Below are 55,839 nucleotides of genomic sequence, written 5' to 3'. Positions count from 1 at the left end.
GATGGCGTCGGCGGCCTTGCGCACCTGCTCGCCCTTGACCGACCCGTCGGGGGCGTCGTCGAAGATGCGGTGGTAGTTCTTGGTCGTGGTGCTGTTGGGGTCGCGCCAGTCCCAGAAGTTGAAGTCGTGCACGTACAACTGCGTGTTCAGCCGGGCCGACTTGAACTCGCGCTTCATCGCCAGGGCGAGCTTCTGCTGCTGGGCGATGCTGATGTCCATGGCCGGGTAGACGACGTCCATGCCGGGCTCGTTGAGCAGGGTCAGCGCGTCGACGCGGATGCCGTGCCGGGCGTACGCCTGGACGTACTTGACGTAGTAGCGGGCGAAGACGTCGATGCAGTCGTCGCGCAACTTGCCGACCTGGTAGTAGTCCGTCGTGCTGCCCGGCTTGAGCGCGACCTCGCCGGTGAACTGGTTGTTCGTCTTCATCCAGGCCGGCGCGCTCCATGCCGACGCGAAGAACGTGGCGCGCGGGTTGTAGTGCTGGATGAGCTTGATCGTGTCGATGATGTGCAGGTCGACGTCGCGCTGGACGGAGAAGTGCTTCAGGCCGAAGTCGTCCTTGACGCCCGCGGGCAGGTCGTCCTCCGACCAGAACGGCAGATGCTCGATGAGGTCGGGGCTGCCGATCGTCAGCCGGAACCGGTCGAGGCCGGCGCCGTGCACGGGGTCGACGAGCAGCCGTATGGCCGCACGGCGCTTGGCGGGCGTGAGCTTCCAGAGGTTGGACACGCTTGTCTCGTCCAGGGAGAAGCCGATGCCCTCGTACTTCTGCCGCAGGGCGTTCGGGTCGGCGACGACGGTGGCGTCGACCGGTCCCGATGCGGCGCCACCCGTCCGTACGGCGGGCAGCGACTGCCAGGCGTGCGCCGCTCCGGCGGAGAAGGTGCCGGTCACGGCCGGACCGTGGGTGTTCCGGTCCGCCTGAGCGGCCGGGCCCGTGCCGATCAGCACGGACAGCGTCGTGGCCGCGACGGCCGCCATGGTCGTGAAAGAACGTCTCACAGCTCACAACTCCCCACTCCGACACCATGGTTGCGGGGCGATCCAAGCAATGTCCGCAGTGTTAAGTCAAGACTTGAATAAAGTACTGATGCCTTTTCGGCCGAGCCGCCGAGAACCGTCCGGACGTCCAGGGCGCGATGCCTGACAGCGCCACCTGCATGACGTGGCTCTCGGCGGGTGACGGCGGTGACGTTCAACTCAGGGACCAGTCCCTGGCGTTGGCCTGGCGGGCGTGCGGCGGGGGTTGGCCGACCAGGCCGTCACTCCTGGTGTCACTCCTGCGTTGTCTGCTGGATCTTGGCGAGTGTCAGGACACCGCCGCCGATGCCCCAGCCGGCGTCGGCGACCTCCTCGACCAGGACGAGGGTGGTGGCCCGGGCGCCGTCGCCGAAGATCTCGGCGTACAGGTCGGTGGTGCGGATGATGATCTGCTCCTTCTGCTGCGCGGTGAGCGCGCCGGCGGGGACCTTGAAGTTCGCGAACGGCATGGGGCTCTCCTCGTGCGGGGGTGCCAGGGCTGCTCACGGCGAGCAGGAGGTCGACCCCGATGGGGCAACCATCCGTCCGGGCGTCCGCTCCGGCCAGGGCTGAGCCCACCCAGGGGTCGCCGGCCCCTGGTTCGGACCCGGCCGGGAGGCGAGGATGGCCGGGTGAACCTTCCCGAGCTTGCGGCGTTCCTCAGGTCCCGGCGCGATCGGATCCGACCGGCCGATGTCGGTCTGCCCGCCGGGCCCCGGCGCCGTGTGCCCGGACTGCGGCGCGAGGAGGTCGCGCAGCTGGCGGGCCTGTCGGCCGACTACTACACCGAGTTGGAGCGCGGCCGTGGCGCCCAGCCCTCGGCTCAGACTTTGGCCGCCCTCGCCCGCGCGCTGCGGCTGGGCGGTGATCAGCGCGACCACCTGTTCCATCTCGCGGACCGGCCGCTGCCCGCGTCGGCGCAGGGTGTGAGCGCCCGGATCGTCCAGCCCGCGCTGCTCGGGCTGCTGGACCGGCTGGCCACCACCCCGGCCCAGGTCATCACGGACCTGCACGAGACCCTCGTCCAGAACGAGTCGGCCGCGGCGCTCCTCGGCCGGGCTCCGCGGCCGCGCGGCCCCGCCACCGGCTTCGCGTACCGCTGGTTCACCGATCCGTCCGCCCGCGCGATCTACCCGCCCGAGGACCATCCGCACCACTCACGGGTCTTCGTCGCCGACCTGCACGCGGTCGCCGCCCGCCGGAGCCGCGACACCGAGGTCGCCGGCATGACGGCCGCACTGCGGCGGCGCAGCCCGGAGTTCGCAGCCCTCTGGGACACGCACGAGGTCGGCCTGCGCCGCGCCGATCACAAACGCATCGTGCACCCCACGCTGGGCGTCATCGAGTTGGACTGCCACAGCCTGTTCAGCGAGGACGGCCGCCAGCGCCTCCTGTGGTTCACGGCCCCGCCCGGCACCGAGGGCGCCGCCCAGCTCGAACTGCTCGGCGTCATCGGCACCCAGGACATGGCGGCCACCGAAGGCACCTCGCGCACCGAGGGCGGCATCCACGAGGGCGGCATCCACGAGGGCGGCATCCACGAGGGCGGCATCCACGAAGGCGACATTCGCGAAGGCGGCATCCACACGGGCTGAGAGCGGACGCCCGGCTCTGGAAGTACCCGTGTGGGATCCCCCGGCTCGATTTTCGCGACGACCTGTCGTAATGTTTACGACAGGTTGTCGCATACGAGGGCGACACCATAGTGCGGGTGGAAAGGGACTCTTCTCATGAACGCCGACGATCGTGCCGACATCATCCAACTGCTCGGTCTGTACGCCGACATCGCGGACAAGAAGGAGTTCAAGGAGCTGCCCCGCCTGGTCTTCACCGACCCGCTCACGCTCGACTTCTCCTCGGTCACCGGCATGCCCCCGATGGAAACTCCGCTCGACGCGTACACCGAGATCCTCCGGGGCGCCTTCGCGCCCTTCGTGGCGACCCACCACGCGATCACGGGCCACGTCGTCGACATCGACGGCGATCGCGCGACGATCCACGCGCACGTCCGTGCCGAGCACTGGCTCCCGGACGAGTTGGTCGACGGCGGGTCCAACCGCTGGCTGGTGGTCGGCTTCTACGACAACGAGGCGGTCCGTACGGCGGACGGCTGGCGCCTCGACCGCGTGAAGCTCACCGCGACGTATCAGGAGAACGCGCACCTCGCGAGCGCCACCCTGCCCTCCGAGTAGGCACACCGGCGGCCGGGCCGAGGCGGACCCCGGGCGACAGGGGGCCCGCGAGGGAAGGAGAATGGCCGGATGCCGCGTATCCGGGGAGCCAGCATCGAGGAACACCACGAGATGGTGTGGGCCGATCTCGCCGAGGCGACGCGGCAGTTGCTGCTCGAACGCGACTACGACTCGATCAACATGGGCCACATCGCGGCCCGGGCCGGCCTCGCGCGCAACACGCTGTACAACTACGCCCGCGACAAGAGCGCCCTGGTCCTGGCGCTGACCGAGCGGGCGAGCCGGCCCCTGGTCGAGCGGGTGGCCGCGATCGCCGCGCGCTCCGCGGACCCGGCCGCCGAGCGGATGCGGGAGATCATCGAGGCGATCCTGAAGGCGTCCACGGACCAGGCCATGCGACCGATGTTCCGGCCGGGCTCCGGCCCGCTGGTCGCCGAACTGCCGACGGGGCAGGACAACCCGTTCCACGCGATCGTGGCCGAGGTGGAGAACGTCGTCCGCGACGGCATCGCGCGCGGCGAGTTCCGCGACGTCGGCGACGTACACCTCACGGTGGAACTGCTGTCCGGCGCCATGCGCGCGGGAGCCGAACGCATCGGCCGGGACCCGTCCACCTTAGCGGCCGCGGTCCGTGCGGCGCGCGAGATCGTCCTCGCGTCCTTGGCGCGACACCCGGAGCAGGACCGGTCGGCACAGGGTTCGTAGAGCTCGCGTTCGAGGTCGGCCCAGGAAGCCGGCCCCGTTGTCTGCTCATAGGGAAGGACATCGGGGAACAGTTGCTGGGCCACCAGTCGACCGTGGCCTTCGGGGTCCGCCGAGGTGCCCGCGGCGCGCACCACCGCGGCGACCTGTTCGGCGATGTGCCGGCCGGCCGTGTCGACGTCCGTGCTGGGATGGCGGGTGGTGGCCGGGTTGGTGAACTCCACGTCCGTGGGCCAGAAGATCGGCCACATCATCGGGTCACCGGCGCGGTTCACCTGCCGCCAACCTCCGGCGTCGGTGGCCAGTTTGGTCGCCGCCCACACTCCGATACGGGCGTCCGGGCGGGTGATGGTGAGGCCGCATCCGGGATCATCCCGTGGTCGGGGACGCCGTGGGGGAAGGTGCGCTGGGGGAGGGGGTTGTGGCCGGTCCCGTCGGTACCCCGTCGGTCGACAACCCCGGGGGCACCGTGAGAGTGACCAGGGGTGCGCCCGGCTGCGGCACGGGTGGTGTCACTTGTGCGCCGGGGAGCTTGGGCGGGGTGGTCTCCTGGAAGTTCACCTGGTCGAAGTTGACCAGGCCGGTCTTCTCCATCTGCGTGATGTGGTCCAGGACCACGTCGTTGGCCTGGTCGGCGAGCGCGCGGACGAGGGTGTTCTCGGTGGTGGAGCGGATCTTGGCGATGACGTTGAAGATCGAGCCGTGGGTCATCCGCAGGGTGTTCGCGAAGTCGGAGTCGAACTGTTTGCCCTTGTCCGCGCGGAAGTTGGCCAGGAAGCCCTGCTGCTGCGGCGTGGGCTGGTCGGGAAGCGTGATGTTCAGCTCGGGGGCGATCTGGCGGCAGCTGGCGTCGAGCGCGGCGTGTCCGACGACCAGGTGCCGTCCGGCCTCACGCACGGCCGCGGTCGTTCCCTTCTGCATGGCCAGGCTTCCGGAGGGGCTCTCCCAAAGACCGGCGGAGCGTACGAAGACGACGAAGTTGCGGTCGGCCTCGGTGAGCGGTCCCCACTGGGTGTTGGCGATGATCCGGGCCTGGTTGGAGGCCGTGGTCTGGATGCCGAGCATGCTGGGGTACGCCAGGGCGGCCAGCGTGGTGGCGAGTGCCCCGCCGACGGCGAGGGATCCGAGCGTGCTGCGCGAGAGGGGCATGGGGCCTCCTGATGCGGGCGGTGCGGCTGCCCGGTCGTACGCGCGGTGCAGGGAAAGGGGACCCTTGCGGCCGGTAAAGATTGCGTGACGCCGTACGGCGGTCGCCTGGACCGGCGGGAAGTCCGGCGGGAAGATCGGTGGTCGATGTTGGTCGACCGTCCAAGACGCTGCGATAACATAGGTGGCACACGGCTTCTGTTCTCGAAGCAGAAGCGGAGGTAGAAGCAAAAGTAGAAGCAGAAAGCGAGCCCGATGTCTCGTATGGCAGCGAAGGACCGACGCGAAGAGCTGATCGCGGCGGCGTTTCGGGTGATGATCCGCGAGGGAGTCACGAAGGCGACCACGCGCGCGATCGTCAACGAGGCCAAAATGCCGCTGGGCGTCTTCCACTACTGCTTCAACTCGCGTGAGGAACTGCTCCAGGAGGTCCTCACCCGCTTCACGGACAACACGGTGGCGGCCGCGCGGAAGACGTTCGAGGGGGAGGGCGATCTCGAAGCGCGGATCACCAAGAGCCTGAGCGCCTTCTGGGGCACCGTCGAGGTCAGTCCGGGCGAGCACCAGGTCAGCTACGAACTGACGCACTACGCCCTGCGTCAGGCCGGGTTCGAGGACCTGGCCCGACGCCAGTACCAGCACTACCGGGAGGTCCACCAGGAGATCCTGGAGGAGGCCGCCGAGGCCGCGGGCATCGAGTGGGCCGTCCCCGTCCCGGTGCTGGCCCGCTATCTCAACTCGGTGCTCGACGGTGTCACCCTGAGCTGGCTGGTCGACCGCGACAGCGAGCAGAGTCGCGAGGTCCTGCGGCTGACCGGCGAGCACCTCCTGACGCTGGCCCGCGAGCGGACCTAGGGGGCGACCTAGGGTTCCAGCCGACCTAGTCGAACAGGTCGGGCTGCTCCGCCGTGATCTGGTCCCACAGCGGTTGGAACTGGAACCAGCCCGGCAGCGCACCGGAGATCTGGTCGCGGACCACCCGTGCCGTCTCGGGGTCGATGAGGCGGGGCTCTCCGGCGGCCATGGCCAGGAGTTGGGCCTGGCAGGACCGTTCCATGGTGATGAAGTACCAGGCCGCCTCGGCGACGGACGCCCCGACCGTGAGCAGTCCGTGGTTCTGCAGGACGACGGCCTTGCCGTCGCCCAGGGCCGTGCCGATGCGCCGGCCCTCCTCGGTGTCGTTCACCACGCCCCGGTAGTCCGAGTAGACGCCGTGGTCGTCGTAGAAGGCACAGGCGTCCTGGGTGATCGGTGCCAGCGGGACTCCGAGGCTGGAGAAGGCCTTGCCGTGCACGGAGTGGGTGTGCGCCGCCGCGACCACGTCCGGCCTGGCCCGGTGCACCTCGGAGTGGATGCAGAACGCGGCGTTGTTGACCGGGCGCCTGCCCTCCAGGAGCGTGCCGTCGTGGTCGACGAGGATCAGGTCGGAGACGCGGATCTGGCTGAACGACATGCCGAAGGGGTTGACCCAGAAGGCCGACGGGTTCTCGGGGTCACGGGCCGTGATGTGTCCGGCCACTCCCTCGGAGAAGCCGAAGCGAGCGAACAGGCGGAAGGCGGCGGCGAGTTCCTGCTTGCGCACCTCGCGCTCCTGCTCGAAGGTCAGGTTCTGCTGGGGGAGCGGCAGGAAGACGCCCTCGGGCAGGGTGGTGACGGAAGCGTGCGTGGGCGTCTCGGGTGTCGTGGTCATGGTCCGGCCTCTCGTGCTCTCACAGGTGCGTGATCCGCGGTACTTGATCTGCGGTACTTGATCTGCGGGGACTTGATCTGCGGCTACGTGAACAGCCGCGCGGGAAGCGCTACTTGGCGCGGCCGCGCAACCCGGCGCCGTACATGGCGTCCACCAGGCGGAGGACGAACCGGTAGGCCGAGGGCTCGTACGGGATCATGTGCATGTCCCTGCGCAGCGGGAACCGGTTCGTGCTGAGGGCCTGGAGCCGCGTGTACTTGCGGAAGCCCTCTGCCCCGTGCCGGACACCGAGGCCGGACTCCTTCCAGCCGCCCATCGGCAGGCCGAGGGCCATGTAGTTGGTCTGGGCGTCGTTGATCGTGACGCAGCCGGCCTCGAACCGTTCGGCGAGGCGGCGGGCGCGCTTCATGTCCGATCCGATGATCGAGGCCTGCAGCCCGTACGTGCTGTCGTTGACCAGCCGGAGGGCTTCCTCGGCGTCGGCGACCTTCATCACGGGCAGCGTGGGGCCGAAGGTCTCCTCGCGCATGCACGTCATGTCGTGGTCGACGTCGACGAGCAGCGTGGGTGCGAAGAACCGACCGGGTCCTTCGGAGGCACGCCCGCCGACGAGCACGCGGGCGCCCTTGCGTACGGCGTCGTCCACATGGTCCTGGATGACCGCCAGTTGGGGAGGGAAGGTGACGGCTCCTACGTCGACGCTGCCGAGCCCGGCCGGCCTGCCCGAGGTGACCTGATGGAACCGTTCACGCAACAGGGCGATGTACGCGTCGTACACCGGCTCCTCGACGTAGACCCGCTCCACCGAGGTGCACATCTGGCCCCCGTTGGACAGAGCCCCCTGGATCGTGACGTTGACGGCCCGCTCCAGGGAGGCGTCGGCGAGGACGACCAGCGCGTCCTTGCCGCCGAGCTCCAGTGAGCAGGGGATGAGGCGCTCGCCCGCGCGGGCCGCGACCAGGCGGCCGGTCCTGGTCGAGCCGGTGAACATCACGAAGTCCACGGTGTCCACGAGCGCGCTGCCGGTGGCGCCCGCGCCGGTGACGACCTGGAAGACGTCCTCGGGCCAGCCGCACTCGCGGGCCATGCGCTCCATCAACAGCGCGGTCAGCGGCGTCTGTTCGGAGGGCTTGAGGACGACCGCGTTGCCCGCCGCGAGGGCGGGGATGGCATCGCCGAAGGAGTTGAGCAGCGGGTTGTTCCACGGGCCGATGACTCCGACGACCCCGCGCGGCACCCGGCGCGTGTACATGCTGCGACCGAGGACGAACGGCGAGAGGGAGCGGACCTTCGTCGTGGCGAGCAGGCCGCGGGCCTTCTTGGCCCAGTGGGCGAAAGCGCTCGCGCAGTAGACGATCTCGACGATCGCGTCCTCCTCCGCCTTGCCGTTCTCCTCGACGATGAGGTCGGCGATCTCCTGCCGATGGGCCAGCAGCCAGCGGCGGCCCCGCGCGAAGAAGTCGGCGCGCGCCCGGGTGTCCAGCTCGGCCCAGCCCTTCTGCGCGCGCCGGGCGCGCTCCACCGCCCGCGCCACCTCCGCCGCGGACGTCTCGGACACCTCGCCGACCACCGCTCCGGTGGCGGGGTTGTCCACCGCGATACGCGCGCCCGTCGGCGGGCCGCCTGTCATGAGCGCTTGATTCCGAGTCACGGAAACTCCCCACCGGAACGTTGACTTCTCTTCGCTCAGAATGAGACGGTCGATCGTACAAGTCAAGCGTCCTGTACAAGCGTCCAAGTTGACGTGAAGGAGCGGTCGGATGAAAAGGAAGACCTCGATCGCACTGAGCGGCCTGGGTGTTCCCGAGTCCCTGCGCTGGCACCAGGGGGCCCTGTGGTTCTCGGATCTCGCGCACGGCACGGTGCACCGATGGGACGGCGAGGGGGAGCCGGAGACGGTGGTCGAGGTCCCGGGCCGGGCCGGCGGCCTCGGCTGGCTTCCCGACGGCCGCCTGCTCGTCGTATCCATGGACGGCGGTCGTGTCCATCGCCTGGAGGCCGGGGGTGAACTGGTCGTACACGCCGATCTGCGCCACATCGTCGGCGGTCCGGTCAACGACATGCTCGTGGACCCCGAAGGGCACGCCTACGTCGGCAACTTCGGCTTCGACTACCACGCCCACTCCCGCGAGCACCCGAACTCGATGCTCTACGCGCCGCCCGGCCCTCCGCGAGCCCCGATCGCCTGCCTGGCGCCGGACGGCGGCCTGCTCGGACTGACGGAACCCCTGCTCTTCCCGAACGGGATGCTGCTCGCCGCCGACGGCAAGAGCGTGATCGTGGCCGAGACCCTGGCCATGCGGCTCACCGCCTTCTCCAGGAATCCCGACGGCACCCTGTCCCGTCCGGAACCATGGGCGCCCCTGATCGCGCCGTTCCTGTGGCACCTCGTGAACCACCCGGGGGCGTTCGGCCGGATCACCCGCAGAATCTCGGCGCTCCTGGACCACCCGGCCATATCGAAGCGCTCCTCGTCCCCGATCGCGCCGGACGGCATCGCGTGGGACGCCGACGGCACGTCGATCTGGGTCGCGAACGCCCTCCGCGGTGAGTGTGTGCGCATCGCCCAGGGCGGTCGCGTCCTCGACCGGGTCGCCACCAGCCGGCACACCCTGAGCTGCCTGATGGCCGGAGCCGACGGTCGCACGCTCTTCGCCGCCACCGTCCCGACGGACGATCCCGTCCGTGCCGCCCGGCTCAACGGTGGGCGCATCGAGATGCTGAGGCTGTGAGTCCCGGCACCCCCGGGACCGGGAGTCCCCAGGTAACAATCCGGAAGAACTGAACATGAACAATTGACTTGGACAGTTGACCAGGAGAATCTGTGGCCATGCCCCAACCACCCGAAAAGTCCCAGGTCATTCTCGTCACCGGCGCGGCCGGCGGCATCGGAGCCGCCATCGCCGAACTGGCGATCGCACGTGGTCATCGCGTCATGCTCACCGACGTGGACGAGGGCGCCGTCCTGACCCGGGCCCGCGCTCTGGGCGAACGGGCCGCCGCACACGCCCTGGACATCCGCAGCCCCGCGGACTGGAGCAGCGCGTTCGACGCGACCCGGGCACGGTTCGGCACCGTCGACGTCCTGGTCAACAACGCCGGCGTCATCCACACCGGACACGCCCGCGATCTCCGTCCCCAGCAGCACCGCGACATCGTCGAGATCAACCTGCTCGGCACCATCACGGGGGTCTGCACAGCGGTCGAGCACATGACCGCGCAGGGGCACGGCCACATCGTCACCGTCTGCAGCATGACGTCGTTCCTGCCGCTGCCCGGCTACGCCACCTACGGCGGCACGAAGCACGGACTCCGGGCCTTTCACCACAGCGTCGCGATCGAGGAACGCGACGGACCGCTGGACTTCACGATCGTCCATCCACCGTCCACCCGGACCGGAATGCTCGACCGGGAGATGGCCGACCCCACGTCCGCCATCGCCTTCGCGGAGAAGTCCCATGCCCCGGAGCGGATCGCCGAGGCCGTCGTCGACGCCCTCGTCACCAAGCCGGTCGAAGTGGTCTTCCCGCCGTTCGCCGGCCGCTTCCAGCGGGTCGTCGGAGTCTTCCCCCGGCTGATGCGCCGCGTCATCCCCCTCGTCGAGGCCAAGGGCCGGCGACAGCGCGCGCGGCTGCGCGCCGCTCAGGGAATCCCCGCCGAGAACTGACGAACCTCCTGGAAAGGATGCTGAGTTGAGTACGAACATGACGTCCCGACCGGACGCGAAGAAGCCGGACGCGAAGAAGCCGGACACGAATGAGCCGGACAGGAATGAGCCGGACGTGAAGCGGCCGGACGTGAGAAGGGCCGCGTTCCCTGCCACCGGGACGAACGCGGCCCGGATGATCCAGCTGAACAAGGCGACCGAGCACCTGGATCCGCCGTTCGCCGTGGTGGACCTGGACGCCTTCGACGCCAACGCCGTGGAACTGGCACACCGGGCGGCAGGGCAGGCCACCGTCCGCCTGGCGAGCAAGTCGGTCCGCAGCCGCGAGCTGATCGGGCGGGCCGTCCGGCACGACGGGTATCGGGGCATCCTCGCCTTCACCCTGCCTGAAGCCCTATGGCTGGCCGAGGACCACCAGGACGTGGTGATCGGCTATCCGACGACGGACCGCACCGCGCTGAAACGCCTCGCCTCGGACGAACGCGCGGCAGCGCGCATCACCCTCATGGTCGACTCGATCGGCCAACTGGACTTCGTGGACGAGGTGGTGGGCCTCTCACGCCCCGACATCCGCGTCTGCATCGATCTGGACGCCTCGCTCGAACTGGCCGGTGGGCGCATCCACTTGGGCCCGTACCGCTCGCCCGTGCACTCACCCCGGCAGGCCGCCGCACTCGCCCGCGCCATCCAGGAACGGCCCGGGTTCCGTCTCGCCGGGCTCATGTCCTACGAAGGCCAGATCGCCGGGTTGGCGGACAACCAGCCCGGGTCCCTGCTCAGGCGGGCCGCGATCCGCGCCATGCAGCGCGTCTCCGCCGGTGAACTGGCCGACCGGCGGGCGGCGGTCGTCGCCGCCGTCGAAGCCGTGGCACCACTGGAGTTCGTCAACGGCGGCGGCACGGGCTCCATCGAACAGACCGCCGCCGAACCCGTCATCACCGAGATCGGTGCCGGATCGGGGCTCTACGGTCCCGGACTCTTCGACTTCTACCGGCGCTTCCGTCCCCGGCCCGCCGCCTTCTTCGTCATGTCGGTGGTACGGCGTCCGAGTCCCGCGATCGCCACCGTGCTCGGCGGCGGCTGGATCGCCTCCGGCCCACCAGGCCTGGACCGCCAGCCCGTTCCGACCTGGCCGCACGGCCTGCGGACCAGCCCCAGGGAAAGGGCCGGCGAGGTCCAGACACCGGTTCTGGGCGCCGCCGCGCACGGACTGCGGCTCGGTGACCACGTGTGGTTCCGGCATGCCAAGGCCGGCGAACTGTGCGAACGCGTCAACACCCTCCATCTGGTGTCCGGCGCGGAGATCGTCGACGAGGTCGCGACCTACCGCGGCGAGGGACACGCCTTCCTGTGACTGTGCCCTCCCTGAACAGGCCCGTTTCCGCTCCCGGGAGGCCTTGTGTCCACCGAGTTCCACCCGCCGGCCCCGGTGCCGGCGGCCGCCGTCGCGAAACCCGCGGGCCATGCGCCGACCGACCCCGTCACCCGCGGCTGGATCACCTTGTTCGGCCTGGTCTGGTTCGGATACTGGATGGCGAGTCTGGTCCCCCTCCAACTATTGCTGCCCCAGCAGTTGGAGGCCATCGATCCGGCGTCCAAGGTCCACGGTTTCGCCGTCGTCAACGCCCTCGCGGGAGTGGTCTCCCTGGTCGCCCTCCCGGTGTGCGGGGCGCTGTGCGACCGTTCCCGGAGCCGTTTCGGACGCAGAAGACTCTGGGTCGCGGGCGGCGCCCTGTTCTTCGCGGCCGGCCTGGCGATCACCGGCGAACAGACGACGGTGACGGGCGTGACCCTCGCGTGGTCGGCGAGCATGCTCGGTCTCAGTGCGGCCACCGCCGGGCTCACCGCGATGATCGCCGACCGCGTCCCCGTCGATCAGCGCGGTGTGGTGTCCAGCGCGATCTACGGTCCCCAGGCCCTCGGCGTGGTGGTCGGCATCGCCCTCGTCTCCGCGTTCGCCTTGTCTCCCGCCAACGGCTACCTCGTCGTCGCGGCCCTGCTGATCGCTTCCACCGTGCCGTTCGTCGCCCGCTTCCGTGACACGTCGTACGACTCCGAGCCCGTGCTGCGGCTGCGCGCCCTGCTCACCTCCATGGGCCGTTCGCTCAGGAACCGTGACTTCGCCTGGGCGTTCGGCGGGCGGCTCCTGGTCAACCTGGCGAACTCCCTGGGCGTCTGTTACACCCTCTACTTCCTGACCGACGACCTGAAGGTCTCCGATCCGGCCGGCAGTCTGCTCGCCTGTACGGCCCTCTACCTCGTGGCCGGTGTCCTGGCCAGCGCGGTCGCCGGTTTGCTGTCCGACCGCCTCGGCAGACGGCGGATCTTCGTCGCGCTGGCAGCCCTGCTCCAGGCGGTGTCGGGTTTCCTGCTGGCGAGCTTTCCCGACCTAGGCGTCACGCTGGTGGCGTCGGCCGTCATGGGCGCGGGTTTCGGTGCGTACATGGCCGTCGACCAGGCGCTGATCACCCAGGTCCTGCCCGACGCCGAGAGCCGGGCCCAGGACCTCGGAATCATGAACATCGGGACGGTGGTCCCGCCCGCGCTGGCCCCACTGATCGCCAGCTTCATCATCACCTCCGACCGCGGCTATCCCCTCCTGTTCTCCTGCGTCGGCGTCGCCGCGACCGTGGGGGTCGTGCTCGTGTACCGCGTCCGGTCCGTCAGATAGCTCCGGCGCCCCGAAAGATCCGCACCCCGATAGACCCGCACTTCGATAAACCCGCACTTCGAAAAGGAAGGAAAGCCGTGGACACGCTCCGCTCCCATGATCCTCGGCCCAGAACGAACCCGAAGCCGGACACCTGGCGGAACTGGGCGGGGAACGTCACCGCCCGCCCGACCCGAGTCGTCTCGCCCTCCTCGGTGGAGGAACTGCGCGCCGTCGTCCGCCGGGCGGCCGAGGACGGTCTGCCCGTGAAAGCGGTGGGCACCGGCCACTCCTTCTCCACCGCCGCCGCGACCGACGGCGTACTGGTCCGCCCCGACCGGCTCAGCGGCATCCGTGCGATCGACCCCGAGGCCGGCACCGTCACCGTCGAGGCGGGTACCCGGCTCAAGACGATGAACATGGCTCTGGCCCGGCAGGGCCTGTCGCTCACGAACATGGGCGACATCATGGAACAGACCGTGGCCGGCGCCACCAGCACCGGTACCCACGGCACAGGACGCGCGTCGGGTGCGATCGCGGCGCAGATCCGTGGCCTGGAACTGGTGACGGCGGACGGTTCGCTGCTGAGGTGCTCCGCGTCCCTTAACCCGGAGGTGTTCGCCGCGGCGCGCGTCGGCCTCGGCGCCCTGGGCATCGTCAGCGCTCTCACGTTCGCCGTGGAGCCGCTCTTCCTCCTCGCCGCGCACGAGGAACCGATGACGTTCGACATGGTCACCGCGTCCTTCGACGAACTCCACGCGCACAACGACCACTTCGAGTTCTACTGGTTCCCGCACACGGACAACTGCATCGCCCTGCGCAACAACCGGACCGTAGGCCCGCACGCCCCGCTGGGCCGCCTCAAAGCCTGGTTCGAGGACGAGTTCCTCGCCAACACCGTCTTCCAGGCACTCAATTCCGTGGGCCGGACCGTGCCCGCCGCCGTCCCGGCGATCGCGCGGATCGCCAGCCAGGGTCTCTCCGCCAGGACCTACACGGACATCCCGTACAAGGTCTTCACCAGCCCGCGCCGCGTCCGGATGATCGAGATGGAGTACGCCGTCCCGCGCGCGGCCGTCCTCGACACCCTCCGCGAACTCAAGGCCATGATCGAGCGATCCGACCTGCGCATCAGTTTCCCGGTCGAGGTCCGTACCACCCCCGCCGACGACATCGCCCTCTCGACGGCGTCCGGACGGGACACCGCCTACATCGCCGTCCACGTCTACCGGGGCATGCCCCATCACCGGTACTTCGCGGAAGCGGAGCGCATCTTCGTCGCCCACGAGGGGCGCCCGCACTGGGGCAAGCTCCACACCCGGGACGCCGCCTACGTCGCGAACGCCTACCCCCGCTTCGACGAGTTCACGGCGCTGCGCGACCGGCTCGACCCCGACCGACGCTTCACCAACGCGTATCTGCGCAGGGTGTTGGGCGACTGATTTATTCGGTTGCGGCTCCCCATGGCCGCCCCGCACCATGGGCGAGCCATCGGGAGCTGCCCGGTGCTCCACGAGAGGAGGCACGACCGTGACCACGACTGTTTTCGGCCTGCCCGCAGACCACCTCTCACTCACTTCATGGAGCACCCCCAGCGATGTCTCACGACGATCTCTCGCAGCACCCTCAACACCCGGCGTTTCCTGACGAGTTCATCACCGACCCCCACCGTCACGTCCCGCCGTCGGACGACCTCGGTGACGTCGACGACCGGTTCGTCTTCGACTTCCGTCCCTACGACGACGACCTCGCCGACGGCCAGCGCTGGTCGACCTGGCTCAGCGTCGAACCCCTGTCCCGCGGCCCCGAGCCGCTCCCGGACTGGGTGGTGACCTCGCAGGGCGCGATCGACACCGAGCTCGGCGTCCTCAAGACCGGCAAGGAAGCCGACGTCCACCTCGTGGAGCGCGCCGACCCGCTCGACCCCGACGCCGGCGTGGTCATGGCGGCCAAGAGATACCGCTCTCCCGAACACCGGTCCTTCCATCGCGCCGCGTCCTACACCGAGGGCCGCTCGATGAAGCGCACCCGTGACGAGCGGGCCGTCAAACGGAAGAGCACCTTCGGCAGGCAGGTCGCGGCCGGCGAGTGGGCGGTGTCCGAGTGGGCAGCCCTGGTGCGGTTCTGGAACCTCGGGCTGCCGGTTCCCTACCCGGTCCAGATCGACGGCACCGAGATCCTGATGGAATGGATCACCGTCGTCGACGAGGACGGCACCGTCCGGACCGCGCCGCGCCTCGCCCAGACCCGACCCGCACCCGAGCTGCTGGCGGCGTACTTCGAGCAACTCACCGACGCGCTCGCGACGATGGTGCAGAACGGCTTCGTGCACGGCGACCTCTCCGCGTACAACATCCTGGCGGCGGGCGAGCGGCTGGTGGTCATCGACCTGCCACAGATCGTCGACCTGGTCGGCAACCTCAACGGGATGGACTTCCTCCAGCGCGACTGCGCCAACATCTGCGGCTGGTTCCGCTCGCGGGGCCTCGACGTCGACGAACACGAGCTGTTCGCGGAGCTGATGGCGCACGCCTTCTGAACCGTTCATGCCGGAGACTCCCGTGTTCGGGAACTCGGGGCCCCTCCCGTCCGACTCCTGAAGAGTGCGGCTCGATCCACGAATACCGACCTCTGCCGTACGACGTGAACTGGAGACCGGTGATGGACGAGCCCCGACAATCCCCCTCCCGCGCGGGTGCGTTGCTGCGGAAGGCGGCGCCCCCTCCCGCGCTCTGTGGCTTCCTTCTGCTGCTGACGCTGATTTTCGCCACTTCGTACGCCGTCGGGTCCGGCGTCGGACCCGTCGCCCCCGGCATGCACGGCACCAGCGATACGGGCGGTACCGGTGACACCGACGAGACAGGTGGCGGGAGCAGCGGCACGGGAGGCATGGGGGACATGGACACGCACGGGGGAGGCAACTGATGGGCGCCGAACCGATGGCGGTCCTCGTGACGACCGATCTCACCGTCGGCGGCATGACCTGTGCCGCCTGCGTGAAACGCGTCGAGAAGAAGCTCGGCAAGCTGGACGGGGTCACGGCGACCGTCAATCTGGCCACCGGACGGGCCCGGGTGAGCCATCCGTCGCAGATCAGCCCCGCGGAACTCGTCGAGGCGATCGAGAAGGCCGGCTATACGGCGGCCCTTCCCGCGCCGCCGAGGAAGGAGCAACGCGCCGCACCGGACGATGAGTTCGAGCTCGCGCGGCAGGAGCGTGACCGACTCCTCGTGACGGCGCTGCTCTCGGTGCCCGTCCTGGTCCTGTCGATGGTGCCCGACGTCCAGTTCCGCAACTGGCAGTGGCTGTGCTTCGCGCTGGCCGCACCGGTCGCCGTGTGGGGTGCGTGGCCCTTCCACGCGCGTGCTGTGCGCGGGCTGCGGCACGCGGCGGCGACCATGGACACGCTGGTGTCCCTCGGGGTCGTGGCGTCCTTCTGCTGGTCCGCGTACGCCCTCTTCCTCGGGGGTGCGGGCGACCCCGGGATGCGGATGCCGTTCACGCTGCTGCCCGCCGCCTCGGACGGCGTCGCCCACATCTATCTCGAAGCGGCCGTCGGCGTACCGCTGTTCGTGCTCGCCGGCCGCTTCCTGGAGGCACGCGCCCGGCACGGTACCGGGGCGGCGTTGCGATCACTCGCACAACTCGCCGCCAAGGACGTCTCGGTGCACGAAGGCGGTGTCGAACGACTCGTCCCCATCGAGGAGTTGGGGGTCGGGCAGGTCTTCGTCGTGCGGCCCGGTGAGCGCGTCGCCACCGACGGGCAGGTGGCGGAGGGCAGTTCCGCCGTGGACCTGTCCCTGGTCACTGGCGAGAGCGAGCCGGTCGAGGTCGGTCCTGGCTCGGTCGTCGTCGGCGGGGCCGTCAACGCCGGTGGGCTGCTTCTCGTACGGGCCACCGCCGTCGGTGCGGACACTCAACTCGCCCGGATCACCCGGCTGGTGACCGAGGCCCAGGCCGGGAAGGCGAAGGCGCAGCGACTTGCCGACTCGGTCGCCGGAGTCTTCGTCCCCGTCGTGCTGGCGCTGGCCGTCACGACGCTCGGCTTCTGGCTGGGCGCCGGGGCCGATCCGCAGGCCGCCCTCACCGCGTGCGTGGCCGTGCTCGTCGTGGCCTGTCCGTGTGCGCTGGGTCTGGCGACCCCGACCGCGTTGATGGCCGCGACCGGCCGCGGTGCCCAGCTGGGCGTTCTCGTCAGCGGTCCGCAGGCACTGGAGGGGCTCCGGCATCTCGACACCGTCGTCCTCGACAAGACCGGCACCCTCACCTCCGGGCACATGACCGTCGCCCGCGTCACGGCCGTACCGGACGGGCTGGGAAAGGACGCGGCGCTGAGGCTGGCCGGCGCGGTCGAACGGGGCTCGGAACACCCGCTGGGCCGGGCGATCACCGCGTACGCCCAACGCGCCCTGCCCGAAAGGGCGTTGCCGGATGTGCGGGAATTCGCCGCGCTGCCGGGCAAGGGCGTGCGAGGGCGCGTCGAAGGGCGGGTGGTCGAAGTCCTCGCCCCGGACGGCGAGTTGCCCGACACCCTCGTGGCCGCCCTGACCGCGGCGGAGGCCGCCGCGCACACCCCGGTCCTGGTGCTCGTGGACGGTGTGACCGAGGCGCTGATCGAGATCGGCGATGTCGTACGTCCCGGAAGCTACCGCGCCGTGGACCGGTTGCGGCGCCTCGGAGTCCGGCCCGTGCTGGCCACCGGCGACCGGGAGGCGCCCGCCCGGGCCGTCGCGGCGGCGCTGGGCATCGACGAGGCGCTCGCTCGCTGCTCACCCGAGGACAAGGCCGACCTCGTACGGGAGTTGCGGGAGCAGGGCTGCCAGGTCGCCGTCATCGGCGACGGCGTGAACGACGCCGCGGCACTCGCCCTCGCCGACCTCGGCATCGCCATGGGCACCGGCACCGACGTGGCCATCGGCGCCGCCGACGTGACCCTCGTACGCGGCGACATCGAAGCACTCGCGGACGCCGTACGACTGGCCCGACGCACCCTGGGCACCATCCGCGCCAATCTCGTGTGGGCCTTCGGCTACAACGTCGTGACCGTGCCGCTCGCCATGGTCGGCCTGCTCAACCCCATGCTCGCCGCCGCGGCCATGTCGGTCAGTTCGGTGCTGGTCGTGGCCAACAGCCTGCGGCTGCGCGGTTGGCAGCCGACGCCGGCCGCCGCGAGGCGTACCCGATGAACGGACCACACCCCTGGCGGCCGACCCGCCGCCGGCTCACCGACACCCTGCTCGCCGCGGTGGCGCCCGTCGCCGTGTGCGGCGTCGCCCTGGCCGGGCTGACGGCCTGGGTCGGTACCGGGAAGGCGGGCAGCCCGGCCCGGATCGCCGTCTCCAACGGCCGGGTCTACCTGCCCTACGGCGCCAACACGGACACCGCCGCGTTCTTCGACCTCTCCAACCTCGGTGGCGCGGACGACCGCCTCGTCGGCGTGACGTCCCCAGCGACGGGCGGGGAGATCGCTCTCAGCCGCCATCGCATGGCCGACGGCGCGACCGCCTACCGGGCCGACGTGGACTCGGTGGTCGTCCGGGCGGGCCGCGAACTCGCCATGTCTCCGCAGGACGTGGACGTGACGCTGCGAGCCGGGGCGGGTTGGCGGGCGGGCGACCTCGTACCGTTCACGCTCCACTTCGAGCGCAGCGGAGCGGTCAGGACGATCGCGGTGGTGGTCCGGCCGTCCGCGCAGTGACAGCTACTTGGCAATCGCGAACCATCTCTGTGGATGGATGGGGGCTGTGCCGCCGAGGAGATGAGATCCCTCTCCTAGGAGTCGGACAGGATTCGCGTTGAGTTCCCGCCGGTTGTTGTGGTCTGAGTCACACGCTGTGGATTGAGTGTGGTGGGCTGTGGCTTTGCGTACCCACACATGACGGTCGACGCCCTGATGCAAGGATGAGGCGCCATGAGGCCAGGGTGGAGTTCTCGCGCGATACGGGCCGCGGTGTTCGCGGCCGTCTGTGTGGTGCTCGCCTCCCTGGGCCACGTGATGATGTCCGGGAGCTCTGTGCCCGCGTGGGCGCTGGTCGCCGGGTTCGTCGCGACCGGTACCGCGGGCTGGTGCCTGGCGGGCCGTGAGCGCGGGCTCCCGCTGATCGTGACGGTCGTGGTCGCCGCCCAGACAGTGCTGCACTCGGCGTTCTCGCTCGCCCAGTCGGCATCCGGTGGATCGACGGCCGCGACCATGGACATGGGCTCGATGGACTCCATGGACATGGGTCACATGGGCACGAGCCACATGGACTCCGCGCACATGGACGCCATGCACATGGGGGACTCGGCGGTCGGCGGCATGTCGTCGCAGGGCATGCTCGTCGCCCACCTGCTCGCCGCGCTGCTGTGCGGGCTCTGGCTGGCCTACGGCGAGAAGGCCGCGTTCCGCATCCTGCGCGCCGTCGCCGGCCGACTGGCGGCTCCGCTGCGCCTGTTGCTCGCCCTGCCCACGCCCACGGACCGCCCGCGCATCCGTGGCCGCCGGTTCCTCTCGGACCGGGCGCCACGGCTTCTCCTTCTGGTCCACGCGATCACCTCTCGGGGGCCGCCCGCTCGGACCGCTGTCGTCTGAAGACAGCCGGTATGCCGAGGCCGCCCGTGAGGCGTGCCCCGGGCCACGGTCGTACGTCCGCGCAGGCGTCGTAGGACCGTCCTTTCCCACTCACCGGACCGGGCGCGTTCCCGCGCGCCTCGGCCCGGATCACGGATGACTGAGAAGGACTCCAGGTGATCACTCCTGCCCTGCCTGCTTCGCGCGGCAAAGGCGAGAAGAAATCGGCAACTCTCGACGAGTCGATAACCGCGTGGGCGCTCGCCGCCCGACACGGTGACGCGGACGCGGTCGAGCACTTCGTCAGGGCTCTGCAACGCGACGTCCAGCGGTACGTGGCGCACCTCTGCGGCGATCCGCAGGCCGTCGACGACCTCGCACAGGACACGTTCCTGCGCGCGCTCGGCAGCCTCCACCGCTTCGAGGGCCGCTCGTCGGCGCGCTCCTGGCTGCTGTCGATCGCCCGCCGGGCCGTCATCGACAGCTACCGCTACGCCGCCGCCAGACCCCGCCTGTCCGACGTACCGGACTGGCAGTTGGCGATCGAGCTGGCCCAGCCACTGGACCTGCCCGGTTTCGACGACGGCGTCGCGCTCCTCGACCTGCTGGCCGCGCTGCCGGACGAGCGCCGCGAGGCCTTCGTCCTCACCCAGATGCTGGGTCTCCCGTACGCGGAGGCGGCCGAGGCGAGCGACTGCCCGATCGGCACGGTCCGTTCCCGCGTGGCACGGGCCCGGGCGACTCTGACGGATCTGCTCGCGGAAGCGGACGAGCCCGCCGTAGTGGCGGTCTGAGGGCGTCAGGGGGTGCCGGTGCCGACGGCTCGAACTCGGCACCGGCACCCCGCGTCGCCCAGCGGGCGGGAACTCGCGGCGTGTTCGGCCCGACTACCTGACCGGGTGACGGAAGGTCGCCCGCGTACCGAGTGGAACCTGGAGACTTTCGATGCGTTCTCGTGTGTGGGGCGGAACGGCGGCCGTCGTGCTCGGCGGGCTGCTGGCGGCGGGCTGCGGCGACGGAGACAAGGAGACGGCCGACGTGAGCGCCGGGAAGGCCGTCTCGGACGGCTACCCGGTGTCCGTCACCGACTGCGCGGGCGCCAGGACCACCTTCTCCGCCGCCCCCGAGAAGATCGTCACCAGCAACGCCTCCAGCCTGGAGCTGCTGCTCCGCCTCGGCGCCGGCGACAAGGTGATCGGCACCGGATTCCCGCCCGGCAAAGGCACGTTGACCGGCACGCTCGACGCGCAGGCGCAGCAGGTGAAGGTGCTCAACCAGAGCGTGATCCCGAAGGAGAAGCTGCTCGGCTCCGGCGCCGACCTGTACATCGACACCTTCGCGTCGATGGGCGGCATGGGCAACGGCATGGGAGACGCGCCGACCGCCGAGGAGTTCAAGGCGGCCGGGATCAGCCACATCTACCTCAAGTCGACGGCCTGCGCGGCGCAGAGCAAGAGCGCCGTGACCGACCTGTCCGCGGTCGAGGCCGACATCACCTCCCTCGGCGCGGTCACCGGCACGAGCACCAAGGCCAGGGAAATCGTCGCAGGGATGAGGACGAAGGTGGCCGCGGTCCGACAGGCGGTCGGGGGCACGGCGGAGAGCGACCGCCCGACCTACTTCTTCTTCGACTACGACGCCGGCACCAAGCAGCCCACCGCCGTCTGCAACCGCCAGGTCGCCAACGCGGTCATCACCCTTGCCGGCGCCCGCAATGTCTTCGCCGACTGCGACGCCGACTACAAGCAGGTCGGCTGGGAGGACGTGATCGCCAAGAACCCGGACTGGATCCAGCTCGCGGTCCGCAACCGGGGGAGCGACGCGGCGAACGAGAAGGCGTTCACCGAAGCGGAGAAGTGGCTGAGGTCCAACTCGGCGACCAAGGGCCTGACGGCCGTCAAGGAAGGCCGCTTCCTGCGCATCGGCTCCGAGGAGACCACCATCGCCGGGGTCGAGAACGCCGACACGGTCGAGGAGATCGCCAAGACCCTCTACCCGGGCAAGGTCGGCTGACCGTGGCCTCGTCGCTGGTACGGCGCGAGAGTGCCGGGCGAGCCTCCACGGAGGCGCGCACCCTGCGCGCCGGACCACTGGCCCTCGCCCTCGCCGTGGCACTCGTCGCGGCACTGACGGCCGCGGTCGCCTGGGGCTCGACGTCCATCCCGCCCGCCGAGGTGTGGAGCGTGGTGTGGCGGCGCCTCTCCGGCGAGGCGCCCCGCCCGGGCACGAACGACCTGATCGTGTGGCAACTCCGGCTCCCGCGTGCTCTGTTGGCCGCCCTGGTCGGGGCCGGGCTCGGTCTCGTCGGTACGGCGGTGCAGGCGCTGGTACGCAACCCGCTCGCCGACCCTTACCTCCTGGGCATCTCCAACGGCGCCTCGCTGGGCGCGGTCGCGGCGATCGTCCTGGGCCTCGGGGCAGGCGGCGCGCTCGGACTCGGCCTGTCCGGCGCGGCGTTCGTCGGAGCCTTGGCCACCTTCGCACTGGTATGGGCGATCGCCCGTCGAGGAGGCGGATTCGCCCCGCTGAGGCTGGTGTTGGCAGGGGTCGCGATCGGCCAGTTCCTCTCCGGCTTCACCAGCTATCTCGTCCTCCAGGCGGGGGACGAACAGCAGACCCACAGCGTGCTGTTCTGGCTCATGGGCAGCCTGAGCGGAGCGAGTTGGCCCCTGCTCACCGTGCCCGCCGTCGCCGTACCGGTCGCCTGGCTGTGTCTGCAGGCGCGCGCCCGCGCGCTGAACGCCCTGCTCATGGGCGATGAGACCGCGGCCGGACTCGGCGTCGACGTCACCCGGCTGCGGCGCGAACTGTTCACCGTCACCAGCGTGTTGACCGGCGTCCTGGTGGCGGTCTCCGGCGCGATCGCGTTCGTCGCGCTGATGGTGCCGCACGTCTGCCGCCTGGTCGTCGGCGGTGACCATCGCCGCCTGCTGCCCCTCTCCGCGCTGTTCGGTGCCGTCCTGCTGGTCGTGGTCGACATCGTCTGCCGTACGGCGATGGACACACAGGAGCTGCCGGTCGGCGTGGTGACCTCGCTGCTCGGGGCTCCGGCCCTGCTGTATCTGCTCGATCGGCGTCTGGGGAGCGACAGTTGAGGATCGACATCGAGGACCTGCACGTCGCGTACGCCGGGTGTACGGTCGTGGCGGGCGCCCACCTGATGGCGGCCGAGGGCGAGATCACCGGCCTGGTCGGCCCGAACGGCAGCGGCAAGTCCACGCTCCTGCGCACCGTCTACCGGCATCTACGCCCCACGGCGGGGCGGGTGTTGCTGGCCGGCACCGATCTGCGCGAGATGACACCGGCGCAGTCGGCACGGCATGTGGCCGCTCTGCCGCAGGAGCGGGGGAGCGACTTCGAGTTGACCGTGCACGAGGTCGTCGCCATGGGGCGTACGCCGTACAAGCGGGCCTTCGCCGGAGAGGATGCCACCGACCGGGACATCGTCGCCCGCGCGCTCGCCGACGTCGGCATGGGCGGCCACGCCGGTCGTCGCTTCACGGCCCTGTCCGGCGGTGAACGTCAACGCGTGCTGCTGGCAAGGGCGTTCGCACAGCGCCCGGACGTCCTCGTCCTGGACGAGCCGACCAACCACCTCGACATCCGCCACCAGGTCGAACTGCTCGCCCTGTTGCGCGTCCAGCGCCGTACGACCCTCGTGTCGCTGCACGACCTCAATGCCGCCGCGTCGGTCTGCGACCGGCTGCACGTGCTGCACCAGGGAGCCGTGGTTGCCTCCGGACCGCCGCGCGAGGTGCTCACGCCGGGCCTGATGGCGGAGGTGTTCGGTGTGCGGGCGGCGGTGATCGACCATCCGCTCACGGGGGACCCGCTGATCGCCTTCGACCATCAGGCACTCGACGACGCGGAGTTGAGCAAGGCGGTGGAGACCGGCGTGTGAGCCGGGGTGGGAAGGGCGACGGGAGGACGACCGGGCGGGCAGGACGGCGGGGGTGGTGCCGTCCTGCCCGTACCTCGGTTCGGCAGGTTCGGTCAGGCGGCGACGGAGTCGGTGACCGGGTCGGAGACCGAGCCGGCGACGGCGTACCCGGCCTCGACGATGGCCGCGCGCAGCCGCGCGTCGTCGAGGTCCGTGCCGTGCACGGTGACGGAGTTCGCCGCGAGGTCGACCACGACCTCGCTCACGCCCGCCACCTCGGACACCTCTTCCTTGACGCTCGCCGCGCAGTGCTCGCAGGTCATGCCGGTGACGTCGTACTGCTTCTGAGCCATGGGGAACTCCTGTTGTCCTGAGTGGTTGCCCTTCAGTAGTCGGCCGGGTGAGGCGCGGAGTTCCCTTCGTCGGGCCGGACATCGCTCACTGTTTTTCTCGGCCGCGGCCCGGGAACTCACCCCTGTTTCCCGCCGACTTGTGGGACGAGGCTGCCGTCCGGCAGCCCACCCGTGAGGGGAGGGGCGCAGAGGTGACGCACCGAGGTCCCGGTTCGGAACGGCCCGGCGACACATCCGCCGGCCCGGCGCAGGAGGAGCGCTGGCTGCTGGTGGTCGTGGCGGGCGTGCTGTCGTTCATCGCGATGCTCGACATGAACATCGTCAATGTGGCCCTGGCGGACATCGCCGACGGACTGCACGTCTCCGCCGCGACCGCTCAGTGGGCCGTCCTGGGCTATCAACTCCCGGTCGTGGCGCTGCTGTTACCGGTCGGCCGCTGGCTGGACGGGGTGGGCTCGCGTGCGGCGGTGCTGACAGCGACCGCGGGTTTCGGCCTGTGCAGCGCCCTCGCGGCCATCGCCCCCTGGGCGGCCTGGCTGATCGCGGCTCGCCTCGCGCAGGGCGCGTTCGGCGCGGTGCTGTTCGTGCTGATGCCGGTGCTCGCGATCCGTTCCGTGCGGCCGGAGTCGAGGGCGCGGGCGATGAGTGTGCCCGCGACGCTGGGTCCGCTGGGCGCGGTGACCGGACCGGCGGTGGGCGGGCTGCTGCTCGACCATCTGGGCTGGCGTGCCGTCTTCCTGGTCAAGATCCCGCTCTGCGTGCTCGCCCTGGCCGTCGCGTGGAAGGCGATGCCGAGGGACGGCAGGCTGCGCGCGCCCGATCGCCGGTCCATGGCCGACGCGCTGCTGGTGGCAGCCGGCGCAGCGGCCCTGCTCCTGGCGTTGACGCTCGCGGCGGACGACCCGGCCTGGCTGCTCCTCGCCCTGGCCGCCGTGCCGCCCCTGTGGCGATGGCTGCGCGGTCCCGGCGGACGTCCGGTGACCGGCGTACTGCGGACGACGGGACTGTTCCCGGCCCACGGAGCGGTGCTGGCCCTCGCGGCCGGATTCGCCGCCATGCACTACGTCGTCGCCCTCCACCTCCAGCGCGACGACGGACTGAGCGCCACCACGACCGGCCTGACCGTGCTCGCCTTTCCGCTCGGCATGGGCCTCGCGGGCCCGGTCGGCGGACGCCTCGCCGACCGGTGGGGTGCCCGGACGGTCGCGGTCACCGGCGCCGCGCTCACCGCCGTCGGACTGCTCCTCCTCGTCCCGCTGGGCGAGCGCTGGTCGACGGGGGACGTCGCCTGGCGGCTGGCGCTGGCCGGCATCGGCATGGGCCTCAACGGCGGTCCGACCCAGGCCCTGGTCATGGGCGCCGCCCCGCCCGACCGGACGGCCACCGTCGGTTCGGCGGTCCAACTCGCCCGCAGCCTCGGCTTCACCCTCGGCCCGGCCCTGGCCACCACCGCCTGGGCGCTGGCCGGCGGCGCACGGGCGGGGCTCGCCGTGGCCGTCACCGCCGCCTGTCTCGCCGTAGCCCTGCTCGTCCTGTCCGGCACGAGGTCCGCGCCCGTGCCCGAGCAGTCCGAGACGACCACCGACGCGCCGCCCGCCGCCCACCACTGACTCAGGAGCTCTCCTCATGTGCGGAATCACCGGCTGGGTGTCCTTCCACCACGACGCCCGCACCCGGGCCCCGGTCATCGAGGCCATGACCGCCACCCTCGCCCCGCGCGGCCCCGACGCCGGAGGCGTGTGGCTCGGCGAACGCGCCGCGATCGGTCACCGCCGCCTGTCCGTCATCGACCTCGTGGGCGGCGTCCAGCCGATGACCGACGGGTCCGATGTGGTGCTCAGCTACAGCGGCGAGGTCTACAACCACCGCCAACTCAGGTCGGAACTGCGTGCGTTGGGGCACGAGTTCCGCACCCGCAGCGACACCGAAGTGGTCCTTCGTGCGTACGTCGAGTGGGGCGAGGCGGTGGCCGAGCACCTGGACGGCATGTTCGCCTTCGCCGTCTGGGACGAACGCGTCCAACGACTGCTGTTGGTCCGCGACCGGCTCGGCGTAAAACCCCTGTACTGGGCGGCGGTTGACGGCGGCCTCGCCTTCGCGTCCGAGCCCAAGGCGCTGTTCGCGCACCCGGAGATACGGCCCCGCGTGGACGCCGACGGGCTCCGGGAGGCGTACGGCCTGCTCTTCAACACCGGGCCGACCGTGTGGTCCGGCGTACGCGAGGTCGAGCCCGGCGGGCTGCTCGTCCTGGACCGGGGCGGCATCCGCGAGCGCCGCTACTGGCAGTTGGAGGAGGGCGCCCACAGCGACGATCAGGAAACGACCGTCGAGCGGATCCGCGAGCTGGTCGGAACGGCCGCCCGCGGCCAGCTGGAAGCCGACGTCCCGCTGTGCAGCCTGCTCTCCGGCGGCCTCGACTCCACCGTCCTGACCGCCCTCCTCGCCGACGAACTCCGCCTGCGCGAAGGCCCGGACGCCCGCATCCGCTCGTACGCCGTGGACTACAGCGACCAGGCGGCACGGTTCACGGGGGACGTGCTGCGCACCGGCCACGACACCCCGTACGCCACCGAGGCCGGCGCCTTCATCGGCACCGACCACAGCACCGTCGTCCTCGACCCGCTCGCCCTGCTCGACCCCGAGCACCGCAAGGCGGTCGTCGTGGCCCGCGACTCGCCGATCGGCGTAGGCGACATGGACACCTCGCTGTACCTCCTCTTCGGCGAGATACGACGGCACTCGACCGTCGCCCTGTCCGGCGAGGCGGCCGACGAGGTCTTCGGCGGCTACCCCTGGTTCCACAACCCGAAGGCGTTGGCCGCGGACACCTTCCCCTGGCTGTTGGTGACGGGCGACGAGGCCGCGATGCCGCTCAACCCCGAACTCGACCTGCGTATGGGGGAGTTCCGCTCCGACACCTACCGCAGCGCGCTGGCCGCCGTACCGCACCTCGACGACGAGACCCCCGTCGAGCACAGGCAGCGCGAGATGCAGCACCTGTCCCTGACCCGCTGGCTGCGCCAACTCCTGCACCGCAAGGACCGGTTGAGCATGGCGCAGGGCCTGGAGGTCCGCGTCCCGTACTGCGACCACCGGCTCGTCGAGTACGCCTTCAACACCCCCTGGGCGCTGAAGAGTCACGACGGCCGGGAGAAGAGCCTGCTGCGTGCGACCGGTACCGGTCTGGCGCCGGAGTCGGTCCTGTGGCGGCCAAAGAACCACTACCCCGCCACCCACCACCCCGACTACAACCGCGGCCTGCAGAACATGGCCCGCGACGCCCTCGCCACCGAACAGGTCCGCGCCCTCGCCGACGAGACCCGCATCAAGCCCTGCCTCGACACCCCGCCCGACCGACTGGAGTGGGGCCACCGCCTGCGGCTGGAGCGCGTCGTCGACCTCGCCCTCTGGCTCGACCACCACCGGCCCGAACTCGCCCTCTGAGGAGCCTCGCCCATGACCGTCCAAGAGCCCCTGGCCGCCGAGCCCGTACCGCTGATGGGCTGCCCCTACAAAGCCAACCCGTATCCCCTCTACGAGGAGCTGCGGGAGGCGGGCCCGGTTCACCGCGTCCTCTTCCCCAGTGGCGTACGGGCATGGCTCGTCACCGGCTACGAAGCCGCCCACTCCGCCCTCAATGACGACCGCCTGGGCAAGAACCACGAGCGCGGCAACGACAGTTGGCGGGCCCGCGCCTCGATCATGCCGGAGCCCCAGCACTCCCAGCTCCAGGCCCACCTCCTCCACCAGGACCCGCCCGAGCACACCCGTATGCGGCGCTTCGTGACCGACGCGTTCACGCCCCGGAGGGTCGAGGAACTTCGGCCCCGGTTCCAGGAGGTGGCGGACGAGCTGGTCGACGCCCTGCCCGACACGGGCCCCGCGGACCTCGTCACCGGCTTCGCCGCCCACTTCCCCTTCCGGGTTCTCGCCGAAGTCATCGGCCTGCCAAGGGAGTTGGCGGCCCGCTTCGACCGGGACTGGGGCAAGGTCGTCCAGCCGGTCGGTCCCGCCGACCCCGGACGGCCGCTCTACGAGGCCCGGCTGCACGGCCTGCAGAGCTACATCGCCGAGGTCGTCGCCCACAAGCGCGAACACGAGGAGGACGACCTGCTCAGTCGCCTGGTCGGGGCCCGTGACCGGCGCGAACTGGCCCAGGAGGAACTGGACTCGATGATCTTCCAGCTCCTGGTCGCCGGCCAGGAACCGGTCACCAACCAGATCACGACCGCCCTCATCGCCCTGTTCCGCAACCCGGCCCAGCTCACCCGCCTGCGCGACGACCCGGCGCTCCTGCCCCGCGCGGTCGAGGAGCTCCTGCGCTACGACAGCGCCTTCGAGCTGACGACCTGGCGCTTCTTCGACCAGGACAGCGACCTGCACGGCACCGAAGTCCCGGCCGGCGACTCGGTGATCGTCTCGCTGTGCGCCGCCAACCGCGACCCCCGCCAGTTCCCGGACGCCGACACCCTCGACCTCGACCGCTCGCCGAACCCCCACCTGGCCTTCGGCCACGGCATCCACTTCTGCCCCGGCGCCGCCCTCGCCCGCGCCGAACTCCAGACCGCGCTCGGCACCCTCCTCGCCCGCCTCCCAGGCCTCCGACTGGCCATCAGGGACGAGGACATCGAGTGGATCCCGGCCGTCCTGGGCCGCGGCACGAACCATCTCCCCGTCGGCTACGACCGACGCCTCTGACACAGGCCCGGGGGGGGGGGGGGGGGGGGGGGCGGCCCCCCCCCCCGCGGCCCGCGGGGCGCGCCCCCCCCCCCCCCCCCCCCCCCCCCCCCCCCCCCCCCCCCCCCCCCCCCGGGGGGGGCGGGGGGGGGGGCCCCCCCCCCCCCCGGGCCCCCCCCCGGGCCTGTCCCACCCGCCCAACGGCGCCCGGCCACCACCCGCCACGGCGCCATGCCGTCCTGCCCGCACGCCCTTCCGGAGGAACGACATGCCGTTGACGACCACGCCGGACACCCTCCCCACGAGCACCGGCGCCGCGATCCTGAACCTGCTCCTGCCGCACCACCGCACGACCGACCGGACTCACGCCTCAGCCGAGGCGTTTCCCCGACAACTGCGCCGGATCACCGAGTTCGTACGCCAAGGCGCGCCCATCGCCTTCACCCTCCCCGGCTTCCCCTGCAAGTCCCCCAACCCCGCCAAGGTCCTCGGACACCTCCCCGACATGGGGGAACGCCTCTCCCTCACCTTCCTGAACACCCTGTGCGAGGAGATCGAGCGCATCTACCCACCCGGCGCCCGCATGACGATCTGCTCCGACGGCCACCTCTTCGGTGATCTGATCGGCGTCCCCGACGAGCACATCGACGCCTACGCCGACGAACTCCGCATACTCATAAGCCAGTCGGGTCTGAAAAGACTGTCGGTCTTCGATCTGCGAGACGTCCTGGGCGACCTCCCGCACGACGCGAAACGCGCCCACGTCCACGGGCGTTACGCACCGTCCCTGGACGCCCTGCGCGGCGAGATCCGCGCCGACGACAACGCGCTGGCGCTGTACCGGGGAATCACCCGTTTCCTGGTGGAGGACACCGCCGACCACCGAGGCACCCGCTCGGCGCTGCAACGCGCCTGCCGACAGCGCGCCTACGGAGTCATCCAACGCAGCCGGGCCTGGGGCGACCTCATCACATCCCACCACCCCTCCTGCGTACGGCTGTCCATCCATCCCCAGCCCATCGGCGCCCCCAAGTTCGGGATTCGTCTCCTCGACGCGCCGGACGCCTGGACCACGCCCTGGCACTCGGCGGCCCTGCGCCGTACCGACGGCACCTGGACCCTCGTACCGAAGGCCACAGCCGCCCAGCAGGGCCGACTGGTCCAACGCGAGGGCCGCCCCAGCCACTTCGTTCAGACCGAATGACGAGCGGGACCGCATGGGCGGACCGACCGGGCGGACCGACGGGGCGCAGAGCCGGGTCAGGCCACCAGCGTCTGGTCGTCCCAATCCTGGTCCGCGCCGGGGCGGCCTTCCGCCGCGTTCGGCTGCTCTTCGGCCAGGAGACGGTCCGCAGCCGCGAGAGCTTCCTTGATCTCGTACGTCCCCGTCGTGACGCAGAGCGTGTACGCCGCGTCCTCCAGGGTGCGCCGATTCGCGGGGGTGTCGGCTTCGAGCATCCGGGCGCAAGCCTCCGCGTAGCGGGAGAGCTGCGCACGAAGAACCTGGGGACGGGGCGTGATCATGCGCGGAGGCTCCTTGTTCTCATGCTTCTTGAGCAACTGACTCCCCGGGTGTCCCAAAACGCGCATCTCATGCACGATCCGACGGGGTGAGGGCCGCCGATGCCGCAGCGGCGCGCAGTTTCTCCACAAGCTCCGTCTGGCGGTCCGCGCGGTCCGACAGGGAGTCGAGGTGCTCGGCGTAGAGGCGTTCGTCGGTCTCGGCCAGCGCCCGCAGGGTGCGCCAGCACGCCGCTTTGGCCGTCACGCCGGCGAGAAGCGACTCCAGCTCCAGGACGTCGCTCAGCGGGGAGCGGGAGAAGAGGTGGCCGTTCGGCTTCAGGCGACCGGCCTTCTCGGCCAGCCAGCCGAGCGCGACCTTCGGATGGTCGGTGGAGATCTGCAGATCCTCCATGATCCGCAGCAGGGACTGGCGGTCCTGTTCGACCTGCTGGGCCAGCTCGGCCAGTGCCGGTTCTCCCTTCTGGGCCTGAGCTGCCCGGCGCGCGAGCTGGGCGCCGCCGGTCGCGCCCGCCAGGTGGTCGTTGAGGTAGACGGCCAGCAGCCCGTCGTCGCCCGGTGCCTCCTCGGCCGCTTTGTCGGAAGTGCCGGCCGCGCCCGTCCGGGCTCCCTCGTGCGCGGTGTCGGCCGTGCCCATCTCGCGGCGGACGGAGGCGCCGAGTTCGGCCCAGCTCGCCTCGAACTTGGCCAGCCCCTCGCGCTCCAGGGTGTCGGTGACGTCCGCGAAGTCGACGCCGATCTGCTCGAGCGCCGCGAAGTGCGCTTGCGCGGCCGCGTAGTCGTCGACCGCCGGGTCGTGCAGGGGGAGCGTGCCGTGGTCGGCGAACGCGGCCAGGGTGCTGCCGGGCATGGTGTTCACGGTGCCGGCGATGGCCAGCTCACTGACGTACATCGTGTCGGGGTAGGCCGGGTCCTTGACCCCGGTGGACGCCCACAGCGGGCGCTGTGGCCGGGCTCCGGCCTCGGACAGACGCTGCCGGTGCGGTTCCGCGGCAGCCAATTCGTAGGCCTGGTGCGCGAGGCGGGCGTTGGCGATGGCGGCCCGGCCCTTGAGCGCGAGGGCTTCAGGTGTGCCGATGGCGTCGAGGCGGCGGTCCACCTCGGTGTCCACCCGCGAGACGAAGAACGAGGCGACCGAGTGGATGTCCGTCAGATCGTGTCCGGCCTGTCGGGCCCTGTCGAGGCCGGCCGTGTAGGCGTCCATCACCGCGCGGTAGCGCTCCAGGGAGAAGATCAGCGTGACGTTGACGCTGATCCCGCGCGCCACGACCTCCGTGATCGCCGTGAGGCCTTCGCGTGTGGCGGGGATCTTGACGAGCAGGTTGGGCTCCGCGACCGCCTCCCACAGCTTCACCGCCTGCTCGACGGTGGCATCGGCATCCTTCGCCAGCCGGGGGTCGACCTCGATGGAGACCCGTCCGTCGACGCCCTCGGTCCTTTCGTGGATCGGAGCCAGGACACGGCAGGCGGCCCGTACGTCGTCGGTGGTGAGGGTGAAGACGGCGTCGTCGACGCCGGTGCCCGCGCTGCCCAGAGTGCGGAGCTGCTCGGTGTACCGGTCTCCACGGGACAGCGCGGAGGCGAAGATCGTGGGGTTCGTCGTGACCCCCACGACATGCCGTTCGGCGATCAGCTTCTCCAGCTCACCGCCGGCCAGCAGCTCGCGGGACAGGTCGTCGAGCCAGACCGAGACCCCGGCAGCGGACAGATGGGCGAGCGGGTCGGACGCGGTGGAAAAGGGCTGGGACATGCTGGATCTCCAAAAAGAGGAGGGCGGGCGGCGCGAGGATGCTCGCCCCACCCGCCCGGATGGCTGAGGTCATTCGTGCGCGCTGGGAACCCGGAGGGGGTCGTGGGGCGCTTCGGCCTTGGCGGCACTGAGCTCCTCGCCCAGTTCGCCCAGCCGTTTGCGGCCGAGAGCGGAGCGGACCTGGGGGAACCAGTCCTGCTCCTCCTCCTTGACGTGGTGGCGCACGTTCTCCATGAGAACGGTCATCTTGGCGTCGAAACGCTCGTCCTCGGCGTCCAGGCCTGCCAGCTCGGACAGCATCCACAGCACGACGTGGTGTTCCTCGACGCTCTCCAGTACGTGATCGGTGGTGTCCGGCACCGCCGCGCGCGCCGCGGGGTAGAAGATCTTCTCCTCGATCCAGGTGTGGACCGTGAGCTCCTGGATCACCTTGTCGGCGATCTTCCGCTTCGTCTTGTAGGCGCGGTCTCCGGCCTTCTCGAACTCCTTGAACAGCTTCTCGACCGTCTGGTGGTCGTCCTTGAGCAGCACGATCGCATCCATGGGTCCTCCTTGGTGTCGTCCCGCACCTCCCCGTGACGCGGGGGTGCTCCCGTCGGCGGGATACCGAAGGACGTTCGGCTCCCGCGCTGCGGTTACCCCCCTCGGCGCGGTCGACCCGCCCGGAGCGCACCTTTCATCCCTTCGGCCGCGGTCGAGGCGTGAAGCCGTGCCTCCTACTGCGCGCTCCGTGCGAAACGGGCCCGCAGGCCCGCCGGCGCCAGTCGGCCGACGAACTCCAGCGCCACCGACGAGGAGTTCGGCGACGTGATGGTGAAGCGTTGTGCCAACCGGGAGGTGACGAGCGTGAGTTGCCGCATGGCCAGCGCCGAACCCAGACACACGCGTGGTCCGGCACCGAACGGCAGGTAGGCCGGACCGGGTGCCGGCCGGCCGTTCGACCACCGGGTGGGATCGAACTCGTCGGGTCGCTGCCACCATCGGGGATCCCGCTGAATCAGATACGGATTGAGCAGTACGTCGTCACCCGGGCTGAGCGACCACTCGCCCAGGGTGGTCGCCGTGCCGGCGGTTCGGGTCATCAACCACGCGGGCGGGTACAGCCGGAGTGTCTCCCGGGCCACGGCCTCGGCGAGCGGGAGCCGTGCCGCCGACAGCGGAGTGCCATCGCCGACCGACCTGTTCGCCTCACCGCGAAGGCTGTCGGTGAGCCGGGGTCGGCGGGCCAGTTCCCGGACGAGGGAGGTGAGCGCGGCGGCGGGTACGCCGTGGCCGCCCATGAGGATGCTGTGGAGCGTGGACGCCACGGTGTCGTCGGCCATCGCCGGATCGGCGTCGATCAGAAAGCCGAGCAGGTCGTCCTGGGGCGCGTGTGCGCTGGACGCACGCCGCTGCCGCACGATCCCGGTCATCGTGTCGCTCAGTCGTCCGGCAGCGCGGAAGAAGCGCCGGTGGCGGGGGAGCGGCAGCCAGGCGGGGAACTCGTACGACGACTCCGTGAAGGGCTGGGTGGCGAGGGTGGTCTCCTGGAGCGGGCCGGTGACGGCGGCGGAGTCCGCGCCGAAGCAGTACTCGGTGACCGCCCGGGCGGTGAACGCCCGCATCGTGGTGAGTACGTCGACCTCACGGCCGGCGCTGTCGGCCAGCACCGCGTCGAGGATCTCCACGGTCTGTTCGTCGGTCGCGGCCGCCGCCGAGCGATTGAGTCCCGGCCACACGGCACGGCGCGCGGACATCCAGGAGGCGGCCTGCGCGGCGGCCTGGTCGAGATCCCGCCGCATGTCGAAAGGGGCGAGCTCGGTCACGAAACCCTGGCCGGTGCGGGCCAGCGCCTCGTGGGTGAGGTTCGGGTCGCGCACGAACACGGTCTGTTCGTCGAAGGAGAAGACATCGCCGTACTCGCGATGACAGCGCCGCAGGAATCCGATCCGGTTGGCCTCGTACGCGCGCGTGTTGCCCGACAGCCAGTGCCCGCGCGGGCCCGGCGGCCGGCTGAGGCTTTCGCGAGGTGCCATCCGCCCCCCATCGATCGCAGAACCCAGCAGTGGATCGCAGGACCCCGCACGGGATCCTGCGATCGGCGTTTCCACGGTTTCCGGTGGACGGCCCTGAAGAGAGCGGGCCGGGCTAGCGGAGCTGGTAGGGCCAGTAGGGGTAGCGTCCGCTGACCCGCTTCCTGCCCACCAGACGAACCATCAGGCGTCGTGTCCGTTTCATGAACACCTCACTGCCATCCAGGCGAATAGTTGTCCGATGGTGCCATGCCGTCCCGTACCGGGCAATAAGGAGGGCGGCGGAGCGGCCATGTGCCGGAGAGAACGTGAAGTCGCCTTCAAACAAAGAGTCGTGACGAGCCGTCAGTGATTCCGGTGATGTGTGGTCGCGGGGCCCGGCGCCCGTGCTACAGAAAGCGGCGGATGGGCATGACGGAGAGCTCGCGGGCGCGCTGCAGCATGGAGCGACGCTTCCAGCGTCCTTCCTGGATCAGCGTGGCGGCCGCCACGTCCTCGTCGTATTGGTCGTCGAGGGTCGCCGTGAACTCCTGGTCCAGGACGGCCAGCATGATCTCCTCGTCGTGGTCGAGGGAGCGGCGGTTGAAGTTGGACGAGCCGATGAGGGCCGCGACGCCGTCGACGGTGATGATCTTGGCATGCAACATCGTCGGCTGGTACTGGTGGATCTTCACACCGTCGGCGATAAGGGCCTCGTAGTGGTGCTGGCCGGCCAGTTGGCAGACCCGCTTGTCGGTGTGCGGGCCGGGCAGGAGGATCTCCACCTCGACGCCCCGCCGGGCGGTCGCGCACAGCAGGTCGATGAAGTAGGTGTCGGGGGAGAAGTAGGCGGTGGCCAGCCGGAAGCGGACCTCGGCCGATTCCAGCATGACGCGCAGCAGGGTCTGCATGTCCTGCCAGCCGAAGCTGGCCGACCCGCGCACGACCTGCACCACCGCGTCCCCCTGCGGGCGGTGGTCGACGAACCGGTCGCGGTCGTCGAAGAGTTCGTCGTGGCACTCGGCCCAGTTCTGCGCGAACGCGGCGGCGACGCCGTCCACGGCCGGCCCGCGGACCTCGACATGGGTGTCGCGCCACTCGCGCTCGTTGCGGGCGTCGCCGCACCACTCCTGCGCGATGCCCACCCCGCCGGTGAACGCCGCCTGCTCGTCCACCACCAGGACCTTGCGGTGACAGCGGTGGTTCTGCTTCAGGGGAGAGAGAGCCAACGGCCTGCGGAACCAGGCCACTTGCACGCCTGCCCGCTCCATCTCCGCCAGCAGTTCCTTCTCGATCAGCCGGCTGCCGAACCCGTCGAGCAGCAACCGCACCCGCACCCCGGCCCGGGCCCGGTCGGCCAGCGCCTGCGCGAACTCGCGTGCGATGTCCCCCTTCCAGTACACGAAGGTCATCATGTCCACGGTGTGCTCGGCGGAGCGGATGCCGGCCAGCATCGCCGGGAAGATCTCATCTCCGTTGCGCAGTACGGTGAGTGCGTTGCCCTCGGTCGCGGCGATGCCGATCAGACGCTCCAGCCGACGGCGTATCCGCGTGGCGCGTTCCTTGGCCTCCTCCGGTGCCGAGGGATCGGCACCGGAGAACTTCAGCTCGGGCTGGTCCGGTGTAATGGTCATGGCGTCACCAGGCCGGCGCACAGGAGACAGGGAGGCCGCGCTGCCCGGTCCGGCACGGGGCGCGGCCAGCAGACTGTACTTCGCGGGCCGGGGTCCGACACACACCGGGCCGTGTCCCCCGCCTGAGGTCGCCCGTCCTGAGCAGGCGTTTTCAGCCGCCGATGAAATGGGTCGGCCCGCGCGGACATGTACGCGCGCGGAGCGGGCAGGAGACGGTCATCCTGCTTTCCAGCTAAGGCGGCACAGTGACTACCTCGGTGAACGCCCACGAAGCGACCGACCGCACGACGGGAGTGTCAGAGGTCGTCGAGGAACTGCCCTGGATCGAGGACGGCGGCAAGGTCGCGCCCAAGGACGCCCGCGTGCTGTCCCGCCTGTTCCTGGACCGGCTGCAGGCGGTGGAGGAGGGCACCCGCGAGTACCAGTACGCGCGCAACACCCTCATCGAGATGAACCTGTCCCTGGTCGCCTTCGCCGCCCGCCGCTTCCGCAACCGCGGCAACGGCGACATGGAGGACATCATCCAGGTCGGCACGATCGGCCTCATCAAAGCCATCGACCGCTTCGACCTGACCCGCGAGGTCGAGTTCACCTCCTTCGCGATCCCCTACATCGTCGGCGAGATCAAGCGCTTCTTCCGCGACACCACCTGGGCCGTCCACGTCCCCCGCCGCCTGCAAGAGCTGCGCGTCAGCCTCGCCAAGAGCCAGGAAACCCTCGCCACCGCGCTCAACCGCCCGCCGACGGTCAAGGAACTCGCCGAACATCTCGACCTGAGCGAGGACGAGATCATCGAGGGCCTCATCGCCGCCAACGGCTACGTCGCCGGTTCCATCGACACCCCCGGCGGCGACGAGGAGTCGGGCGAGGGGCCCAAGTACGCGGACATCATCGGTGACGTCGACCCGGCGATGGACCTCTTCGAGGACCTGCACACCCTCGCCCCGCTGCTGCAGAAGCTCGACGAGCGTGAGCGGACCATCATCGAGATGCGCTTCGGCCAGGAGATGACCCAGGCCGACATCGGCCGCGAGCTGCATCTGTCCCAGATGCACATCTCCCGCCTGCTGAACCGCACCCTCGCCAAACTCCGCACCGGCCTCCTGGACACCTGAGTCCCAGTGGCAGTGCCAATGGGGAACTGCCGCCGCCGAGCTGACCGCTGATCCCGATTCGGGAACGGCGCGTTTCGGCGCTTCAGAATTTTCGAGCTTCAGAGGGCGCGATCCGCCGGGGCGGTGCGACCGCAGTCGGCAGCCGGGGGATCGGCCAGGGCGATACAGACGGTGATGCGTTTGCCGGACGGTTCGAGGTCCACCTGGAATCGCTCGGCGACGGCCATGACGATCTCCAGGCCGTGCTGGCCGACGCGGTGCGGGTCGATGGAACGGACGCCCGGTCGGACACGGGCGCCGTCCCGCACGCTCACTTCCACCTGGGTGTCCATGATGCGCAGTTCCATCCGAACGAGCCCCGGGGCGTATTTGTGGGCGTTGGTGACCAGTTCGCTGACCACGAGTTGCGTCAGGGCCAGGGCGCGAGGAGAGACGGGTACATCCTGATCCGTCTGAGCGCGGGTGAGAAAATCGGCCGCGATCCCGCGTGCCTGGGCGATGCAGGAACCCTCTCCGCTCAGAAGCACCGTCGTCGTCAGAGCGCGTGCGCGCACCGGGCGTTCGCTGTCTCCGTCGACTGGCTCCACTCTTTGTCCCTTTCGTTCCTCTTGTTCACTCGGTTACCCGGTGCGGATGGTCACATGCTCCTCGGATGGGAATTGGTCGGCACTTCGGGTCGACGACGAGCTGTGGTCGGCGGGACCTCCCGCTCTTCGGCCGTGAGGCCGCGGAGTGTCCAGAATCCGTACAGAGCAAGCAGTGGTTTTCCGGCCATCCACTCGCCAGGACGGTAGTCCTCGGCTCGCACGAGCCTCGCGGCGAGATCAGGGCGCTGCCGCCGCAAGCACGCACGGGCCTTGAGGGCGTGAGCCGGCTGGGAGACGATCTTGATGCGGTCGACGCCCTCAAGGAGGGGGATGACGTTCGTGATGTTCTCCCATGTCGTCGCACTCCGGTCTTCGAGGACCAAGGTGCCGTCGAACCCCAGCACCGACTTCGCGTAGTCGGCCATCAGTTGGGCTTCCGAGGCACCGCCGCTGGGCGCGCCTCCGCTGAAGATCAGGCGAGTGCCACGCACACTGCCGGCGGCGACGGAACGAAGACCGGCGCGGACCCGCAGGCGGTTGATGAAGTTGGCCGTCGGCTGCGGGTTCCGGAAGCCCAGCACGACCACGGCTTCGGATGTGCCCGCGCTGTCGCCCACGAGTGCCCGGGACCAGCGCCAGTTCACCCACTCACCCCAGGCCACGGCCGCGACCCCGGCCATCGCCAGTCGTGTCCTTCGTCGCATGCGGCGACTGTAGGGCAACTCCGTCGGGCCGCCCGCGCCGTGAACCCGGCGAACGGCCATGCGTCACATCAACCGTCACTCAAGGGCGGCTCGATCGGCGGCGCCGACACTGGCCGGGCATCTGGCGGCACTGAGAATTTCTGGGAATCGATTTCGTCGGGCACGTCGGTGTGTCCGGCCGTGCGCAGCACCTCCGCGGTCCGTGCAGCCCAGTCCAGGTCCATGCCCAGGGCGTGCACCGCCTCGTGGCAGTGCCGCCAGGCCTCGGCGGACGACGACCTTGCCCGTCGGGTCCTTCCGTACGCCTCCGTCGGGGTCTTCTTCGATGACGGTCGTACGATGGCGTGAGCGCATCGACGTCATCGCAAGGAGTCACCGTGGCCCGCCCCCGTACCGCCGCCCGGACAGTGGAGCACCCCGACCTGGCGGAGGTCCCGCTGCAGCAGTTCCTCGAGGCGCTGGTGGATCCGGTGCGGCGCATGGTGGTGTCCCAGCTGATCCGGGCCGGTGAGGACCTGAGCTGCGGCACCTTCGACGCTCCGGTGTCGGCCTCGACGCTCACGCATCACTTCAACGTGCTGCGTGAGGCGGGCGTGGTCCGGCAGTACTACATCGGGACGTCGAAGATGAACACGCTGCGTACGGACGAGATGGAGGAGCGGTTCCCCGGCCTGCTGTCGGCCGTGATGGCCGCCTCCGCCGAATGATTATTTCGATGGTCGTCGAGATTTGACGGTCATCGAACCTTGGGGCAAGGTGAGTGTCGGCATCGGGCAGGTCCGGTGCACTTCCCCCATTCCCGCCCCCAGGACGGATGCGCCATGGCGAAACTCGTACAGTTCGACCGGCTCGGTGGCCCCGAGGTCCTGACCCTCCGCGAGGTCGAAGCGGCTGTCCCGGGCGCGGGGGAGGTGCGGATCCGTGTCGACGCGATCGGTCTGAACCGGGCCGAGATCATGTTCCGCGAAGGCTCCTACTTCGAGCAGCCGCTCTTCCCGTCCACACTCGGCTACGAGGCCGCGGGCGTGGTCGAGGCGGTCGGTCAGGGCGTGGACGGTCTCGCCGAGGGCGACCCGGTCGCGGTCGTGCCGGCGTTCTCGCAGCGCGAGTACGGCACTTACGGTGACCACGTCGTCGTGCCGGCCTCGGCCGTCGTGCCTCGCTCCGCGGACATCGCCCCCGACCGGGCGGCGGCCGTGTGGATGGCCTACGTCACCGCCTACGGCCCCCTTGCCGAGAGCGGCCGGGTGCGTCCCGGGGACCACGTCCTGATCACGGCGGCCTCCAGCAGTGTGGGCCTCGCCGCCATCCAGATCACCCGCCACATCGGCGCGATCCCGATCGCCACCACGCGCCGCGCGGACAAGAAGCGGCGTCTCCTGGACGCCGGCGCGGCCCATGTCGTCGTCACCGACGACGAGGACCTGCCCGCCCGGATCAAGGAGATCACCGACGGCGAGGGCGTCCGCCTGGCCTTCGACCCGATCGCGGGACCCGGCGTCGAGACCATCGCCCAGGGCATCGCCCCCGGCGGCTTCCTGGTCGTCTACGGCACCCTTGACCGGCGCACCACGCCGCTGCCCAACGCGCACTCCTACCCGGCGCTGACCAGCAGCACGTACACCCTCTTCGAGATCACCAAGGACCCCGAGCGGCTGCGGCGCGCGGTCGCGTTCGTCAACGCCGGTCTCGCCTCCGGCTCGTTCACCCCGGTCGTGGACCGCACCTTCGACCTCGCGGACATCGCCGAGGCCCACCGCTGCATGGCGGTCAACGACCATGTCGGCAAGATCGTCGTCACCGTCACCCACGACGACACCACGGCGTGACCAACGCGGGTCACCTCAAGCCCAGTTGTGGTACCGCCGACCAACTGCCCAGGTCGACGCGGTGATCGCCGCCCACCCGCGGTAACGGTACGTCGGCGGCGACCCTCATCATTCAGGGAGGGCCACGCGGGCACTGACGCTGCCGTGGCTCAAGGAGTACGTCGGGGCTGAGGAACGAGGCCGATGCGATCGGCGTCGAGAGCCGCTTCCGGTTCGGTGATTTTGGGTTTTGCGGGGTACCCGAATCAGGTCCAGGCACGGTGTCTCGAAGAAGGAGTGTCATGGCAGGCACGACGGACCGCATCAGGAAGTTCGCCGCGAGCCCGCAGGGGCGACGGCTGGCCGAACAGGCGCGTCGAGCCGCCGCCGACCCACGTCGCCGGGCTCAAGTCCGGCGCCTGTGGGGGAAGTTCTTCGCCCGGCGCTGACCGCACTCGCCTCAGGGAGGAAGGATCACCGTGGAACGCTCGTCGCTCCGGGCAGTGGGCTGGGCACGCACGCTGCCCTTGAACAGCGAAGTGAAGACGGCCCGTGACTGGGCACGTGACCATCTGGAGGCGCGGGGGTGGACCGCCGCCGCTCCGCAGACGGTGGACGCGGTACTGCTCGCCGTGTCCGAACTGGTGACCAATGCGCACCGGCACGCCCACAGCAGCGCCCAGCTCGTGATGACCTGTGACGACCGGTGCCTGCATGTCTCCGTGCACGACAGGTCCGGGGTCCTGCCCGTCGCTCGGGAGGCCGACTCGGAGAGCCTCGGCGGCCGCGGCATGCTCCTGGTGGACGCCGTCGCCGACACGTGGGAGGCACACGCCTGCCCGCACGGAAAGTCGGTGAGCGCGTGTTTCCGCATACCCGACGCCGCGGCGCACGAGGCGGACGCCTCGGCGCCACCGCGACACCAATAGACGCGTCTCGGCCCGGCGCCGGCCGACCTCGCGCAGGAGTCGCTCGTCGTGGGCCCACCCGACGACAGCGGGGCCGGCCAGGGTCACCCTGTCCGGCCCCGCTGCTCACGTCCGGTCGCCCCGGATCAGTACTGCTCGGTCTCCACGAAACCCGCGTCCGAGTCGCTGTCCGCACCGAGCGCGGCGGCGGTCGGGTCGAATCCGGGCGGGCTGTCCTTGAGACCCAGGCCCAGACCGGCGAGCTTCGCCTTGACCTCGTCGATGGACTTCGCACCGAAGTTGCGGATGTCCAGGAGGTCGGCCTCGGAACGAGCCACGAGCTCACCCACGGAGTGGACGCCCTCGCGCTTGAGGCAGTTGTAGGAACGGACGGTGAGGTCGAGCTCCTCGATCGGCATGACAAGGTCGGCGGCAAGGGCGGCGTCCACCGGGGACGGGCCCATGTCGATGCCCTCGGCGTCGATGTTCAGCTCGCGGGCGAGACCGAACAGCTCCACGAGGGTCTTGCCGGCCGACGCCATGGCGTCACGCGGCCGCATGGCCTGCTTCGTCTCGACGTCGACGATCAGCTTGTCGAAGTCGGTCCGCTGCTCGACACGCGTGGCCTCGACCTTGTACGTGACCTTCAGCACCGGGCTGTAGATGGAGTCGACCGGGATACGGCCGATCTCCTGGCCCACCTGCTTGTTCTGCACGGCGGAGACGTAACCGCGACCGCGCTCGACGGTCAGCTCCATCTCCAGCTTGCCCTTGCCGTTCAGCGTGGCCAGGACCAGATCGGGGTTGTGCACCTCGACACCGGCCGGAGGCGCGATGTCGGCGGCGGTGACCAGACCCGGACCCTGCTTGCGCAGGTACATCACGACCGGCTCGTCGTGCTCCGAGGAGACGACCAGCTGCTTGATGTTGAGGATCAGGTCGGTGACGTCCTCCTTGACGCCCGGCACGGTGGTGAACTCGTGCAGGACACCGTCGATCCGGATGCTGGTGACAGCAGCACCGGGGATCGAGGAGAGGAGCGTACGACGCAGGGAGTTTCCGAGGGTGTAGCCGAAGCCCGGCTCCAGCGGCTCGATCACGAACCGGGAGCGGAACTCGTCGACGACCTCTTCTGTCAGGGATGGACGCTGAGCGATCAGCACTAGGTGTTGCCTCCAGTGGTTTGGCGCCCGCTATGTGACGCCGTAGACACCACGAAGGGTACGTGCGATGGGGACGCATCGGCGTCCGACCGCCGAGGCGCGGCGCGAGAACAGCAATCTCCACCCCGCCCAGCGCCCCCCGACGCCTCAGTAGACGGACAACCCGTAGGCGTTGAGCACCTCCTGAATCGGCTGGTAGTAGGTGGTCCCACCCGCGGCGCAGCTCCCCGAACCGCCGGAGAGGATGCCGATGACCTTGTCGCCGGCGTAGAGCGGGCCGCCGCTGTCGCCCGGCTCGGCGCAGATATTGGTCTGGATCAGCCCGTGGACGACTGCCCCGCTGCCGTAGTTGACGGTCGCGTTCAGCGCGGTGACCACGCCGCACCGGACACCGGTCGTCGCTCCTCGACGGCAGACGCTCTGGCCGGGATAGGCGGTCGCGGTCCCGGTGACGTCGACGGATCCGATGGTGCCTGGATGCGGGACGGCCGGGTTGGAGTACCGGACGACACCGAAGTCGTCGCTGGGGAAACTGGTGGCGACGGTGGTGCCGACCGCCGTGGTCAGGCCGGAGGTGGTGTACCAGGTGGACACGCCGTCGGTGCAGTGGCCGGCGGTGACGAAGTAGTACGTGGAGCCGCTCTGGACGTTGACCCCGGCCGAGCAGCGCCAGGCGGACGCGTAGATGCCGTCGCCGCCCGACAGGAGCGTGCGCAGTGAGCCGCCGAGTCGGTCGAGGGACACGGCACCCGCGAACTGCCGGGCGGCTCCGCGCAGTCTGACCAGGTCAGACTCCGAAACCGTGGCGTCGGCGAGCACCCGCAGCTTCCCGGTGCGCTCTTCTACGGCCCAGCTCGTCCCGGCGATTGCCAGGGACTCGACGGCAGAGGTGGCGCCGGTCACCGAGGCGGTGGACGGAGCGGCACCGACCGTCGGCGCCGCGGAGGCGCCGGTGTCGGACATCGCGAGGGCGGTCACCACGAGCAGGCTCAGCACCGAGGCGATCAGTCGTGAACGCCCGATGGTGGTACGGGGTGCTCTCATCAGCCAGTCTCCCCCGGGACGGTAAGTCAGGCCGGAGCACGTCCACCGGGTCGACGGACGCGCTGTGCCCGCATGCCTGTGATGCGGTCAGTGTGCCCAGCCACGCCCGCCGGGGGTAGGCCGAGTTCGGCCGAAGAGATCGAGGGAAGGCCGAGGGAAGGCCGAGGGAAGGCCGAGGGAAGGCCGAGGGAAGGCCGAGGGAAGATCGAGGGAAAGGCCGACGGAAAGCTCGGCCGAAGAGGCCGGCGGACAGGGCCGGCCGCAGGTCGCGTGGCCGGCGCGCCGCCACTGCTCGGTCAGGCCGTCGGCCGGCGCGAAGGCTCCAGGCGGCCCGGGCCGGCTCGACCCGCGACCGGCGGTCAGCGGACCCGCGGACTGCCGTGCGTACGTGCGGTGAAGCGCACATGAGTGCGGAGGGTGTACGGAGGCATCGTGCTCTCCGTCCGGGCCGCGAGCGCGGTGAGTGCCGGCATGACGGTTGTCGGTGTGACGTCCGGTCGGAGCCACACACGCATGCGCACGTCCAGGTGCTTGTTCCGGGTGAGCACGCGGGTGCGGCAGGCGCCGACCCCGTCGATCGCCACCGTCTGCAAGGTCAACGCGTCCTCAAGGGCTCGGGTCCGCAGCGCGCTGCCAGGCGTGGACAGGGGCACGAGCGGACGTGAGCCGCCGCGCAGTTGCCGGGCACACCACAGGGCGAACAGGACGGTCGCCGCGATCGAGGCCGCCATGACGGTGGGCGTCCACCAACCGTGCGTACGCAGCGCCGCGAGGTCCCCGGTGTCCAGGAACGCGGCGTGCGGGGCGAGTTGGGGCCACCACGCCGGCACGCGCGATGCTTCCGCGGTGGAGGTGACCGCGACGCCCGTGCCGCCGAGCAGCAGGAGAAGGCCGACGAGGGCCAGGACAGTGCGGTTGAGAAGCGTCCGTGCACGCTGCATCAGAGCTTCGCTCCTTCCGGAACCCTCGGCATGCCCGGCACGTCCGGCAAGTCCGGCACGCTGCCGGTGGATTCGGTGGCCGGCGGAGACTCATCCGTCCCGCTCCGGACGTCCGGCTCCGGATCCCAGGTGTCCTCGGGACGGACCGAGACGCTCAACCGTGGTGCACGGCGCAACTCGCAGCCGTCGATCACCCGTTGGGCGGCGGCCGTCACCTCGTGCCGCGCGGCCGTCCGGTCTCCGAAGGCCAGAGAGGTCCGGACGGCGACCCGGCGACGGCGCACCCGCACCCTCACCCGGCCGATCCCCGCCGTCGCCCCCACCGCGTCCCGGACGAGAGCCGCGATCGTGGAGCGGTCGACCGCGGCACGCACGCGTGGTGCCGAGGCGATGGGGAGCAGGCCGCGCCGACCGGGGGAGAGCGCCAGGACGATCATCAGCGCGCCGAGCACTGCGATCGCACCGGCGGCGACGGCGACGGAGGTGTCGCCGGGACCGTGGTGCGCCAGCCAGTGCACGGCGCCGGTGCGCCAGGCGGCGGCCGGGCGGTGCGCGGTATGCACCAGGATCAGGTCGCTCGCGAGCGCGCCCGCGGCGAGAGCGATCGCCAAGGTGAGCAGTGCCATCGGCAGTCGGCGCTGCGACCACCACCGCAGCGGGGTGCGGTCACCGGCCGCCGCCTCGGGGACCTCCTCCCGGTCCGCGGTCGTGTCGACCGTCTTCGACGCCGACAGCGCGGTGACGCCGATCCGAGGCCGCGTGACGTCCAGCCCGGTCAACTGCCCTGTACGAGAAGCGACATGCTCCTGGAGCCGGCGCACGGCCTCGGGCAGCGCCCGCGGATAGGACACCGTCACGTCGAGGGCCACGTCGGCTCGGCGTCCGTGCACCGAGACAGCCCCCTTGGAGGTCGAGGCTCCCCGGTCCGGCAGCGCCTCGACCGCGGCGCGCTCGGCGATCCTGCGAACCGCCTTGTCCGAGACGGTCGTTGTGCCGCGCTGGGCCGGGGTGATCATCGACGGCTCCGCTCATAGGCGTCCCGCAGGTCCTGGACCCGGCCCCCGCCGTCGAACCAGCGTCCCACCACCCACCCCAGCGCCCCCAGGGCGGCCACCAGCAGGAACGCCCCGAAGCCACCGAGGAAGCCGGCGAAGGCCAGCGCCATTCCCACGGCCATCCCGACGATTGATCTGTTCACTGTGTCCTCCCTCTGGCGAGGCGGCCGGAGCCGGTGACGGAATGTCTCTCTCACTCGACCTACTCGACCCGGGAGTCGGTCCCCGGCGTCTCACTGTCGTCGTCGGGCAGGTGCACGTCGTTGACGGTGACGTTGACCTCCACGACATCGAGGCCGGTGACGCGCTCCACGGCGGAGATGACGTTCTCCCGCACCTCGCGGGCGACCTCCGTGATCGGCACGCCGTACTCGACGACGAGGTCCAGATCGACGGCCGTCTGCCGTTCGCCGACCTCGACCTTGACGCCGCGCCCCACGTTGGGCCGGCCACCGGGTACCCGGTCGCGTACGGCGCCGATGGTGCGTGACAGCCCGCCGCCCATGTCGTAGACACCCGGGATCTCCCGGGCCGCGATGCCCGCCACCTTCACGACGACGACGTCGGCGATCGACGTCCGCCCGCGGTCGGGGGCGGGCTGGTCGGCTCCGGTGACACCACCGGACACGGCCGTCGTCTGCGGCTCCCTGCCGGTCCGGGGAATGGACACGTCCTTGGCGGCCGGTGCGGTCTGCGTGGTCATGGCACGTCCCTTCTGCTTCGCCTGCTCAACAGTTGCTCTCACTCCGTCAGACCCGACCCGGCGACGCCTGTGACGCGGAACCAGGAAGGAATTCCGGCGCCTGGTCAGCTGGTGGGCATCAGGACGGTGTCGATGATGTAGACGTTGGCGTTGGCGGTCTTGACGTTGCCGCAGACGACCTTGGCGGAGTCGTCGACGGTGTACGACTCACCCGAGCCGGCCGTGGTGACCTTGGCCTTCTCCAGGGTGTCGAAGGAGCCCTTCTCCAGGTCCTTGGGGGTGAGCTGCTGACCGACGACGTGGTAGGTGAGGATCTTGGTCAGCTGTGCCTTGTCGGCCAGGACCTTGTCGAGGGTGGCCTTCGGGATCTTGGCGAAGGCGTCGTTGGTGGGGGCGAACACCGTGATGTTCTGGGCGTTGTTGAGGGTGTCGACCAGGCCGGCCTTCTTCACCGCCGCCACCAGCGTGGACAGGGCGGGGTTGTTGGAGGCGGCGGTGGCGACCGGGTCCTGGGCCATGCCGTCGAAGGAGCCGGAACCGCTCTTGGGGACGGCCGCGCAACCGGGGCCGAAGGGCTGGTCGGACGTCGTCGCACCGGCACCCGCCATGCTGTCGTCCGATGCGGACGCGGATGCGGAGGCCTTGCTGGACGTGTCGGACTTCGCGGAGTCGGAGTCACTGCCGTTGTCGCCGCAGGCGCTGAGGGCGAAGGGGAGGACGGCCGCGGCGGCGATGACGACGGCGGTACGACGGATACGGGTGTTCATGGTGAATCTCCTGTCGGTCGAGGCAGCCTGAGCTGCCTCTGCATGGGGTGGGAGAAGGTGGCTTGGGGTCAGTCGACGGTGACGACCACGGAGTGCCAGCCGCTCGCGCCGTCGGGGATGGTGTGCGTGCGTTTCTCCGTCTGGCGCTCGCCGGTGCGGTCGGTGGCGCGCACGGTGAGGGTGTGGCCGCCCTTGGTGGCCTGCCAGGGCAGGGACCACTGGCGCCAGGTGTCCCGGGTGTCCTCGGCGGCCAGCCGGGCCCGCTGCCAGGGGCCGTCGTCCACGCGGACCTCGACCTTGTCGATGCCGCGGTGCTGGGCCCAGGCGACTCCGGCGATCATCACCGTGCCGGTCTTGGGCCGGGCGAACGGTTTGGGCGTGTCGATGCGCGACTCGGTCTTGATCGGCGCCCTGCGTGCCCAGCCGCGCTTGACCCAGTAGGGGTCGTAGGAGTCGAACGTGGTGAGCTCGATGTCCTTGATCCACTTGCAGGCGGAGACGAAGCCGTACAGGCCCGGCACCACCATGCGGACGGGGAAGCCGTGGGCGAAGGGCAGCGGTTCACCGTTCATGCCGATGGCGAGCAGCGCGTCGCGGCCGTCCATGACGTCCTCGACCGGACTGCCGATGGTCATGCCGTCCACCGAGCGAGCCACCAACTGGTCGGCCGGGCCGCCCCGGGAGGGTCGCCGCACACCGCACTCGGCCAGCAGATCCGCCAGGCGTACGCCGATCCAGCGGGCGTTGCCGACGTACGGGCCGCCGACCTCGTTCGACACGCACGTGAGCGTGATGTCGCGTTCAATCAGCTCGCGCCGCAGCAGATCGTCGAAGGAGAGCGTGAGCGGGCGGCGTACGCCCGTGCCGTGGATGCGCAACCGCCAGGTCGTGGCATCCACCTTCGGTACCACCAGTGCGGTGTCGACGCGGTAGAAGTCGCCGTTCGGTGTGGTGAAGGGGCTGACTCCGGGGATCCGCAACTGCGCGCCCTTGGGCACGGCGGGGGCGGCCGACGCGGGGCGGGGCAGGGCGAGGCCGTTGCGTGAGGCGACCGCGTTCCGGCCGCTCGAAGCGTTCAGGGTCCGGCCGAGCACGCCGGCCCCGGCGGACGCCGCCGCCGCGGCGGTCGCCGCGATCACGAAGCCCCGACGGTCCCAGCCGGTGCCGGATGCCGGTCCTTCGTGCGGGCTCGCGGCCGGTGGGGGCGCGGGGGCCCGACGCGTGAGGCGGCCCACCAGAACGTAGAGCACCGCCGCTCCCACCAAGGCGCCCGTCACGGACGGCAGCGCGTCGGACAGTCCGGTCGAATCCGGCCGGCTGGTCGCCGCCGTCGCTCCGACGGCTCCGAAAAGCAGGACACCGGCGGCGCCGACGCGCCGAAATCGCAGTGCGACACATCCCAGGAACAGCGCGAAAAGCGCAAGGACCGCGAGAATTCCGAGCTGGAGAAAAAGCTTGTCATTGGTGCCGAAATGCCTGATCGCCCAGTCCTTCACGGCCGCCGGCGTCCGGTCGATCGCCGCGCCTCCGACCGCCACGACAGGGCTGGACTGCGGACGTACGGCCGCCGACACCAGCTCGGCGAAGCCGAGGGCCGCGAGTCCCGCCAGCAAGCCGCTGACGGCACCCAGGGCGAGGCGCGTCCAGCCGATGCGCTGTCGAATGTGCTGCTCGTGGTCGGTCACGGTGGGAATCCGGCTCGGAAAGCCCGGCGGATTGGTCGATCTCCCGATCGGATGAATCTTTTTTCCGGACCAATCCGCGCCCTGTCCGGCTACGGATTCAACCGACATCGGATGTGACTTGTTTCACCGCGCGGGCCGAAACAGGGATTTCACTCAGGAGAATCAGGCCGGGTTCCTCCCGGTCGTGGGCATCAGTACGGTGCCCGCTTCGGAAAGTGGTGCGTCACAGGCACGGCGCGGCGGTGTCCAAGCCTTCAGAGACCGGACGAGAGGAGCCGCCCAGTGGCGGGCGCCCACACACAGACCGCACCACCGGACACCGGGGGTGAGACGGACGACGCCTTGCTGGCGGTCCGGGCCGCGGAGGGGGACGAGGACGCCTTCGCCGTGCTCGTCCAGCGCCACGCGCCGATGCTCCTCCGGCTGGCCACCCGCCTGCTCGGCACCCGCCCCGAGGCCGAGGACGCGGTGCAGGACGCCTTCCTCAGCGCCTGGCGGAGACTGCCGGAGTTCCACGGACACGCCTCTTTCGGCACCTGGATGTACCGGATCGTCACGAACCGCTGTCTGAACGTGCTGAGGGCCCGCAGACCGGTGGCGCCGCTGGACGCGGCGGCCGACCTGCCCGCGGCCGAGCACGCCACGTCTCCGGCCCGGATCACGGAGGGCCGCGACGCGGTCCGTGAACTGCGCGAAGCCCTCGACCTCCTGTCCGCCGAACAGCGCGCCTGCTGGGTGTTGAGAGAATTGGACGGCCAGTCCTACGAACACATCGCGGAGGTGGTCGGCATCAGCCAAGACGCCGTCCGCGCCCGCGTCTTCCGCGCACGCCGCTGCCTGACACAAGCATTGGGGGCCTGGCGATGACCGCCCACACAGACCCGATCGACCACGGACCCGGCAGCGACGACGAGCGGCTGGCGTGCGGACGGCTGCTCTCCCAGGTCTGGGACGACTGGGAGCGGCAGACGGACGACCCGCACGCACTGACCTGCCCGCACTGCCAGGAGGCCGTGCGCGATCTCGACCAGCTGGAAACCGCCGTGCGAGACCTGCGCGGCGACTCCGCGGGCCCGTCCGCCGGCGAGGTAACCTCGCTGACGCAGCGGGTCATGGACGTCGTACGCCTCGAACTGCGCCCCGGCCGGCCGCTGCCCCTGGGGGAGCCGGGCGAGGACCTCTGGATCATGGAGGCGGTCGCCGCCCGGAGTCTGCGCGCCGCGGCCGAGAGCGTGCCCGGCGTCCGGGCGGGGTCGTGCCGCATCCTGCCGGCGGCCGAAGGCGGCGCGGTCCAGGCCGGCGCGGTCGAGGCCCTTGTGGTCGAGGTCCGCCTCGACATCCACGCCCCGGTCGGCGCCTTCCTCCCCGACCTCGCCGAGCAGGTCCGCGGACGGGTACGGGAGGCGGCGGACCGTGAGCTGGGAATGCCCACGGCGGCCGTGGACATCCGTGTCACCGACCTCCTCGACACTCCGGCCGACAGCCAGGAAGGCCGTGCCCGATGACCCAGCACACCGCACACGCCACGCTCGCCGAGGAGATCGCCCGGGCTGTCGAGGCCGTCCCGGGCGTGGCCTTTCTCCGACCGGGGCTCACCGGGAGGCTGCGCTCGGCCCGGTCCCGGACGGACGGGAGCGCGCGTCCCGCTCCGCCGTCCGGGGTGCGGGTGAGCAGGCCCGACGGCGCCGAACTCTGGCGCGTCGACATCCGTCTGGTCGCACTCCGGCACGCGCGCAGTGTGGACGTCGCCCGCGCCGCCCGGCGCACCGTCGAGGAGCGCGTGGCGCAACTGTTTCCGGCGGACACGACGTCGGCGCAGGTCACCGTGACCGTCACCGGCCTGGTCTGACCCGGCCGCCCGGGCGGCCCGGCACCTCGTCGAGGTACCGGACCGGCGTTCTGTCGTGGGTGGCAGCCGGCGTCCAGTCCGGATGGGAAGCGGCGTCTTGCCCCGGGAGGCAACTGGCCTTCAGTCCGGATCGGGAGCGGCGTCGTGCCCGGGTGGCGGCCGGCCTCCAGCCCGGATGGGATGCGGCGTCGCGCCCGAGTGGCAACCGACCTTCAGTCCGGATCGGGAGCGGCGTCGCGCCCGGGTGGCAGCCAGCCTTCAGCCCGGATGGGAAGCGGCGTCCCGCCCGGATGACAACCGACCTTCAGCCCTGATGGCAACCGGCGTCCCGCCCGGATCGCCACCGACCACCTGCCCGGGATGGCAACCGACCTCCTGCCCGGGATCGCCGCCGACCTCCCGCCCGGATCGCAAGAAGATCTGCACCCGGCCAATCCGCGCCCTCCCCGGCCTCGGATTACGCGCGAGATCAGAGTTCGCGACCGGGAGGAGAACGGATGTCACGCGCGCCGGGGAGCGGCCCGCACGGGCGGCGGGAGGCGGCCGGGGGTGGTGCGGAGCGCGGGCGGCGGCGGCACACGGCTGTCGTGGGCGCCGGTGTGGCGGGGCTGACCGCCGCGTACGTGCTGAGCCGCGCCCATCACGTCACCCTGTACGAGGCCGACGACCGGCTCGGCGGGCACGCCCACACCCACGAACTGACGGGTGCCGACGGAGTGACCCGCCGCGTCGACTCGGGCTTCATCGTGCACAACCGCCGCACCTACCCGCACCTGCTGCGCCTCTTCGACGAACTCGGCGTCGCCACGCAGGAGTCGGAGATGAGCATGTCGGTGCGGTGCGAGGGGTGCGGCCTCGAGTACGCCGGTGCACGCGGCCCCAGAGGCCTGTTCGCCCAGCCGCGCGCCGCGCTGCGCGGCGCCTATCTGCGCATGCTCACCGAGGTGCCCCGCTTCCACCGCGCGGCGCGGCGCACCCTGGCACGGGAGCCCGAAAGCACCATCACCCTGGGCGAGTTCCTCGACCGGGAGGGCTGCTCCGCCTACTTCCGCGCCCACTTCATGACCCCGCTCGTCTCGGCGGTGTGGTCCTGCGACGCCGTCACCGCCCTGCGCTACCCGGCCGTCTATCTGTTCCGCTTCCTGGAGCACCACGGAATGCTCTCGGTGACCGGCGCCCCGACCTGGCGCACGGTCACGGGTGGCTCACGCACCTACGTCGACCGCCTCGCCGAGCGCCTGGACTCGGTGCGCGTCACAGCCCCGGTCCGCGCTCTTCGCCGCACGTCCGACGGCGTCGACGTCGTCACCCACGACGACACCACACGGTCGTACGACTCCGTGGTCGTCGCCACCCACCCGGATCAGGCCCTCCAACTGCTCGCGGACGCCACCCCGTTGGAGAAGGAGATCCTCGGTGCCTTCCGCTACTCCCGCAACACCACGCTCCTGCACACCGACCCGGGCCTGCTGCCCCGAGCCCGGGGCGCCCGTGCCTCGTGGAACTACCTCATGCCCGCCTGTGCCGCCGACTCCGGTCAGGTGCAGGTCAGTTACGACATGAACCGGCTCCAGCGCCTCGACGCGCCCGAGAGGTACGTCGTCACGCTGGGGGGCCAGGATCGCGTGGACCCACGGCGGGTGCTGGCGCGGATGGTGTACGAACACCCCGTCTACACCCCGGAGTCGGTCGCCGCGCAGCGACGGCTGCCCGAGCTGAACACCGCCGTGACCGCCTACGCAGGCGCCTACCACGGCTGGGGATTCCACGAGGACGGCTGCCGTTCGGGTGCCCTGGCCGCCGCGGCCCTGGGGGTGCGCTGGTGACGACGGCACCGGCCCTCTACCGCTGCGCGGTGAGCCACGTACGGACCTCACCCGTCCGGCACGCCCTGCGCCATCGCACGTACATGTGGCTGATCGACCCCGACCGTCCCCCCGAACTCCCGCGCGGACTGCGGGCGTTGGCACGCTTCGACGCACGCGACCACTTCGGCGGGGATCAAGTGTCCGTCCGCGCGGGGCTCGACGCCTTCCTCGCCTCGCACGGTGTGGACCTGGCGGGCGGACCGGTCGTGATGCTGGCCCACGCGCGGGTGTTCGGTCATGTGTTCAATCCGCTGACCCTCTACTGGTGCCACGACCGCGACGGCACCCCGCGCTGCGTGGTCGCCGAGGTCCACAACACCTACGGCGGACGGCACAGCTATCTGCTGTTCCCGGACGAGGCAGGAAAGGCGCGCGTCGACAAGGAGTTCTACGTCTCGCCCTTCTTCCCCGTCGACGGCCGCTACCGCATGCGGCTGCCCGAGCCCGGCCAACGGCTCGATGTCACCGTGCAGTTGGAGCGCGCGGGCGGCAGGCCCTTCACCGCGACCGTCCGGGGCACACGCCACGACGCCACCCCCGGCGCGCTGCTGCGGCTGGCCCTGCGCCACCCGTGGTCGACCCTCGCCGTCTCCGTCGCCATCCGCGTCCACGGCATCCGCCTCTACCTGCGCGGACTGCCCGTCCAACCCCGTCCCGCCCACCACGACCCGGAGAACGCACGATGAGGACCGCTGAACCCCCGCCCACCGCACGGCAGTCGGCCCCGCCGCCCCCGAACGCCCGCATCGACGCAGTCCGTTGGCCCGACGTGGCCGCGCCCGCGAAGGCCTCCGCCGTCACCGCGGCCGTCACCGCGGCCGTGCTGCGCCGCACCTTCGAACGCCTGCCGCTGCGCGTGCGGTTCCCCGACGGCACCACGGCCGGCCAGGGCGGCCCGGTGCTGGACATCCACGACCCGAAGGCATTCCACCGCCGCATCGGCGGCCAGGGGCTGATCGGATTCGGCGAGTCCTACATGGCGGGGGAGTGGGACGCCCCCGACCTGGTGGCCGTCCTGACCGTACTCGCGGGCAACGTGGCCGAGTTGATCCCGGCCCCGCTCCAGCGCCTGCGCGGCCTGTGGGCGCTGCGCCGTCCGCGCGCCCAGCGCAACACACCCACCGGAGCCCGGGCCAACATCAGCCGCCACTACGACCTGTCCAACGACCTCTTCGCGCTCTTCCTCGATGACACCCTCACCTACTCCGCCGCCCTCTTCCGCGCCCTCCCCGCCGACCGGTCACTGCTCGCCGCGGCCCAACACCGCAAGATCGACCGGCTGTTGGATCTCGCCGAGGTCGGCGAGGGCACCCGGTTGCTGGAGATCGGCACCGGGTGGGGCGAACTCGCCCTCCGCGCCGCCGCGCGCGGCGCCCGCGTCACCTCGCTCACCCTCTCCCACGAACAGAGCGACCTCGCTCTGCGACGAGTCGCCGAGGCCGGACTGTCCGACCGCGTCCGCATCGACCTGTGCGACTACCGCGAGGCCCGCGGCACCTACGACGCCCTCGTCAGCGTGGAGATGATCGAGGCGGTCGGCGCCGAGTACTGGCCCGAGTACTTCCGCACCCTCGATGCCCGCCTGGCCCCCGGCGGACGCGCGGTCCTCCAGGCCATCACCATGCCGCACCAGCGCATGCTGGCCAGCGGGAACACCTTCACCTGGATCCAGAAGTACATCTTCCCCGGCGGTCTGCTGCCCTCGGTCGAGGCGGTGGCCGAGACCGTGCGCGACCACACGGACCTGCGGATCGCGCGCAGGGACGGCTACGGGGCGCACTACGCCGAGACCCTGCGACTGTGGCGCGAACGCTTCACCGAACGCGCCGATGAGGTCGCCGCCCTCGGCTTCGACGACGTCTTCCGCCGCATGTGGACCCTCTACCTCGCCTACTCCGAAGCCGGCTTCCGCGCCGGATACCTCGACGTACAGCAGTACTTGCTCACGAAGGAGAACCCGACCCGATGAGCACGACCTCGACCACCCCGACCACCAGGCCCGGTGCCGCCCAGCGGCTCGCCGCACTGGTGGAGTCCACGCTCGGCGGCCCGCTCCCGCTGCGCCTGCGCACCTGGGACGGCAGCGAGGCGGGCCCGCCCGAAGGCCCCGTCGTCGTGCTGCGCTCCCGGCGCGCCCTGCGCCGCCTGCTGTGGCAGCCCGGCGAACTGGGCCTCGCCCAGGCGTACATCACCGGCGAGATCGACGTCGAGGGCGACCTGGCACAGGGACTGCGCACGATGTGGGCCGCCGCGGGGGAACGTCCCCACACACCCCGGCTCGGACTCACGGACGTAGCCCGCGCCGGCGGGACCGCCGTGCGCCTCGGCGCGGTAGGACCACGCCCGCCGGCCCCCGCCTCGCAGGCGCGCCTCCGCGGCGGTCTGCACAGCAAGGCACGCGACCGGGCCGCCATCAGCCACCACTACGACCTGTCCAACGACTTCTACCGCCTGCTCCTCGACGAGACCATGGCCTACTCGTGCGGCTACTGGGCGAGCGACGAGCCGGACTTCACCCCGGCCGACGCCCAGCGCGCCAAACTGGAGCTGATCTGCCGCAAGTTGGACCTCGTCCCCGGCGCCAGACTGCTCGACATCGGCTGCGGCTGGGGCTCCCTCACCCTCTACGCGGCGGAACGGCACAAGGCACAGGTCACCGCGGTCACGCTGGCCCGCGAACAGGCCGCCCACGTACGGGAGCAGGTGCGCGAGCGAGGTCTGACCCACTGTGTGGAAGTGGTGTGCCAGGACTACCGGGACATCACCGGCGGCGACTACGACGCCGTCGCCACCGTCGAGATGGGCGAACACGTCGGAGACGCCGAGTACCCGGCCTTCGCCGCCGCCCTCCACCGGCTGGTGCGCCCGCGAGGACGGGTGTTCGTGCAGCAGATGTCGCGCGGAGCGAAGGCACCCGGGGGCGGCGCGTTCATCGAGGCGTACATCGCCCCCGACATGCACATGCGCCCACTCGGCAGCACGGTCGCCCTGCTGGAGGGGGCCGGGTTGGAGGTGCGCTCGGTGGAGTCGCTGCGCGAGCACTACGTGCGTACGGTCGCCGCCTGGCATCGCACGCTGGAGGAGCGGTGGGACGACGTCGTCCGGCTCGTCGGCGAGGAGACGGCCCGGGTGTGGCGGCTGTATCTGGTCGGCGGGGCCCTTGCGTTCGAGGAGCGGCGGATGGGCGTCGACCAGATCCTGAGCGTGCGGCCGGCCGTCGGCGGGGATGCCGGCATGGCCGCGACACCCCGGGACTGGTACGAGGGGCTGGACCGGCTGTGAGCGGACTCGACTGGAGCGCCTTCGCGGCCAATCTGGGCTGGGCCGCGGCGGCCTCGCTCGCCGTCATGCTGGTCACGTTCGCCGTCGCCGTACGCCGTGGCCTGCACCGGATCGTCGACGTCGCCTGGGGAGTCGCCTTCACCGCCGTCGCCGTGGTGAGTTGCGTGGCCTCGGCCGGCAGCGGGGATCCGGGCCGCCGGTACCTGGTCACCGTACTGACGGCGGTGTGGGGACTGCGGCTGGCGCTGCACATCGCGCGGCGCGGTCGCGGGCACGGGGAGGACCCGCGCTACGAGCGGTTGCTGGCCAAGGCGCCGGGCAGCCGGAACCTGTACGCGCTCCGCATGGTCTATCTCGTGCAGGGGGCGCTGGTGTGGCTGGTGTCGCTGCCGGTCCAGGCGGCGCAGTACGTGTCCGGTCCGGTGTCGACGTTCGCCGCGGTCGGCGCGGTCCTGGTGGTGTCCGGTGTGTGCTTCGAGGCGGTCGGGGACGCCCAACTCGCCCAGTTCAGAGCGGATCCGGCCCACCGCGGCCGGATCATGGACACGGGGCTGTGGAGCTGGACCCGGCACCCCAACTACTTCGGTGACTTCTGCGTCTGGTGGGGGCTGTACCTGATCGCCTGCGACGCGGCCGGGGCCGCAGCGGCGACGGTCGTGTCGCCGCTGGTCATGAGCTACCTGCTCATCTGGGGCAGCGGGAAACGGCTGTTGGAGCGACACATGGCCGAACGCCCGGGATACGCCGAGTACATGGCTCGTACGAGCGGCTTCTTCCCGCGGCCACCCAAGTGAGAGCAGACGTGGTGCCGCCGGGCGAGGCGGGGCCACCTCTCCGCAAACCCCAACCCCAGTGCCGTATCACGGGGGGTCATTGAGCGGGGGGACCCGAGGGGGGGGGGGGTGGCTGGAAACCCCCCCGGGCGCGCCGGTGT

General features: G+C 70.7%; 56 protein-coding genes (1 of these 56 only partly in view). 35 read left to right on the top strand and 21 right to left on the bottom strand.

Annotation, left to right across the window (positions count from 1 at the left end; all coding sequences use genetic code 11):
• Both ACIQI8_RS36075 and ACIQI8_RS36070 read right to left on the bottom strand, forming a co-directional pair.
• A protein-coding gene (locus ACIQI8_RS36075; RefSeq protein ID WP_402360278.1) for a glucosidase crosses the window boundary here: on the bottom strand, window positions 1-1,005 show its 5' portion. The gene continues 537 nt to the left of window position 1, outside the view; 1,005 of the gene's 1,542 nt are visible here — the first part of the coding sequence; its start codon is at window positions 1,003-1,005; its stop codon lies off the left edge, out of view.
• A 272-nt stretch (window positions 1,006-1,277) separates the two neighbouring features.
• Window positions 1,278-1,493: a tautomerase family protein gene (locus ACIQI8_RS36070; RefSeq protein WP_402360275.1), complete on the bottom strand. Its 216-nt coding sequence runs from the start codon at window positions 1,491-1,493 to the stop codon at window positions 1,278-1,280.
• Window positions 1,494-1,655: 162 nt separating this feature from the next.
• Between ACIQI8_RS36070 and ACIQI8_RS36065 the strand changes: the two genes are divergently transcribed.
• The 3 genes from ACIQI8_RS36065 (at window position 1,656) to ACIQI8_RS36055 (ending at window position 3,920) form a co-directional block, all read left to right on the top strand.
• Window positions 1,656-2,618 (top strand): helix-turn-helix domain-containing protein, encoded by a 963-nt coding sequence (locus tag ACIQI8_RS36065; protein WP_402360273.1) that lies wholly within the window; start codon window positions 1,656-1,658, stop codon window positions 2,616-2,618.
• Window positions 2,619-2,753: 135 nt separating this feature from the next.
• Window positions 2,754-3,215: a nuclear transport factor 2 family protein gene (locus tag ACIQI8_RS36060; RefSeq protein ID WP_402360270.1), complete on the top strand. Its 462-nt coding sequence runs from the start codon at window positions 2,754-2,756 to the stop codon at window positions 3,213-3,215.
• 69 nt (window positions 3,216-3,284) lie between these two features.
• Window positions 3,285-3,920, top strand: coding sequence for a TetR/AcrR family transcriptional regulator (locus ACIQI8_RS36055; RefSeq protein ID WP_402360267.1), 636 nt, complete (start codon window positions 3,285-3,287; stop codon window positions 3,918-3,920).
• Between the two features lie 366 nt (window positions 3,921-4,286).
• Here the strand turns inward: ACIQI8_RS36055 and ACIQI8_RS36050 are convergent, their stop codons facing one another.
• Window positions 4,287-5,066, bottom strand: a complete 780-nt coding sequence (locus ACIQI8_RS36050) for a DUF4142 domain-containing protein (protein ID WP_402360264.1) — start codon at window positions 5,064-5,066, stop codon at window positions 4,287-4,289.
• A gap of 261 nt (window positions 5,067-5,327) precedes the next feature.
• Between ACIQI8_RS36050 and ACIQI8_RS36045 the strand changes: the two genes are divergently transcribed.
• A complete protein-coding gene (locus ACIQI8_RS36045) occupies window positions 5,328-5,918 on the top strand; it encodes a TetR/AcrR family transcriptional regulator (RefSeq protein WP_402360261.1) in 591 nt (196 codons plus the stop codon).
• A gap of 25 nt (window positions 5,919-5,943) precedes the next feature.
• Here the strand turns inward: ACIQI8_RS36045 and ACIQI8_RS36040 are convergent, their stop codons facing one another.
• Window positions 5,944-6,753, bottom strand: a complete 810-nt coding sequence (locus tag ACIQI8_RS36040; protein ID WP_402360258.1) for a class II aldolase/adducin family protein — start codon at window positions 6,751-6,753, stop codon at window positions 5,944-5,946.
• Window positions 6,754-6,862: 109 nt separating this feature from the next.
• On the bottom strand, window positions 6,863-8,404 hold the full coding sequence (locus tag ACIQI8_RS36035) for an aldehyde dehydrogenase family protein (RefSeq protein WP_402360255.1): 1,542 nt from the start codon (window positions 8,402-8,404) through the stop codon (window positions 6,863-6,865).
• A 109-nt stretch (window positions 8,405-8,513) separates the two neighbouring features.
• On the opposite strand from ACIQI8_RS36035, the gene ACIQI8_RS36030 reads away from it, so the two are divergent.
• The 14 genes from ACIQI8_RS36030 (at window position 8,514) to ACIQI8_RS35965 (ending at window position 23,521) form a co-directional block, all read left to right on the top strand.
• Window positions 8,514-9,485 (top strand): SMP-30/gluconolactonase/LRE family protein, encoded by a 972-nt coding sequence (locus ACIQI8_RS36030; protein ID WP_402360253.1) that lies wholly within the window; start codon window positions 8,514-8,516, stop codon window positions 9,483-9,485.
• A 98-nt stretch (window positions 9,486-9,583) separates the two neighbouring features.
• Window positions 9,584-10,420 (top strand): SDR family NAD(P)-dependent oxidoreductase, encoded by an 837-nt coding sequence (locus ACIQI8_RS36025; RefSeq protein WP_402360250.1) that lies wholly within the window; start codon window positions 9,584-9,586, stop codon window positions 10,418-10,420.
• A gap of 175 nt (window positions 10,421-10,595) precedes the next feature.
• Window positions 10,596-11,774 carry an amino acid deaminase/aldolase gene (locus tag ACIQI8_RS36020; protein ID WP_402361337.1) on the top strand — a complete coding sequence of 393 codons (1,179 nt, stop codon included), beginning with the start codon at window positions 10,596-10,598 and terminating at the stop codon, window positions 11,772-11,774.
• Window positions 11,775-11,819: 45 nt separating this feature from the next.
• A complete protein-coding gene (locus ACIQI8_RS36015; RefSeq protein WP_402360247.1) occupies window positions 11,820-13,091 on the top strand; it encodes an MFS transporter in 1,272 nt (423 codons plus the stop codon).
• Between the two features lie 77 nt (window positions 13,092-13,168).
• Window positions 13,169-14,512: a D-arabinono-1,4-lactone oxidase gene (locus ACIQI8_RS36010; protein ID WP_402360244.1), complete on the top strand. Its 1,344-nt coding sequence runs from the start codon at window positions 13,169-13,171 to the stop codon at window positions 14,510-14,512.
• Window positions 14,513-14,667: 155 nt separating this feature from the next.
• Entirely contained in the window at window positions 14,668-15,609 is a 942-nt protein-coding gene (locus ACIQI8_RS36005; RefSeq protein WP_402360241.1) for a serine protein kinase RIO, read from the top strand.
• Between the two features lie 122 nt (window positions 15,610-15,731).
• Window positions 15,732-15,995: a hypothetical protein gene (locus ACIQI8_RS36000; protein WP_402360238.1), complete on the top strand. Its 264-nt coding sequence runs from the start codon at window positions 15,732-15,734 to the stop codon at window positions 15,993-15,995.
• Window positions 15,995-18,256, top strand: coding sequence for a heavy metal translocating P-type ATPase (locus tag ACIQI8_RS35995; RefSeq protein WP_402360235.1), 2,262 nt, complete (start codon window positions 15,995-15,997; stop codon window positions 18,254-18,256). Before ACIQI8_RS36000 ends, ACIQI8_RS35995 begins: the two co-directional genes overlap by 1 nt.
• Window positions 18,253-18,768 (top strand): copper chaperone PCu(A)C, encoded by a 516-nt coding sequence (locus tag ACIQI8_RS35990; protein ID WP_402360232.1) that lies wholly within the window; start codon window positions 18,253-18,255, stop codon window positions 18,766-18,768. The genes ACIQI8_RS35995 and ACIQI8_RS35990 overlap by 4 nt, the downstream gene beginning before the upstream one ends.
• Before the next feature lie 213 nt (window positions 18,769-18,981).
• Window positions 18,982-19,641 (top strand): hypothetical protein, encoded by a 660-nt coding sequence (locus ACIQI8_RS35985; RefSeq protein ID WP_402360230.1) that lies wholly within the window; start codon window positions 18,982-18,984, stop codon window positions 19,639-19,641.
• A 155-nt stretch (window positions 19,642-19,796) separates the two neighbouring features.
• Entirely contained in the window at window positions 19,797-20,414 is a 618-nt protein-coding gene (locus tag ACIQI8_RS35980) for a sigma-70 family RNA polymerase sigma factor (protein ID WP_402360227.1), read from the top strand.
• A gap of 151 nt (window positions 20,415-20,565) precedes the next feature.
• The gene (locus ACIQI8_RS35975) at window positions 20,566-21,633 is read left to right on the top strand and encodes an ABC transporter substrate-binding protein (RefSeq protein ID WP_402360224.1); all 1,068 of its coding nucleotides are present in this window, start codon (window positions 20,566-20,568) and stop codon (window positions 21,631-21,633) included.
• 2 nt (window positions 21,634-21,635) lie between these two features.
• Window positions 21,636-22,715 carry a FecCD family ABC transporter permease gene (locus ACIQI8_RS35970; RefSeq protein WP_402360221.1) on the top strand — a complete coding sequence of 360 codons (1,080 nt, stop codon included), beginning with the start codon at window positions 21,636-21,638 and terminating at the stop codon, window positions 22,713-22,715.
• Window positions 22,712-23,521, top strand: coding sequence for an ABC transporter ATP-binding protein (locus ACIQI8_RS35965; RefSeq protein ID WP_402360218.1), 810 nt, complete (start codon window positions 22,712-22,714; stop codon window positions 23,519-23,521). Before ACIQI8_RS35970 ends, ACIQI8_RS35965 begins: the two co-directional genes overlap by 4 nt.
• A gap of 92 nt (window positions 23,522-23,613) precedes the next feature.
• On the opposite strand, the gene ACIQI8_RS35960 is transcribed toward ACIQI8_RS35965, so the two are convergent.
• Window positions 23,614-23,853, bottom strand: coding sequence for a heavy-metal-associated domain-containing protein (locus tag ACIQI8_RS35960; RefSeq protein ID WP_402360215.1), 240 nt, complete (start codon window positions 23,851-23,853; stop codon window positions 23,614-23,616).
• Between the two features lie 191 nt (window positions 23,854-24,044).
• Here ACIQI8_RS35960 and ACIQI8_RS35955 point away from each other — a divergent pair, with 191 nt between their 5' ends.
• From ACIQI8_RS35955 to ACIQI8_RS35940, 4 genes are all read left to right on the top strand, one after another.
• Window positions 24,045-25,463 carry an MFS transporter gene (locus tag ACIQI8_RS35955; protein WP_402360212.1) on the top strand — a complete coding sequence of 473 codons (1,419 nt, stop codon included), beginning with the start codon at window positions 24,045-24,047 and terminating at the stop codon, window positions 25,461-25,463.
• 16 nt (window positions 25,464-25,479) lie between these two features.
• A complete protein-coding gene (gene asnB / locus ACIQI8_RS35950) occupies window positions 25,480-27,297 on the top strand; it encodes an asparagine synthase (glutamine-hydrolyzing) (protein ID WP_402360209.1) in 1,818 nt (605 codons plus the stop codon).
• A 12-nt stretch (window positions 27,298-27,309) separates the two neighbouring features.
• Complete coding sequence (locus tag ACIQI8_RS35945) at window positions 27,310-28,551, top strand: cytochrome P450 (protein ID WP_402360206.1); 1,242 nt, start codon at window positions 27,310-27,312, stop codon at window positions 28,549-28,551.
• A gap of 247 nt (window positions 28,552-28,798) precedes the next feature.
• Window positions 28,799-29,734, top strand: coding sequence for an L-tyrosine/L-tryptophan isonitrile synthase family protein (locus tag ACIQI8_RS35940; protein WP_402360203.1), 936 nt, complete (start codon window positions 28,799-28,801; stop codon window positions 29,732-29,734).
• Between the two features lie 56 nt (window positions 29,735-29,790).
• On the opposite strand, the gene ACIQI8_RS35935 is transcribed toward ACIQI8_RS35940, so the two are convergent.
• The 5 genes from ACIQI8_RS35935 to ACIQI8_RS35915 form a co-directional block, all read right to left on the bottom strand.
• Window positions 29,791-30,054: a DUF5133 domain-containing protein gene (locus ACIQI8_RS35935; RefSeq protein ID WP_402360201.1), complete on the bottom strand. Its 264-nt coding sequence runs from the start codon at window positions 30,052-30,054 to the stop codon at window positions 29,791-29,793.
• Between the two features lie 67 nt (window positions 30,055-30,121).
• Window positions 30,122-31,801 carry a transaldolase gene (gene tal, locus ACIQI8_RS35930; protein WP_402360198.1) on the bottom strand — a complete coding sequence of 560 codons (1,680 nt, stop codon included), beginning with the start codon at window positions 31,799-31,801 and terminating at the stop codon, window positions 30,122-30,124.
• Window positions 31,802-31,870: 69 nt separating this feature from the next.
• A complete protein-coding gene (locus ACIQI8_RS35925; RefSeq protein ID WP_402360195.1) occupies window positions 31,871-32,344 on the bottom strand; it encodes a hemerythrin domain-containing protein in 474 nt (157 codons plus the stop codon).
• 173 nt (window positions 32,345-32,517) lie between these two features.
• Window positions 32,518-33,816, bottom strand: a complete 1,299-nt coding sequence (locus ACIQI8_RS35920) for a cytochrome P450 (RefSeq protein ID WP_402360192.1) — start codon at window positions 33,814-33,816, stop codon at window positions 32,518-32,520.
• A 386-nt stretch (window positions 33,817-34,202) separates the two neighbouring features.
• Window positions 34,203-35,426 (bottom strand): phosphatidylserine/phosphatidylglycerophosphate/cardiolipin synthase family protein, encoded by a 1,224-nt coding sequence (locus tag ACIQI8_RS35915; protein ID WP_402360189.1) that lies wholly within the window; start codon window positions 35,424-35,426, stop codon window positions 34,203-34,205.
• 257 nt (window positions 35,427-35,683) lie between these two features.
• Between ACIQI8_RS35915 and ACIQI8_RS35910 the strand changes: the two genes are divergently transcribed.
• Entirely contained in the window at window positions 35,684-36,541 is an 858-nt protein-coding gene (locus ACIQI8_RS35910) for a SigB/SigF/SigG family RNA polymerase sigma factor (RefSeq protein ID WP_402360186.1), read from the top strand.
• A gap of 98 nt (window positions 36,542-36,639) precedes the next feature.
• Here the strand turns inward: ACIQI8_RS35910 and ACIQI8_RS35905 are convergent, their stop codons facing one another.
• Both ACIQI8_RS35905 and ACIQI8_RS35900 read right to left on the bottom strand, forming a co-directional pair.
• On the bottom strand, window positions 36,640-37,095 hold the full coding sequence (locus ACIQI8_RS35905; RefSeq protein ID WP_402360183.1) for an ATP-binding protein: 456 nt from the start codon (window positions 37,093-37,095) through the stop codon (window positions 36,640-36,642).
• Between the two features lie 83 nt (window positions 37,096-37,178).
• The gene (locus ACIQI8_RS35900) at window positions 37,179-37,832 is read right to left on the bottom strand and encodes a YdcF family protein (RefSeq protein ID WP_402360180.1); all 654 of its coding nucleotides are present in this window, start codon (window positions 37,830-37,832) and stop codon (window positions 37,179-37,181) included.
• 377 nt (window positions 37,833-38,209) lie between these two features.
• Between ACIQI8_RS35900 and ACIQI8_RS35895 the strand changes: the two genes are divergently transcribed.
• The 4 genes from ACIQI8_RS35895 (at window position 38,210) to ACIQI8_RS35880 (ending at window position 40,569) form a co-directional block, all read left to right on the top strand.
• Complete coding sequence (locus ACIQI8_RS35895; RefSeq protein WP_402360177.1) at window positions 38,210-38,539, top strand: ArsR/SmtB family transcription factor; 330 nt, start codon at window positions 38,210-38,212, stop codon at window positions 38,537-38,539.
• Between the two features lie 114 nt (window positions 38,540-38,653).
• Window positions 38,654-39,661 (top strand): zinc-dependent alcohol dehydrogenase family protein, encoded by a 1,008-nt coding sequence (locus tag ACIQI8_RS35890; protein ID WP_402360174.1) that lies wholly within the window; start codon window positions 38,654-38,656, stop codon window positions 39,659-39,661.
• A gap of 281 nt (window positions 39,662-39,942) precedes the next feature.
• Entirely contained in the window at window positions 39,943-40,089 is a 147-nt protein-coding gene (locus tag ACIQI8_RS35885) for a hypothetical protein (RefSeq protein ID WP_402360172.1), read from the top strand.
• A 30-nt stretch (window positions 40,090-40,119) separates the two neighbouring features.
• Window positions 40,120-40,569: an ATP-binding protein gene (locus ACIQI8_RS35880; RefSeq protein ID WP_402360169.1), complete on the top strand. Its 450-nt coding sequence runs from the start codon at window positions 40,120-40,122 to the stop codon at window positions 40,567-40,569.
• Between the two features lie 125 nt (window positions 40,570-40,694).
• Here ACIQI8_RS35880 and ACIQI8_RS35875 read toward each other — a convergent pair whose 3' ends face one another.
• From ACIQI8_RS35875 to ACIQI8_RS35840, 8 genes are all read right to left on the bottom strand, one after another.
• Window positions 40,695-41,711, bottom strand: a complete 1,017-nt coding sequence (locus tag ACIQI8_RS35875; protein WP_402360166.1) for a DNA-directed RNA polymerase subunit alpha — start codon at window positions 41,709-41,711, stop codon at window positions 40,695-40,697.
• Window positions 41,712-41,858: 147 nt separating this feature from the next.
• Entirely contained in the window at window positions 41,859-42,755 is an 897-nt protein-coding gene (locus ACIQI8_RS35870) for a S1 family peptidase (RefSeq protein ID WP_402360163.1), read from the bottom strand.
• Between the two features lie 359 nt (window positions 42,756-43,114).
• On the bottom strand, window positions 43,115-43,696 hold the full coding sequence (locus ACIQI8_RS35865) for a hypothetical protein (RefSeq protein WP_402360160.1): 582 nt from the start codon (window positions 43,694-43,696) through the stop codon (window positions 43,115-43,117).
• On the bottom strand, window positions 43,696-44,712 hold the full coding sequence (locus ACIQI8_RS35860; RefSeq protein ID WP_402360157.1) for a DUF6286 domain-containing Asp23/Gls24 family envelope stress response protein: 1,017 nt from the start codon (window positions 44,710-44,712) through the stop codon (window positions 43,696-43,698). Before ACIQI8_RS35860 ends, ACIQI8_RS35865 begins: the two co-directional genes overlap by 1 nt.
• Window positions 44,709-44,894 carry a hypothetical protein gene (locus tag ACIQI8_RS35855; RefSeq protein ID WP_402361382.1) on the bottom strand — a complete coding sequence of 62 codons (186 nt, stop codon included), beginning with the start codon at window positions 44,892-44,894 and terminating at the stop codon, window positions 44,709-44,711. The genes ACIQI8_RS35860 and ACIQI8_RS35855 overlap by 4 nt, the downstream gene beginning before the upstream one ends.
• Window positions 44,895-44,953: 59 nt before the next feature.
• Complete coding sequence (locus ACIQI8_RS35850; RefSeq protein ID WP_402360154.1) at window positions 44,954-45,454, bottom strand: Asp23/Gls24 family envelope stress response protein; 501 nt, start codon at window positions 45,452-45,454, stop codon at window positions 44,954-44,956.
• A 104-nt stretch (window positions 45,455-45,558) separates the two neighbouring features.
• Window positions 45,559-46,221 (bottom strand): fasciclin domain-containing protein, encoded by a 663-nt coding sequence (locus ACIQI8_RS35845; RefSeq protein ID WP_402360151.1) that lies wholly within the window; start codon window positions 46,219-46,221, stop codon window positions 45,559-45,561.
• A 68-nt stretch (window positions 46,222-46,289) separates the two neighbouring features.
• Entirely contained in the window at window positions 46,290-47,906 is a 1,617-nt protein-coding gene (locus ACIQI8_RS35840; RefSeq protein WP_402360148.1) for a molybdopterin-dependent oxidoreductase, read from the bottom strand.
• A gap of 282 nt (window positions 47,907-48,188) precedes the next feature.
• On the opposite strand from ACIQI8_RS35840, the gene ACIQI8_RS35835 reads away from it, so the two are divergent.
• The 8 genes from ACIQI8_RS35835 to ACIQI8_RS35800 all read left to right on the top strand — a co-directional run bounded on the left by ACIQI8_RS35835 (window position 48,189) and on the right by ACIQI8_RS35800 (window position 55,699).
• Window positions 48,189-48,773 carry an RNA polymerase sigma factor gene (locus ACIQI8_RS35835; RefSeq protein ID WP_402360145.1) on the top strand — a complete coding sequence of 195 codons (585 nt, stop codon included), beginning with the start codon at window positions 48,189-48,191 and terminating at the stop codon, window positions 48,771-48,773.
• Window positions 48,770-49,411: an Asp23/Gls24 family envelope stress response protein gene (locus ACIQI8_RS35830; RefSeq protein WP_402360142.1), complete on the top strand. Its 642-nt coding sequence runs from the start codon at window positions 48,770-48,772 to the stop codon at window positions 49,409-49,411. Before ACIQI8_RS35835 ends, ACIQI8_RS35830 begins: the two co-directional genes overlap by 4 nt.
• Window positions 49,408-49,755, top strand: coding sequence for a hypothetical protein (locus ACIQI8_RS35825; RefSeq protein WP_402360138.1), 348 nt, complete (start codon window positions 49,408-49,410; stop codon window positions 49,753-49,755). The genes ACIQI8_RS35830 and ACIQI8_RS35825 overlap by 4 nt, the downstream gene beginning before the upstream one ends.
• A gap of 497 nt (window positions 49,756-50,252) precedes the next feature.
• Entirely contained in the window at window positions 50,253-51,581 is a 1,329-nt protein-coding gene (locus tag ACIQI8_RS35820; RefSeq protein ID WP_402360135.1) for an NAD(P)/FAD-dependent oxidoreductase, read from the top strand.
• A complete protein-coding gene (locus ACIQI8_RS35815; protein WP_402360132.1) occupies window positions 51,578-52,309 on the top strand; it encodes a DUF1365 domain-containing protein in 732 nt (243 codons plus the stop codon). The genes ACIQI8_RS35820 and ACIQI8_RS35815 overlap by 4 nt, the downstream gene beginning before the upstream one ends.
• Window positions 52,306-53,592 carry a class I SAM-dependent methyltransferase gene (locus ACIQI8_RS35810; protein WP_402360129.1) on the top strand — a complete coding sequence of 429 codons (1,287 nt, stop codon included), beginning with the start codon at window positions 52,306-52,308 and terminating at the stop codon, window positions 53,590-53,592. The genes ACIQI8_RS35815 and ACIQI8_RS35810 overlap by 4 nt, the downstream gene beginning before the upstream one ends.
• On the top strand, window positions 53,589-54,905 hold the full coding sequence (locus ACIQI8_RS35805) for a class I SAM-dependent methyltransferase (protein ID WP_402360127.1): 1,317 nt from the start codon (window positions 53,589-53,591) through the stop codon (window positions 54,903-54,905). Before ACIQI8_RS35810 ends, ACIQI8_RS35805 begins: the two co-directional genes overlap by 4 nt.
• Window positions 54,902-55,699, top strand: a complete 798-nt coding sequence (locus ACIQI8_RS35800) for a DUF1295 domain-containing protein (protein WP_402360124.1) — start codon at window positions 54,902-54,904, stop codon at window positions 55,697-55,699. Before ACIQI8_RS35805 ends, ACIQI8_RS35800 begins: the two co-directional genes overlap by 4 nt.
• Window positions 55,700-55,839: the final 140 nt, after the last annotated feature.

This window comes from Streptomyces sp. NPDC092369, assembly GCF_044755245.1.
GTDB lineage: Bacteria > Actinomycetota > Actinomycetes > Streptomycetales > Streptomycetaceae > Streptomyces.
This window is presented reverse-complemented; position numbering and strand designations above follow the sequence as displayed.

Bases quoted from the DNA above. Each gene is read 5' to 3' on its own strand.
- ACIQI8_RS36040 (WP_402360258.1), bottom strand. From the start codon at position 6,753: ATGACCACGACACCCGAGACGCCCACGCACGCTTCCGTCACCACCCTG.
- ACIQI8_RS35865 (WP_402360160.1), bottom strand. From the start codon at position 43,696: ATGCAGCGTGCACGGACGCTTCTCAACCGCACTGTCCTGGCCCTCGTC.
- ACIQI8_RS35915 (WP_402360189.1), bottom strand. From the start codon at position 35,426: ATGACCATTACACCGGACCAGCCCGAGCTGAAGTTCTCCGGTGCCGAT.
- ACIQI8_RS35870 (WP_402360163.1), bottom strand. From the start codon at position 42,755: ATGAGAGCACCCCGTACCACCATCGGGCGTTCACGACTGATCGCCTCG.
- ACIQI8_RS35925 (WP_402360195.1), bottom strand. From the start codon at position 32,344: ATGGATGCGATCGTGCTGCTCAAGGACGACCACCAGACGGTCGAGAAG.
- ACIQI8_RS35990 (WP_402360232.1), top strand. From the start codon at position 18,253: ATGAACGGACCACACCCCTGGCGGCCGACCCGCCGCCGGCTCACCGAC.
- ACIQI8_RS35805 (WP_402360127.1), top strand. From the start codon at position 53,589: ATGAGCACGACCTCGACCACCCCGACCACCAGGCCCGGTGCCGCCCAG.
- ACIQI8_RS36020 (WP_402361337.1), top strand. From the start codon at position 10,596: ATGATCCAGCTGAACAAGGCGACCGAGCACCTGGATCCGCCGTTCGCC.
- ACIQI8_RS35810 (WP_402360129.1), top strand. From the start codon at position 52,306: ATGAGGACCGCTGAACCCCCGCCCACCGCACGGCAGTCGGCCCCGCCG.
- ACIQI8_RS35860 (WP_402360157.1), bottom strand. From the start codon at position 44,712: ATGATCACCCCGGCCCAGCGCGGCACAACGACCGTCTCGGACAAGGCG.
- ACIQI8_RS35975 (WP_402360224.1), top strand. From the start codon at position 20,566: ATGCGTTCTCGTGTGTGGGGCGGAACGGCGGCCGTCGTGCTCGGCGGG.
- ACIQI8_RS35945 (WP_402360206.1), top strand. From the start codon at position 27,310: ATGACCGTCCAAGAGCCCCTGGCCGCCGAGCCCGTACCGCTGATGGGC.
- ACIQI8_RS35900 (WP_402360180.1), bottom strand. From the start codon at position 37,832: ATGCGACGAAGGACACGACTGGCGATGGCCGGGGTCGCGGCCGTGGCC.
- ACIQI8_RS35940 (WP_402360203.1), top strand. From the start codon at position 28,799: ATGCCGTTGACGACCACGCCGGACACCCTCCCCACGAGCACCGGCGCC.
- ACIQI8_RS35885 (WP_402360172.1), top strand. From the start codon at position 39,943: ATGGCAGGCACGACGGACCGCATCAGGAAGTTCGCCGCGAGCCCGCAG.
- ACIQI8_RS35985 (WP_402360230.1), top strand. From the start codon at position 18,982: ATGAGGCCAGGGTGGAGTTCTCGCGCGATACGGGCCGCGGTGTTCGCG.
- ACIQI8_RS35960 (WP_402360215.1), bottom strand. From the start codon at position 23,853: ATGGCTCAGAAGCAGTACGACGTCACCGGCATGACCTGCGAGCACTGC.
- ACIQI8_RS35850 (WP_402360154.1), bottom strand. From the start codon at position 45,454: ATGACCACGCAGACCGCACCGGCCGCCAAGGACGTGTCCATTCCCCGG.
- ACIQI8_RS36055 (WP_402360267.1), top strand. From the start codon at position 3,285: ATGCCGCGTATCCGGGGAGCCAGCATCGAGGAACACCACGAGATGGTG.
- tal (WP_402360198.1), bottom strand. From the start codon at position 31,801: ATGTCCCAGCCCTTTTCCACCGCGTCCGACCCGCTCGCCCATCTGTCC.
- ACIQI8_RS36060 (WP_402360270.1), top strand. From the start codon at position 2,754: ATGAACGCCGACGATCGTGCCGACATCATCCAACTGCTCGGTCTGTAC.
- ACIQI8_RS35830 (WP_402360142.1), top strand. From the start codon at position 48,770: ATGACCGCCCACACAGACCCGATCGACCACGGACCCGGCAGCGACGAC.
- ACIQI8_RS36025 (WP_402360250.1), top strand. From the start codon at position 9,584: ATGCCCCAACCACCCGAAAAGTCCCAGGTCATTCTCGTCACCGGCGCG.
- ACIQI8_RS35825 (WP_402360138.1), top strand. From the start codon at position 49,408: ATGACCCAGCACACCGCACACGCCACGCTCGCCGAGGAGATCGCCCGG.
- ACIQI8_RS35820 (WP_402360135.1), top strand. From the start codon at position 50,253: ATGTCACGCGCGCCGGGGAGCGGCCCGCACGGGCGGCGGGAGGCGGCC.
- ACIQI8_RS35920 (WP_402360192.1), bottom strand. From the start codon at position 33,816: ATGGCACCTCGCGAAAGCCTCAGCCGGCCGCCGGGCCCGCGCGGGCAC.
- ACIQI8_RS36050 (WP_402360264.1), bottom strand. From the start codon at position 5,066: ATGCCCCTCTCGCGCAGCACGCTCGGATCCCTCGCCGTCGGCGGGGCA.
- ACIQI8_RS36045 (WP_402360261.1), top strand. From the start codon at position 5,328: ATGGCAGCGAAGGACCGACGCGAAGAGCTGATCGCGGCGGCGTTTCGG.
- ACIQI8_RS35995 (WP_402360235.1), top strand. From the start codon at position 15,995: ATGGGCGCCGAACCGATGGCGGTCCTCGTGACGACCGATCTCACCGTC.
- ACIQI8_RS36005 (WP_402360241.1), top strand. From the start codon at position 14,668: ATGTCTCACGACGATCTCTCGCAGCACCCTCAACACCCGGCGTTTCCT.
- ACIQI8_RS35845 (WP_402360151.1), bottom strand. From the start codon at position 46,221: ATGAACACCCGTATCCGTCGTACCGCCGTCGTCATCGCCGCCGCGGCC.
- ACIQI8_RS36070 (WP_402360275.1), bottom strand. From the start codon at position 1,493: ATGCCGTTCGCGAACTTCAAGGTCCCCGCCGGCGCGCTCACCGCGCAG.
- asnB (WP_402360209.1), top strand. From the start codon at position 25,480: ATGTGCGGAATCACCGGCTGGGTGTCCTTCCACCACGACGCCCGCACC.
- ACIQI8_RS35935 (WP_402360201.1), bottom strand. From the start codon at position 30,054: ATGATCACGCCCCGTCCCCAGGTTCTTCGTGCGCAGCTCTCCCGCTAC.
- ACIQI8_RS36030 (WP_402360253.1), top strand. From the start codon at position 8,514: ATGAAAAGGAAGACCTCGATCGCACTGAGCGGCCTGGGTGTTCCCGAG.
- ACIQI8_RS35890 (WP_402360174.1), top strand. From the start codon at position 38,654: ATGGCGAAACTCGTACAGTTCGACCGGCTCGGTGGCCCCGAGGTCCTG.
- ACIQI8_RS36000 (WP_402360238.1), top strand. From the start codon at position 15,732: ATGGACGAGCCCCGACAATCCCCCTCCCGCGCGGGTGCGTTGCTGCGG.